Annotated in this window: 53 protein-coding genes (2 of these 53 only partly in view); 28 read left to right on the top strand and 25 right to left on the bottom strand. The window is 70.4% G+C overall.

The genetic code is table 11. The features are described 5' to 3' along the window. Positions 1-293, top strand: partial view of a ribonuclease Z gene (locus tag AB0H62_RS29975; protein WP_220243465.1) — the 3' portion only. 616 nt of this gene lie to the left of the window's left edge; the window shows 293 of its 909 coding nt (coding positions 617-909); its start codon lies off the left edge, out of view; it ends in the stop codon at positions 291-293. 87 nt (positions 294-380) lie between these two features. Continuing rightward, positions 381-3782, top strand: a complete 3402-nt coding sequence (locus AB0H62_RS29980) for a TM0106 family RecB-like putative nuclease (protein WP_360589673.1) — start codon at positions 381-383, stop codon at positions 3780-3782. Between the two features lie 1445 nt (positions 3783-5227). Here AB0H62_RS29980 and AB0H62_RS29985 read toward each other — a convergent pair. Next, positions 5228-6778, bottom strand: a complete 1551-nt coding sequence (locus tag AB0H62_RS29985; RefSeq protein ID WP_360589675.1) for an FAD-dependent monooxygenase — start codon at positions 6776-6778, stop codon at positions 5228-5230. 117 nt (positions 6779-6895) lie between these two features. Continuing rightward, complete coding sequence (locus tag AB0H62_RS29990) at positions 6896-7654, bottom strand: DeoR/GlpR family DNA-binding transcription regulator (RefSeq protein ID WP_220243462.1); 759 nt, start codon at positions 7652-7654, stop codon at positions 6896-6898. Positions 7655-7761: 107 nt separating this feature from the next. Between AB0H62_RS29990 and AB0H62_RS29995 the strand changes: the two genes are divergently transcribed. The 4 genes from AB0H62_RS29995 (at position 7762) to AB0H62_RS30010 (ending at position 11183) form a co-directional block, all read left to right on the top strand. After that, positions 7762-8424, top strand: a complete 663-nt coding sequence (locus AB0H62_RS29995) for a TetR/AcrR family transcriptional regulator C-terminal domain-containing protein (RefSeq protein WP_360589678.1) — start codon at positions 7762-7764, stop codon at positions 8422-8424. A 12-nt stretch (positions 8425-8436) separates the two neighbouring features. Next, positions 8437-9546, top strand: coding sequence for an NAD(P)/FAD-dependent oxidoreductase (locus AB0H62_RS30000; RefSeq protein ID WP_220243460.1), 1110 nt, complete (start codon positions 8437-8439; stop codon positions 9544-9546). A gap of 70 nt (positions 9547-9616) precedes the next feature. Then, positions 9617-10810, top strand: a complete 1194-nt coding sequence (locus AB0H62_RS30005) for an MFS transporter (RefSeq protein ID WP_220243459.1) — start codon at positions 9617-9619, stop codon at positions 10808-10810. A gap of 106 nt (positions 10811-10916) precedes the next feature. Beyond that, positions 10917-11183, top strand: coding sequence for a PLD nuclease N-terminal domain-containing protein (locus AB0H62_RS30010; protein WP_360589681.1), 267 nt, complete (start codon positions 10917-10919; stop codon positions 11181-11183). A gap of 49 nt (positions 11184-11232) precedes the next feature. On the opposite strand, the gene AB0H62_RS30015 is transcribed toward AB0H62_RS30010, so the two are convergent. Beyond that, entirely contained in the window at positions 11233-11751 is a 519-nt protein-coding gene (locus AB0H62_RS30015) for a lytic polysaccharide monooxygenase auxiliary activity family 9 protein (protein WP_360589683.1), read from the bottom strand. Positions 11752-12012: 261 nt separating this feature from the next. On the opposite strand from AB0H62_RS30015, the gene AB0H62_RS30020 reads away from it, so the two are divergent. Further along, entirely contained in the window at positions 12013-13374 is a 1362-nt protein-coding gene (locus tag AB0H62_RS30020; protein ID WP_360589685.1) for an NAD-dependent succinate-semialdehyde dehydrogenase, read from the top strand. A 166-nt stretch (positions 13375-13540) separates the two neighbouring features. On the opposite strand, the gene AB0H62_RS30025 is transcribed toward AB0H62_RS30020, so the two are convergent. Then, positions 13541-14713, bottom strand: coding sequence for an epoxide hydrolase family protein (locus AB0H62_RS30025; protein WP_360589687.1), 1173 nt, complete (start codon positions 14711-14713; stop codon positions 13541-13543). Positions 14714-14795: 82 nt separating this feature from the next. On the opposite strand from AB0H62_RS30025, the gene AB0H62_RS30030 reads away from it, so the two are divergent. Both AB0H62_RS30030 and AB0H62_RS30035 read left to right on the top strand, forming a co-directional pair. After that, positions 14796-15371 (top strand): CGNR zinc finger domain-containing protein, encoded by a 576-nt coding sequence (locus AB0H62_RS30030; RefSeq protein WP_360589689.1) that lies wholly within the window; start codon positions 14796-14798, stop codon positions 15369-15371. 1054 nt (positions 15372-16425) lie between these two features. Then, complete coding sequence (locus AB0H62_RS30035) at positions 16426-17001, top strand: hypothetical protein (RefSeq protein WP_360589691.1); 576 nt, start codon at positions 16426-16428, stop codon at positions 16999-17001. Between the two features lie 3 nt (positions 17002-17004). Here the strand turns inward: AB0H62_RS30035 and AB0H62_RS30040 are convergent, their stop codons facing one another. The 8 genes from AB0H62_RS30040 to AB0H62_RS30075 form a co-directional block, all read right to left on the bottom strand. Beyond that, positions 17005-17598 (bottom strand): TetR/AcrR family transcriptional regulator, encoded by a 594-nt coding sequence (locus AB0H62_RS30040; RefSeq protein ID WP_360589693.1) that lies wholly within the window; start codon positions 17596-17598, stop codon positions 17005-17007. A gap of 5 nt (positions 17599-17603) precedes the next feature. Next, positions 17604-18464, bottom strand: a complete 861-nt coding sequence (locus AB0H62_RS30045) for an alpha/beta hydrolase (protein ID WP_360589695.1) — start codon at positions 18462-18464, stop codon at positions 17604-17606. Between the two features lie 100 nt (positions 18465-18564). Beyond that, positions 18565-19758: an ornithine--oxo-acid transaminase gene (rocD, locus tag AB0H62_RS30050; protein ID WP_220243447.1), complete on the bottom strand. Its 1194-nt coding sequence runs from the start codon at positions 19756-19758 to the stop codon at positions 18565-18567. Positions 19759-19778: 20 nt separating this feature from the next. Next, positions 19779-20654: an amino acid ABC transporter permease gene (locus AB0H62_RS30055; protein WP_220243446.1), complete on the bottom strand. Its 876-nt coding sequence runs from the start codon at positions 20652-20654 to the stop codon at positions 19779-19781. Next, the gene (locus AB0H62_RS30060; protein WP_220243445.1) at positions 20651-21295 is read right to left on the bottom strand and encodes an amino acid ABC transporter permease; all 645 of its coding nucleotides are present in this window, start codon (positions 21293-21295) and stop codon (positions 20651-20653) included. Before AB0H62_RS30060 ends, AB0H62_RS30055 begins: the two co-directional genes overlap by 4 nt. A gap of 25 nt (positions 21296-21320) precedes the next feature. Further along, positions 21321-22265, bottom strand: coding sequence for a transporter substrate-binding domain-containing protein (locus AB0H62_RS30065; RefSeq protein ID WP_220243444.1), 945 nt, complete (start codon positions 22263-22265; stop codon positions 21321-21323). 57 nt (positions 22266-22322) lie between these two features. Continuing rightward, on the bottom strand, positions 22323-23066 hold the full coding sequence (locus tag AB0H62_RS30070) for an amino acid ABC transporter ATP-binding protein (RefSeq protein WP_220243443.1): 744 nt from the start codon (positions 23064-23066) through the stop codon (positions 22323-22325). Then, positions 23066-24205, bottom strand: coding sequence for a C45 family peptidase (locus AB0H62_RS30075; RefSeq protein ID WP_220243442.1), 1140 nt, complete (start codon positions 24203-24205; stop codon positions 23066-23068). Before AB0H62_RS30075 ends, AB0H62_RS30070 begins: the two co-directional genes overlap by 1 nt. Positions 24206-24384: 179 nt before the next feature. Here AB0H62_RS30075 and AB0H62_RS30080 point away from each other — a divergent pair, with 179 nt between their 5' ends. Together AB0H62_RS30080 and AB0H62_RS30085 are read left to right on the top strand one after the other, a co-directional pair. After that, a complete protein-coding gene (locus tag AB0H62_RS30080; RefSeq protein ID WP_360589699.1) occupies positions 24385-25218 on the top strand; it encodes a PHB depolymerase family esterase in 834 nt (277 codons plus the stop codon). Between the two features lie 77 nt (positions 25219-25295). Next, positions 25296-26216 carry a MurR/RpiR family transcriptional regulator gene (locus AB0H62_RS30085; RefSeq protein ID WP_220243440.1) on the top strand — a complete coding sequence of 307 codons (921 nt, stop codon included), beginning with the start codon at positions 25296-25298 and terminating at the stop codon, positions 26214-26216. A gap of 78 nt (positions 26217-26294) precedes the next feature. Here the strand turns inward: AB0H62_RS30085 and AB0H62_RS30090 are convergent, their stop codons facing one another. Genes AB0H62_RS30090 through AB0H62_RS30105 form a run of 4 tightly spaced genes read right to left on the bottom strand, consistent with a single transcriptional unit; the run spans position 26295 to position 30036 of the window. After that, entirely contained in the window at positions 26295-27176 is an 882-nt protein-coding gene (locus AB0H62_RS30090) for a GntR family transcriptional regulator (protein WP_220243439.1), read from the bottom strand. Positions 27177-27185: 9 nt separating this feature from the next. Further along, entirely contained in the window at positions 27186-27602 is a 417-nt protein-coding gene (locus tag AB0H62_RS30095; RefSeq protein ID WP_220243438.1) for a cupin domain-containing protein, read from the bottom strand. Continuing rightward, positions 27599-28960, bottom strand: a complete 1362-nt coding sequence (locus AB0H62_RS30100; protein ID WP_220243437.1) for an NAD-dependent succinate-semialdehyde dehydrogenase — start codon at positions 28958-28960, stop codon at positions 27599-27601. Before AB0H62_RS30100 ends, AB0H62_RS30095 begins: the two co-directional genes overlap by 4 nt. Next, the gene (locus AB0H62_RS30105) at positions 28957-30036 is read right to left on the bottom strand and encodes an isocitrate/isopropylmalate family dehydrogenase (RefSeq protein ID WP_220243436.1); all 1080 of its coding nucleotides are present in this window, start codon (positions 30034-30036) and stop codon (positions 28957-28959) included. The genes AB0H62_RS30100 and AB0H62_RS30105 overlap by 4 nt, the downstream gene beginning before the upstream one ends. Positions 30037-30210: 174 nt before the next feature. Between AB0H62_RS30105 and AB0H62_RS30110 the strand changes: the two genes are divergently transcribed. After that, complete coding sequence (locus tag AB0H62_RS30110) at positions 30211-31428, top strand: CopD family protein (RefSeq protein WP_360589703.1); 1218 nt, start codon at positions 30211-30213, stop codon at positions 31426-31428. Between the two features lie 204 nt (positions 31429-31632). Here AB0H62_RS30110 and AB0H62_RS30115 read toward each other — a convergent pair whose 3' ends face one another. Further along, positions 31633-32559 carry a hypothetical protein gene (locus tag AB0H62_RS30115; protein ID WP_360589705.1) on the bottom strand — a complete coding sequence of 309 codons (927 nt, stop codon included), beginning with the start codon at positions 32557-32559 and terminating at the stop codon, positions 31633-31635. A gap of 61 nt (positions 32560-32620) precedes the next feature. On the opposite strand from AB0H62_RS30115, the gene AB0H62_RS30120 reads away from it, so the two are divergent. Further along, positions 32621-33157 (top strand): helix-turn-helix transcriptional regulator, encoded by a 537-nt coding sequence (locus AB0H62_RS30120; RefSeq protein WP_220243433.1) that lies wholly within the window; start codon positions 32621-32623, stop codon positions 33155-33157. On the opposite strand, the gene AB0H62_RS30125 is transcribed toward AB0H62_RS30120, so the two are convergent. The 4 genes from AB0H62_RS30125 to AB0H62_RS30140 all read right to left on the bottom strand — a co-directional run bounded on the left by AB0H62_RS30125 (position 33151) and on the right by AB0H62_RS30140 (position 37641). Continuing rightward, on the bottom strand, positions 33151-33771 hold the full coding sequence (locus AB0H62_RS30125) for an ABC transporter ATP-binding protein (protein ID WP_220243432.1): 621 nt from the start codon (positions 33769-33771) through the stop codon (positions 33151-33153). The genes AB0H62_RS30120 and AB0H62_RS30125 overlap by 7 nt on opposite strands. After that, the gene (locus tag AB0H62_RS30130) at positions 33768-34433 is read right to left on the bottom strand and encodes an ATP-binding cassette domain-containing protein (protein WP_220243431.1); all 666 of its coding nucleotides are present in this window, start codon (positions 34431-34433) and stop codon (positions 33768-33770) included. Before AB0H62_RS30130 ends, AB0H62_RS30125 begins: the two co-directional genes overlap by 4 nt. Next, positions 34420-37101 (bottom strand): ABC transporter permease, encoded by a 2682-nt coding sequence (locus AB0H62_RS30135; protein WP_255638364.1) that lies wholly within the window; start codon positions 37099-37101, stop codon positions 34420-34422. The genes AB0H62_RS30130 and AB0H62_RS30135 overlap by 14 nt, the downstream gene beginning before the upstream one ends. 111 nt (positions 37102-37212) lie before the next feature. Continuing rightward, positions 37213-37641, bottom strand: coding sequence for a transcriptional repressor (locus tag AB0H62_RS30140; RefSeq protein ID WP_255638363.1), 429 nt, complete (start codon positions 37639-37641; stop codon positions 37213-37215). A gap of 161 nt (positions 37642-37802) precedes the next feature. On the opposite strand from AB0H62_RS30140, the gene AB0H62_RS30145 reads away from it, so the two are divergent. After that, positions 37803-38228, top strand: a complete 426-nt coding sequence (locus AB0H62_RS30145; protein ID WP_220243430.1) for a Fur family transcriptional regulator — start codon at positions 37803-37805, stop codon at positions 38226-38228. Positions 38229-38387: 159 nt separating this feature from the next. Here AB0H62_RS30145 and AB0H62_RS30150 read toward each other — a convergent pair whose 3' ends face one another. Then, positions 38388-39314 (bottom strand): DJ-1/PfpI family protein, encoded by a 927-nt coding sequence (locus tag AB0H62_RS30150; RefSeq protein ID WP_360589709.1) that lies wholly within the window; start codon positions 39312-39314, stop codon positions 38388-38390. A gap of 121 nt (positions 39315-39435) precedes the next feature. Between AB0H62_RS30150 and nthB the strand changes: the two genes are divergently transcribed. The 4 genes from nthB to AB0H62_RS30170 all read left to right on the top strand — a co-directional run bounded on the left by nthB (position 39436) and on the right by AB0H62_RS30170 (position 41693). Continuing rightward, positions 39436-40200, top strand: coding sequence for a nitrile hydratase subunit beta (gene nthB, locus AB0H62_RS30155; RefSeq protein ID WP_220243429.1), 765 nt, complete (start codon positions 39436-39438; stop codon positions 40198-40200). Continuing rightward, positions 40197-40817 carry a nitrile hydratase subunit alpha gene (gene nthA, locus AB0H62_RS30160; RefSeq protein WP_220243428.1) on the top strand — a complete coding sequence of 207 codons (621 nt, stop codon included), beginning with the start codon at positions 40197-40199 and terminating at the stop codon, positions 40815-40817. The genes nthB and nthA overlap by 4 nt, the downstream gene beginning before the upstream one ends. Positions 40818-40825: 8 nt before the next feature. Beyond that, positions 40826-41158, top strand: coding sequence for a nitrile hydratase accessory protein (locus AB0H62_RS30165; protein WP_220243427.1), 333 nt, complete (start codon positions 40826-40828; stop codon positions 41156-41158). Between the two features lie 76 nt (positions 41159-41234). Beyond that, the gene (locus tag AB0H62_RS30170) at positions 41235-41693 is read left to right on the top strand and encodes a MarR family transcriptional regulator (protein WP_220243426.1); all 459 of its coding nucleotides are present in this window, start codon (positions 41235-41237) and stop codon (positions 41691-41693) included. A gap of 5 nt (positions 41694-41698) precedes the next feature. Here the strand turns inward: AB0H62_RS30170 and AB0H62_RS30175 are convergent, their stop codons facing one another. Together AB0H62_RS30175 and AB0H62_RS30180 are read right to left on the bottom strand one after the other, a co-directional pair. Beyond that, positions 41699-43033 (bottom strand): carboxylesterase family protein, encoded by a 1335-nt coding sequence (locus AB0H62_RS30175; RefSeq protein ID WP_360589711.1) that lies wholly within the window; start codon positions 43031-43033, stop codon positions 41699-41701. A 25-nt stretch (positions 43034-43058) separates the two neighbouring features. Then, complete coding sequence (locus AB0H62_RS30180; protein ID WP_360589713.1) at positions 43059-44663, bottom strand: DUF885 domain-containing protein; 1605 nt, start codon at positions 44661-44663, stop codon at positions 43059-43061. Between the two features lie 93 nt (positions 44664-44756). Here AB0H62_RS30180 and AB0H62_RS30185 point away from each other — a divergent pair, with 93 nt between their 5' ends. Continuing rightward, positions 44757-45698: a helix-turn-helix domain-containing protein gene (locus AB0H62_RS30185; protein ID WP_360589715.1), complete on the top strand. Its 942-nt coding sequence runs from the start codon at positions 44757-44759 to the stop codon at positions 45696-45698. 64 nt (positions 45699-45762) lie between these two features. Here AB0H62_RS30185 and AB0H62_RS30190 read toward each other — a convergent pair whose 3' ends face one another. After that, positions 45763-46488, bottom strand: coding sequence for a hypothetical protein (locus AB0H62_RS30190; protein WP_360589717.1), 726 nt, complete (start codon positions 46486-46488; stop codon positions 45763-45765). On the opposite strand from AB0H62_RS30190, the gene AB0H62_RS30195 reads away from it, so the two are divergent. The 9 genes in view from AB0H62_RS30195 to AB0H62_RS30235 are tightly spaced (at most 31 nt apart) and all read left to right on the top strand, a layout consistent with a single transcriptional unit that may run on beyond the window. Further along, positions 46487-46666 (top strand): hypothetical protein, encoded by a 180-nt coding sequence (locus AB0H62_RS30195; protein WP_220247895.1) that lies wholly within the window; start codon positions 46487-46489, stop codon positions 46664-46666. The genes AB0H62_RS30190 and AB0H62_RS30195 overlap by 2 nt on opposite strands. Then, positions 46663-47679, top strand: a complete 1017-nt coding sequence (locus AB0H62_RS30200; RefSeq protein WP_255638358.1) for a branched-chain amino acid ABC transporter permease — start codon at positions 46663-46665, stop codon at positions 47677-47679. The genes AB0H62_RS30195 and AB0H62_RS30200 overlap by 4 nt, the downstream gene beginning before the upstream one ends. Beyond that, complete coding sequence (locus AB0H62_RS30205) at positions 47676-48722, top strand: branched-chain amino acid ABC transporter permease (RefSeq protein WP_360589720.1); 1047 nt, start codon at positions 47676-47678, stop codon at positions 48720-48722. The genes AB0H62_RS30200 and AB0H62_RS30205 overlap by 4 nt, the downstream gene beginning before the upstream one ends. Continuing rightward, on the top strand, positions 48719-49453 hold the full coding sequence (locus AB0H62_RS30210) for an ABC transporter ATP-binding protein (RefSeq protein WP_360589722.1): 735 nt from the start codon (positions 48719-48721) through the stop codon (positions 49451-49453). The genes AB0H62_RS30205 and AB0H62_RS30210 overlap by 4 nt, the downstream gene beginning before the upstream one ends. After that, positions 49440-50141: an ABC transporter ATP-binding protein gene (locus tag AB0H62_RS30215; protein WP_360589724.1), complete on the top strand. Its 702-nt coding sequence runs from the start codon at positions 49440-49442 to the stop codon at positions 50139-50141. Before AB0H62_RS30210 ends, AB0H62_RS30215 begins: the two co-directional genes overlap by 14 nt. Further along, positions 50138-51493, top strand: a complete 1356-nt coding sequence (locus tag AB0H62_RS30220; RefSeq protein ID WP_360589726.1) for an MmgE/PrpD family protein — start codon at positions 50138-50140, stop codon at positions 51491-51493. The genes AB0H62_RS30215 and AB0H62_RS30220 overlap by 4 nt, the downstream gene beginning before the upstream one ends. Next, complete coding sequence (locus AB0H62_RS30225; RefSeq protein ID WP_220243419.1) at positions 51493-52128, top strand: aspartate/glutamate racemase family protein; 636 nt, start codon at positions 51493-51495, stop codon at positions 52126-52128. The genes AB0H62_RS30220 and AB0H62_RS30225 overlap by 1 nt, the downstream gene beginning before the upstream one ends. After that, complete coding sequence (locus tag AB0H62_RS30230) at positions 52125-53489, top strand: FAD-binding protein (RefSeq protein ID WP_220243418.1); 1365 nt, start codon at positions 52125-52127, stop codon at positions 53487-53489. Before AB0H62_RS30225 ends, AB0H62_RS30230 begins: the two co-directional genes overlap by 4 nt. A 31-nt stretch (positions 53490-53520) precedes the next feature. Next, positions 53521-54726: the 5' portion of a dihydroorotase family protein gene (locus AB0H62_RS30235; protein ID WP_360589729.1), read on the top strand. Its footprint extends 264 nt past the window's final position; the window shows 1206 of its 1470 coding nt (coding positions 1-1206); its start codon is at positions 53521-53523; its stop codon lies off the right edge, out of view.

The following is a 54726-nucleotide window of genomic DNA, read 5'->3' on the forward strand; positions in this document are numbered from 1 at the left end:
GCCCGTGCGCGGGAGCCCTGGACTGCGCGCGCGACGCGGACCTGCTGGTCGCCGAGTCGACCTTCCGCGCCGCCGACGCCGACATCGCCACCCGCTACGGCCACCTCACCAGCACCGACGCCGGCCGTCTCGCCGCGGCGGCAGGTGTGCGCAAGCTCGTGCTGACCCACTTCTCGCAGCGCTACCCCTATGCGGAGGCCGACGCGTTCGGGGAGGAGGCGGCGGAGGTCTTCGACGGGGAGATCCACGTGGCGCGCGACTTCGACGTGATTCCGCTGCCCCGCCGGCGCTGACGGCTCACCGGCCGTGACCTGGGCCGTCGGCGTGTCGGTGCCCGGGGTGGGCGGGGCGCGCCGGCGGTCGTGCCAGACTTCCGGGCGATGTACACGCCGTCCGATCTCGCCGATCTGCTCGAGTGCGAGCACCGGAGCGTCCTCACGCAGGCGCTGGCAGCGGGGCTGCCCGGCGCGCCGAGGCCCGGTTCAGGACCTGATCAGCTGGCCGTGAAGCACGGGCGCGCGCACGAGGAGGCGACGCTCGAGCGGCTGCGGGCCGAACGCAAGGTCGTGGAGATCGAGGAGCGTGATCCGGTCGTCGCCGCGAAGGTGACGGAGGAGGCGCTGCGCGCGGGCGCGCCCGTGGTCTACCAGGCCGTGTTCCACGACGACGAGTTCACCGGCCGCGCCGATTTCCTGCTGCGCGACGACGAAGGCCGCTACGAGGTCTACGACACCAAGCTCGCCCGGCACGCCAAGCCGTCCGCGGTGGTCCAGCTGACCGCGTACGCCGATGCGCTGCGCCGCGCGGGTTGGCCGGCTGGTCCGGACATGCACTTGCTGCTGGGCGACGGCACCACGCGCACGCTGCGCGTCGACGACTTCCTCCCGCTGCTCGACCGCCTGCGCTCGCGGCTGCGCGACCGCCCGGCCCGGCTGCCGCTGCAGCTGTGGGCCGACGAACGGCCGGCGTGCGGAGCCTGCAGCTTCGCGCAGCACTGCTCGACGGCGCGGGAGGCGGACCGTGACCTGTCGCTCGTCGCGGGCATGCGCGGAGACCAGCGGCGCAAGCTCGTGACGGCCGGTCTCGCGACGATCGACAAGCTCGCCGCCGCCGGGCCGGACGACCGGCCGCGCGACATGTCCGCGACCACGTACACGACGTTGCGCGCGCAGGCCGCGATCCAGGTGCGCCAGGACGAGACGGGCGAGCTCGCCTACGAGGTGATCGATCCCGCCGCGCTCGCCCAGCTGCCGCCGCCGAGCCCGGGCGACGTCTTCTTCGACATGGAAGGCGACCCGTACGCGTTGGCGGGCTCCGGGCTCGAGTACCTGTTCGGTGCGGTGACGGACGACTCGGACGCCCCCGACGACACTGACGGTCAGCGGTTCACCCCGTTCTGGGCCCACTCCCGGGCGCAGGAGAAGCGCGCGTTCGAGGAGTTCGTGGACTTCGCCACCGCGCGGCTGGCCGAACACCCCGGCGCGCACGTGTACCACTACGCGCCGTATGAGGTCACCGCCATCAAGCGTCTCGCCGCCGTGCACGGCACACGCGAGGAAGCCGTGGACGAGCTGTTGCGGTGCGGCGCGCTCGTGGACCTGTACGCGGTGGTGCGCAAGGCGTTGCGGGTCGGGCAGCGGTCGTACTCGATCAAGTACCTCGAGCCGCTCTACATGCCCGCCGCGCGCGACGGCGACGTGAAGACGGCCGCGTCCAGCATCGAGGCGTACGAGGACTACCTCACGCTCACGGCCGCCGGAGAGTCCGAGCGGGCCGACGAAGTGCTGCGCGGCATCGGTGAGTACAACGAGTACGACTGCGTGTCCACCCTGCGGCTGCTGGATTTCCTGCATCGGGTGCGCGCGGACGAGGGCATCGACCTCGTCGAGCCGGCGCCCGAGTCCGATGTGGACGCTCTGCTGCGGGAGACCGAGGAAGACGTCGCGGCGCAACGGCGGGCGGAGCGCGCGGCCGCGATGGCGGCGCTCGTCGACCCGTTGCTCGACGGCCTGCCCGACGATCCGGCGGAGTTCACCCCGGACGACCACGCCCGTGCGCTGCTCGCCGCGTCCGTGGGCTACCACCGGCGTGAGACGAACCCGGCATGGTGGGAGTTCTTCCGCCAGCTGGCGGCGCCGCTCGGTGACCTGGAGATCGACACGACGTGCGCGGTGCCCGTTTCGGTGTCCGTCGGCGAGTGGGTGCCGCCGTCCGGCCGGCTGCGCACGGCGAAGCGGACGCTCGTCGTGGCGTGCGACCCGGACCGGCCGCACCCGTTCGCACCGGGCGACGACGTGCGCCTGCGTTACGGCGCCGAAGCGCGCGACGCGAAGGTGGTGGCTTCCTCGGCCGTCGAGCTGACGCTGGAGGAGAGCAGCGCGCCCGACGCGACGTCGAACGACCGTCCGGCCGCGGTGCTGCCCGGCAGCCCGGTGCGGCCGTCGCCGAAGGACGAGGCCGTGGCCGATCTCGCCCGGCTCGTCGGGGAAACCCTGCCGGTGCTGCCGAAGCACCCTGGTGTGGACCTCCTGCGCCGGACGTCGCCGCGGTTGCGGACCGGCGGCGCGTTGCCTGCCGCGGGTGAGGATCTGGTCGCGACGGTGATCGAGGCCGTCGACGCGCTCGACGGTTCCGTGCTCGCCGTGCAGGGCCCGCCGGGCGCGGGGAAGACATACCTGGCGGGCAGGCTGATCGCGCACCTCGTGCGTTCGGGCCGGACGGTCGGGGTCACGTCCAACAGTCACAAGGCCGTGGAGAACGTGCTTGCCGCCGCGCTGGGCAACGATCCTTCGCTGGCGTGTGCCAAACGCGCGAAGCGGACGCCGGACCCCTCGGCGGCGTGGGAACAGCCGAAGAACAACAACGCTCTGGTGCGCTGGCGCGAGGAACACGACACCGGGCACCTGGTGGGCGGCACGGCGTGGACGTTCGCCAACGCGGCTGTGCGCGCGGAGCCGTTCGACGTGCTCGTGATCGACGAGGCCGGCCAGTTCGCGCTGGCCGACGCGCTGGCCGTGTCGACGTGCGCGAAGAACGTGGTGCTGCTGGGTGATCCGCAGCAGTTGCCGCAGGTGGTGCAGGGCACGCACCCGGCGGGCGCGGAGGCCTCGGCGCTGGGGCACCTGATCGGCGACGCCGACATCATGCCGGCGCACCTGGGCTACTTCCTCGACCAGACGCGGCGCATGCACCCGGCGGTGTGCGCGCCCGTTTCGCGGCTGTCCTACGCGGGGTTGCTGCACTCGCACCCGTCGGCGTCGCGGTCGGTCGACGGGTTCGCGTCGGGGCTGTACCTGGCGTCGGTGGAGCACCGGGGGAACACGACGCGTTCGGTGGAGGAGGCGGCCGAGGTCGTCTCGGTGATCTCGGCGCTGCACGGGCGCACGTGGGAGGGCCGTCCGCTGACGGACGCCGACTTCCTCGTGGTGGCGCCCTACAACCTGCAGGCCCGCGTGGTCACGCGCGCGCTGGCCGAAGCCGGCTTCGGCGACGTCCGCGTGGGCACGGTCGACCGGTTCCAGGGCCAGGAGGCGCCGGTGGTGGTGACGACGATGACGTCGTCCTCGGCCGTCGACCTCCCGCGCGGGCTCGACTTCCTGCTCTCGCGCAACCGGCTGAACGTCGCGCTGTCGCGGGCGCAGTCGGTGGCGGTGCTGGTGTGTTCGCCGCATCTGCTCGAGGCCGACATCCGCACGGTCGAGCAGATGCGGCTGGTGTCGGGGATGCTCGGGCTGCTGCAGGACGCGCTGCCCTGGCCCGGCTCCGCGCCTGACTCCGGATAAGGGCGTGCCCCCGGTCCCGTCGCTGCGGAGGGGGAGTTCGCGCGGACAGGGAGCGGGGGCACTGTTTCCCGCCTCGGGCGCCGCGCCGATGGGGGGATCGGCGGGTGCGGGCGGGAGCTTTCTCTTCGAGTGGCTTGCGTCGGTACGGGGGGTCGCCTCTCGGCGAGTGGCGCGACCCGGCGTCTTGCGACGGCCCGGGAAGGCAGTGGGTGAGGCCCGGGGACACCCGCCGTACCGACACTCTGTACAACGCCTGGGCGTGGCCGGTGTTCCGGATTTCCCTTGTGACGCAGGTCGCTCAGGTGATTTGCATGATCCTGATTTCATGATCCACTGTGGACGTTTGGATGCCCCCGCTCCCGCCGCGGCAGTGGGTCCGGCGACAGGAGCAGGAGCACATGAGCCCGCCCCGCGCTGCCTCGGGGCAACTGCGGCGCAGCGGGGTGGGGTGGTCTGAGGAGGTTGGGTTTCGGGCCGGTGCGGGGGTCGCCTCTCGGCGGTTGGCGCGACCCGGCGTCTGTGCGACGGTCCGGGAAGGCAGTGGGTGGAGCCCGGGGACACCACCGCACCGGCAAAGGTTGTAACTAGTGCCGGTGTGGAGGTATTCCCGATGATCCACAATGGAGGGTACTGAGGGTACTGAGGGTGCTCCCGCTCCCGGCTCCGCCGGCTGGGGGTCCGGCGAGCGAGAGCAGGAGCACTGGCGCCCGCCCCGTACCGCGTCGGGGGAGCGCGGGGCAGCGGGGCGGGTGGTCTTGCGCCGGCACGGGGGTCGCCTCTCGGCGAGTGACGCAACCCGGGGCCGGCGAACCGGCTGTCCGGGAAGGTGAGTTGTGGAGCCCGGGGACCCCTCCGTACCGACAGCCAGTACAACGCAGGCGGCCACCGAATGTTCCACGGCCCGCGAGTGATGTGGATCGCGACCGTTCGGGTGACGCCCTATGTTGAGCTACCGGCGTTGCGACTCGCGTGGGAGATGTCTGTCGGTCAGCTGCATCTGCCGGCCGATGAGGGGCGGCTGGACGCGGAAGTCGCGGCGGCAGAGGGGAAATGAGCGCTGGCAGACCTTCGCCAGGCGGTGCGCCAGGTGACTCCGGTCGGCGAAGGGTGCTCGGATGCCACGCCGCTCGGGACCTTCGACGCGCGCCGGGCCCGCGTCGCAGCCGGCAGCGGGCGGGTGCGCTGCGCGTGGTCCAGACCGCGACCGGCAGGTGGCTCACCTTGCTGCCGAAAGCCGGCGACCGCGTGTGGCAAGCGCTCTCCTCCGGGGGTGAGTGAGGGTGGTTGTTTGTGTGGCCCCCTGGGCGCGGAAGGGGGGCTTCCAGGGGGCCTGGCCCGCCGCCCGGTCGGGGGAATGTCGAGGCTGAGCGGGTTGTCGGTGACACTAGCGGTAGAAGTCGATCTAGGATCAGTCCACGAAACGGTGAATCGATCATGGTGAACACTTACTCTTGGTGATCATGTGTGGTGAGGCGGTTTCGGGCCCCTTCAGGCGCGCCGAACCATGTCCTGAGGGCTTCGCGGAGGCCGGCCGGATCGGCGGCCGAGTCGAGCGGCGCGGCCCACGCGATGTGCGCGTCCGGACGGAGGAGGAGGGCGTCGGCCGGGCGGAGGTGGGTCTTGGCGGTGTGGAGGCCGACGCGGGGAGCCCAGGGTTCGGCAACCGCGCGGAGTTCCGGGCGGCCGGCGAGGTCGACGAACAGCGGCCGGCCCGGGCGCACCAGCGAGGCGAGAGACGACGGGCCGTCGTCGGTGGTCAGAGGGAAGTCGCGGGCGAAGGTGCCGGCCAGGGGGTGGTCCGAACCGGGAGCCGGGTAGCGCAGGTCGGTGCCGCCGATGGTGGCGGCGAGGCGGCGCAACGATTGTTCGTCGGTGAGGAGCTCCTGGAACAGCGCGCGAAGCGCGTCCGCGGCGGGGTCGTGGCCGCGGCGCAGGGCGGCCTGCGCGCTGGTCTGCAGGAGGGCGCGGGAGCCGGCGTGGTGGCGTTCGGCGTGGTAGCTGTCGAGCAGGCCGGGCGGCGCCCAACCCTGCGCGGCCGCGGCGAGTTTCCACGCCAGGTTGACCGAGTCGAGCATGCCGAGGTTGAGCGACGCCCCCGAGGAAGCCAGCAGGTGCGCCGCGTCGCCGGCCACGAAGACGCGCCCAGCCCGGTACCGGGGGACCTGCCGGCCCTGCCACTGGTAGCGCGACAGGCGCCGCACCTCGCCGAGGGGCAGCGAACCGCCGAGTACGCGGCGGATGCTGGCCTGAAACTCGGCCTCGGTCATCGGGCTGAGGTCGTCGTACTCGGTCGCTTCCTCCTCGACGGTGTTGATCAGCAGAACCTCCGGCCCGATCGCGCCGAACGCGAAGACCCCGCTGTCAGTCCGCGTGAAACCCTGGCGCAGCAACCCCAGTCCGGGTACGTCCAGGTCACCGTTCTCCAGCCGGTTCACCGAATCCGGCACCGTCGCCTCGACGAGCCGGTTCACCTCCGGGTACGTCGTGCCCGGGAACGGCAGGCCCAGCAACTCGCGGACCCGGCTGCGGCCGCCGTCGCACCCCACGACGTAGCGAGCAGTGAGCTGGTACGGCCCGTCGGGGCCACGCACGTCCACTGTCACCGCGGCGTCTTCGCGAAGGCCGACAACCTCGTGCCCCTCCCGCAGCTGCACCCCGAGCTCCGCCGCGTACTCGGCGAGCGTGCGTTCGAGCACCGGCTGCGGGATGCTCAGCGCGTAGTACGCCGGTTCGGCCAGGTGTGAGAGGTCCAGCTGCGTCCCGCCGAACGGCAACGACGGCGCCGCGTGCGCCGGGGAGGCGGCAGCTTCGAGCCGCTCCAGCACCCCGCGGTAGCGCAGCAGCTCCACGATCTGGCCGCCGAGACCGTTGGCCCGCGGCACTTCCCTGCGTCGCGGCTGCCGTTCCAGCACCAGCGGCCGGACCCCGGCAAGGCGCAGCTCGGCGGCCAGGACCAGGCCGGCCGCACCGGCGCCCACGATGATCACGTCGTGCACTTCGAACCCCCATTTCGCTGACGGCCGCCGATTCTGCGGCACGACGGGGGTCTTGCGGCAAGCCCTGGGGTGCGCTATAGCTTGAGAGTGGGAGACGTCCAGTGTGGACGGATCCCCTCACGCCACCCGGACCTCGACGCCGGCTCGGCGAAACCGTTCCAGTGCCTCCGAAGGCGCCTCGGCGTCCGTGACCAGCACGTCCACGTCCTCCATGCCGCACACGGTCGCCAGCGCGGTGCGCGAGAACTTGGCACTCTCGGCAACCAGCACCGTGCGCCGCGAAGACCGCTTCGCGGCGCGCTTCACAGCAGCGTCCTGCAGATCGTGGGCGGTCACGCCGTCGTCGGGCGACAGGCCGCAGCACGTGAGCACGAAGGTGTCGAACCGCAGCGCCGCGAGCGCGGCCTCGGTGATCGGTCCGACCATCGAGCCCTCGCCGAAGCGCGTGGTTCCGCCGGGCAGCAGCAGGTTCACCGACGAGCTTGCGGCCAGCACCGTCGCGCTCGGCAGGGCGAGCGGCATCACCGTCAAGCGCCGGCCGGCAAGGGCGCGGGCGACCGCGAGCCCGCTCGTGCCGCTGTCGACGACCACGGCCTCGCCGTCGCGCACCAGCCCGCCCACCACGGCCGCGATCCGGTCCTTCGCCGCCGCGGACTCCACCTCGCGCAGCGCGAACGGCAGCTCCTCGCCGCGCATCAGCAGGCTTACCGCGCCACCCCGCACGCGGCGCAGCGTGCCTTGCTCGGCCAGTGAGTCGAGGTCGCGCCGGATGGTGACCTCCGACGTGTCCAGCGCGCCGGCCAGCTCACCGACGTCGACGCGGCCGTCGCGCCGGAGCCGCTCGAGGATGCGTTCGTGCCGGGGGTTGCCTCGCATGACTGCCGAACTTACCTCCCTTTCGTTCGAAAGGGCTGGGAGTCTGTGAGGATGAACATGTTCGTTACGACCTTGTTCGGAACGAACATGTTCGTTATCGTGAAGTCATGACCGCACCACGCAGCCGCCGGGAACGTCCGGCCAAGCCGGCTCTCACCCGGGCCGGAATCATCACCGCCGCGCTCGCGATCCTGCGCGCCGAAGGCCTGTCCCGGCTGACGATGCGCCGGCTCGCGCAGGAGCTCGACACCGGTGCGGCGTCGCTGTACGTCTACGTCCGCAACACCGTGGAGCTCCACGCCGCGGTGCTCGACGAGCTGCTCGGTGAGGTCGAGCCGGCTCCGTCGGCCGGGACGTGGGCGGAGCGGCTCGAAGCTGTGCTCGGCTCGTACACGGCGGTCTTGTTCCGCTATCCCGGGCTGGCACAGTCGGCGCTCGTGGCCCGTCCGCGCGGGGACAACTACCTGCGGCTGGTGGACACGGTGCTCGCGTTGCTCGCCGAGGGCGGGGTGCCGAGCGCGCAGGCGGCGTGGGGCGTCGACCTGCTGCTCCAGCTCGCCACGGCGACGGCGGCCGAACACGCCGACGAGCGCCCCGAAGACCGCGAGGAATGGCGGGCACTGGCGGCCGTCATCCACGACGCGTCACCCGAGAAGTACCCGCACCTGGCCGCCGCCGGGCCCGACTTGCTGTCCGGCGAGCCCGGGCAGCGGCTGTCCTGGGCGTTCCGCGCGCTGATCGCCGGAATCGCCGCCACCCCACGAACCTGAAGGAGAAAGACCATGAAGATCACCGTCATCGGAGCCGGCCTCGGCGGGCTGACGCTCGCGTCCGTGCTCCACCGCAACGGCATCGAGGCCACAGTATTGGATGTCGACGCGTCGGCATCGGCCCGCACGCAGGGCGGGATGCTCGACATCCACGAGGAAACGGGCCAGGCCGCGTTACGTGCGGCCGGCCTGTACGAGGAGTTCCTGCCGCTGATCCACCGCGGCGGGGAGGCCATGCGCGTGCTGGACCGGCACGCGGTGGTGCGAATGTCCGAAGAGGACGATGGCCAGGGGACCCGGCCGGAGGTCGAACGCGGTGCTTTGCGCGACCTGCTGCTCTCGTCGCTGCCGGAGGGCACCGTCCGCTGGGGCGCCAAGGTGGTTTCGGCCCGTCCGCTGGGCGATGGCCGGCACGAGGTCGCGCTGGCCGACGGTTCGACGCTGGAGACCGACGTGCTCGTCGGGGCCGACGGAGCCTGGTCGCGGATCCGGCCGCTCGTCTCGGCCGAAGTGCCCGCGTACACCGGGATTTCCTTTGTGGAACTGGATCTGCTGGACGTCGCCGCGAAGCATCCGGAGAGCGCGGCGCTCGTCGGCGGGGGAATGTTCATGGCGCTCGGGCCGGGCAAGGGGATTCTGGCGCACCGCGAGCCGGACGGCAGTGCGCACGTCTACGTCGCTCTCCAGGTGCCCGAGGGCTGGGTTTCCTCACTCGACTTGTCGGACGCGGCTGCGAAGCTGTCGCAAGAATTCGCCGGCTGGGCCCCGGAACTGAAGGCGCTGATCGAGTCGGCCGACGGTGAGCTGGTGCCGCGGCCGATCCACGCGCTGCCGGTGGGCCACGAGTGGGCGCGCGTGCCCGGCGTGACGCTGGTGGGCGACGCGGCGCACGTGATGTCGCCGTTCGCCGGCGAGGGCGCGAACCTGGCGATGATCGACGGTGCGGAGCTGGCGTTGGCCCTGGTCGAGTCCGACGGGAACGTCGAGGCGGCCCTTGCGCAGTACGAGAAGGCGCTGTTCCCGCGCAGCGAGGAAGCCGCGCGGGGTTCGGCGGAGAACCTCGTGACGTCGTTCGCCGAGGACGCGCCCGACGGCGTGCTTGCGGTGTTCGAAGGGCACTGAAATTCCGTCGACCGCGGCCTTGAAGATCGTTACGCTCGGGGGCTCGTCCGACCCGGGGGGATGATCTGGCGTGCGGAGCCGTGGTGGGGCGGTGCTGCTGGCGGCGCTGGTGGTCGACTCGGTGGGCAACGGGTTGTTCCAGCCGCTGTCGGTGCTGTTCTTCGCGAAGCTGACCACGGTGCCGTTGGCGCTGATCGGCGTGCTGCTCAGCGCGGCGAACGCGCTGACGCTGCCGGTGCCGCTGATCGCCGGGCGGCTGGCCGACCGGATGGGTCCGTGGGTGCTGGTGGTCGCCGCGCAGGGTGCGCAAGGGATCGGGTTTCTGCTGTTCACGCGCGTGACCGGGCCCGTCGGCATCTTCCTCAGCGCCGCGTTCGTGGCGATCGGGGTGCGGTTCTTCTGGTCGTCGGTGTTCACCGCGGTGGCGGATTTCGTCGACGGCAGCGCGAAACCGCGGAGCAAGGACTCCTGGTTCGCGTGGATGAACGTGACCCGCACCGCCGGGCTGGCCATCGGCGGCCTTATCACCGGCGTCGTGGTCACGATCGGCACCCCGGAGGCGTATCGCGCGATCGCGTACGGCTCAGCGGCCTGTTTTCTCTGCGCGGGCGCGGCGATCGCGGTGCGCGTGCGGGCGCCGCGGCGCGCGGAGGGTGACGCCGGCGGATACCGGGGGATGCTGCGAGCGCGGCCGTTCCTGGCGTTCACCGGGCTGAACGCGGTGTTCGCGTTGACCAGCATGATGCTGGCGCTGGGGTTGCCGGTGTTCGTGACCGTGGGGCTGCACGGTCCGCCGTGGCTCGCGCCCGCGATGCTGGTGGGGAACACCGTGCTGCTCACGGTCCTCACCGCGCCCGCGGTACGGCTGGTGTCGCCGCTGCGCAGGACGCGCGTGCTGATGGCCTCGGCGGTGCTGTGGGCGGCGTGGTGCCTGGCGTTCGCGCTGCTGGTGCCGGGGCAGCTCGGGTGGGTGGTGCCGGTGCTGCTGGGCGCGACGTTCCTGTTCACCGCGGCGGAGACCGTGCACGGTCCGGTGTCGCAGTCACTGGCCACGGAGCTGTCGCCGCCCGGCGCGCGAGGGCGTTACCTGGCGGTGTTCCAGTACTCGTTCACGGTCGCGAGCCTGGTGGCGCCGGCGTTTTTCACCACGTTGTTCGAGGTCGGGTACTGGCTTCCGTGGCTGGTCTTGGGCGTGGTGAACGTGTTCGCGGCGCTGGCCATGCGGTTGCTGGAGCGCGTGATCCCCGTCGCCGCTACTACTTAAGGATTACGCGGGACGAGCCGTCGAGCCGATTCGGGCCGGCGGCGCACGCTCTCATACTGGACCCATCGCGTCCGATGTGGACCGACGAGAACCAGGGAGAGGACCGATGACCATCCCCACCGCGCTGGCCGCCGCAGCCCAGGACGGCCCCCACACCGCGAACATCGCCGTCGGAGTCGGGATCATCGCGTTGATCCTGATCCCGGTGGTGTTCTTCCTCGCCGCGCTCGTCAGCGTGCTCGGGAGCCCGCTGGGCGGCGGGATGAAGCTGGTGTGGGTCGTGTTCGCGTTCTGCGCGCCGTTCCTCGGACCGCTGCTGTGGTTCCTGGTGGGGCGGCGCAGCGCCGAGGCCGGGGCGTATCGCCGAGTCTGATGTGGACGGAAGCGGCGGACGGGTGTTCGAGGCCCGTCCGCCGCTTTCGTCAGCTCACCTGCAGGTCGACGCAGGAGTAGAACGCGTTGGCCGTGTCGGCGATGTTCCAGATGGCCAGCACGGTCTGGCGGCCCGTGCGGTTGCCCAGGTCCACCGAGTGCGACACGGTGGCCGGCGGCACCTGGTTGTTGCCGCTGAAGCTCGCGATGCGCGTGTTGCCGATGTAGTACTCGTAGGTGCTGGTCTTGTGCCGGGCGGTGAACGTCCAGTTGAACGTGACCGTGCCGCCGGTCGCGGTGGCGCGCCAGGGCTTGCTGTTGTCGTTGAGTTCGGCGAAGCGCGCGACGCCGCCGTTGCAGGTGCGCTGGCCCTTCGGGCCTTCCACGCTCTGCGGTTCCCACTTGATGTCGCCGCAGGACACGATGTTCTGCGCGCATTGCGCCTGCCGGCTCGCGGGCGCGTTGACGTAGCCGTGGGCGCTGGCCGTGCCCACGGGGCCGACCAGCACGATCACGGGTGCGATCGCCGCACCGGTGAGGGCGGCCACGAGCTTGCGGTTCGTTTTCATACCGGGCTCCTTCGACAGCGGTGCCCGCTCCCACGGATGGCCTTTGAGGGCGCGATCGAGCCGCCGCGTGGGAGGTGCGCGGGCGGGGAAGGGGGAGAATGTGGTCTAGACCATAATGGGAACCGGGCGTTTCGGTCAAGAGGTAGCAAACCTCTGGAGTAGTCGGACGACCTTCGCCGGACTGGTGCATACTGTATGCAATTTGGTAGCCTGAATGCGTCCGACCGCTTCGTTCCGTCGAACACGGAGGCTCTCGCCGCGATGTACACCGTCACCGACCCGGCCACGGGTGAACTGATCGAGCAGATCGAGAACTCCACCGACCAGGAGGTGCGCGACGCGATCGCCCGCGTCCACCGCGGCTACCTGTCCTGGCGGGAACGCCCGGTCGCCGAACGCGCCGAGATCGTCGCGCGCGCGGGCGAGCTGTTCGCCGAACGGTCCGACGAGCTCGCCGCCATCATGACGCTCGAGATGGGCAAGCGCGTCAACGAGGGCCGCGGCGAGGTCGGCATCGTCGTGGACATCTTCTCCTACTACGCCGAACACGGCCCGTCCCTCATCGCCGACGAGCCGTTGAAAATTCAAGGCGGCGACGCTGTCATCCGGAAAGAGCCGATCGGCGCCCTGCTCGGCGTGATGCCGTGGAACTTCCCCATGTACCAGGTAGCGCGGTTCGTCGCGCCGAACCTGGTGCTGGGCAATACGATTCTGCTCAAGCACGCGTCCATCTGCCCGCGCTCGGCCGTCGCGATCGAGCAGGTCCTGCGCGACGCCGGTGTGCCGGAGGACGCGTACGTCAACGTTTTCGCCTCGTCGCGGCAGGTCCCGTCGATCCTCGCGGACCCGCGCATCGTCGGGGTTTCCCTGACGGGCAGCGAACAGGCCGGCATCTCGGTGGCCGCCGAGGCGGGGCGGAACCTCAAGCGCTGCGTCCTCGAACTGGGCGGCTCGGACCCACTGATCGTCCTCGACACGGACGACCTGGACGAGACGGTGAACGCCGTCGCGACGGCCCGCATGCGCAACTGCGGCCAGTCCTGCAACGCGCCCAAGCGGATCATCGTGGTGGGGGAGCTGTACGACTCGTTCGTGGAGAAGCTGACCGCGCGGGTGGCTGCTTTCTACCTGCCGGGCGCCCCTTCCGACCCTTCGACGAAGCTGCCACCCCTGGCCTCGGTCTCCGCCGCCGACGAGGTTTTCGAACAGGTCTCGACCGCCATCTCCCAGGGCGCCGTGCTGCGCACCGGCGGCCACCGCGTCGACGGCCCGGGCGCCTACCTGGAGGCCACGGTGCTGACCGACGTCACCCCCGACATGGACGCCTACCGCGACGAAATCTTCGGCCCGGTCTTCTTGCTGTTCCCCGCCTCCTCCGACGACGAAGCCATCGCCATCGCCAACGACTCCCCCTTCGGCCTGGGCGCCAGCGTCTTCGGCACCGACCCGGCCCGCATGCGCACCGTGGCGAACCGGATCGAGTCGGGGATGGTGTACTTCAACAAGTCGGGTGGCTCGCAGGCGGACCTGCCCTTCGGCGGGATCAAGCGCTCGGGGATGGGCCGGGAGCTGGGTCCGCTGGGGATCGAGGAGTTCATGAACAAGAAGTCGATCCGGCTGTGAGCTGCCGGGTGGTGATTCGTGGCCTGGTCAGGCCGTCTTCGGGCCGCCGCGGATTTCTCCGCGGCGGCCTGGTTGTCGGCGGGTGTTTGTTCGTGTGTGTGGTGTGGGTGCTGGAAATCTGGCAGCCATCGATTTGACGGCTGACCCTCCTGTCCGAGTGGCTCGATCACCGATTCGCGGCCAGCACTGCCGCGAGGCCCTCTTGGAGATCTTTGACGAAATACCCCGGAACCTCCAGCGACGGGAAATGTCCTCCGCTTTCGGGTGAGCTCCATCGGATGATCTGTCGGTACCGCTCCTGTGCCCAGGGGCGCGGACACTTCTCGGGGTCGCGGGGATACATAGTGATTGCCGCCGGGACGTCGACCCGGAGTTCGGGATCGAGCGAGTTGTGGCTTTCGTAGTAAATGCGGGCCGACGATGCGCCGGTGCGTGTCAGCCAGTACAGGGTGACGTCGTCAAGAACGCTGTCTCGGGAAATCGTCTCGAACGGGCTGTCTTCGGTGTCCGACCACTCGGCGAACTTGTCGAGGATCCAGGCAAGAAGCCCGACCGGTGAGTCGACGAGCGAGTAGCCGATGGTTTGCGGTCGGGTCGCCTGCTGCTTCGCGTAGGCCGCGTTGTGGCGCCAGAAATCGCGGGTTTCGTCGGCCCACTTGCGCTCGACCGCCGTCAGCCCGTCCGTTGTCAACCCGGGCGGTCCCTCCGCGAACGTCGTGTGGATGCCGAGAACGTGCGCCGGGAACCTGCCGGCGAGAACCGTGGTGATATTGCCTCCCCAGTCGCCGCCGTGGGCTGCGAACTGGCTGTAGCCGAGCCTTGCCATCAGTTCCACCCATGCGGCCGCGATCTTTTCTGTTCCCCACCCTGTCGTGGCCGGCTTGTCGCTGTAACCAAAGCCTGGTAGCGACGGAACCACGACGTGGAACGCCGGCGCGTCTGCATCTTTCGGATCTGCCAGCTCGTCCACTACATCGATGAACCGAGTAATGCTGTCCGGCCAGCCGTGCGTCAAGATCAGAGGAGTGGCATCTGCGCGCGCGGATCGGCGGTGCAGGAAGTGGATTCCCAGATCATCAATGGTCGTGCGGAACTGGCCGATCCGGTTGAGGCGCTCTTCGAACGACCGCCAGTTGTACCCGGTGCGCCAGTAGTTCACGACATCGACGAGGTCGGCCAGCGGAACACCCTGTTCCCATCGGCGAGGATCGGGCGCGGGGCGATAGACCGTCTCGGCCTCCGGCAGCCGCGCCGCGGCCAGCCGCGCGCGCAGATCGTCGAGGTCGGCTTCAGGTGCGTGGGCTTCAAATGCTTGCACGTCGCTGGTTGGACGGGGCATGAGACCTCCTGGCCATCGCGGAACCGGCTTAGATGGTTCTAGCATGTCGTCAGGCCGACGTGCAACCAGCTAAGGTGGTTCCATGCGTGCTGCGTTCCCCGACTTTCGCCTCGGTACCGTGCTGGCGACCAGCTTCACGGCGACTCTGACGGAGCGTCGTGGCGACGCTGTGGAGCGCATTCCCGCGCCGCACCGACTCGTCGACTGGCTGGCGGTGAATGGCCTCGCCGTGGACTCCTGCACCACCGCCCAGCTCGACCTCGCTCGGGAACTGAGGGAGTCGATTCACGCCGCCGCGACAGCGGCCGCGATCCAGGACGCTCTCCCTGCCTCGGCTGTCCAAGTCATCAACGACCGCAGCGCTCAGGGCCGGGCCGCGGCGATCCTGACGCCTGAGGGCAAGCGGCGATGGCAGCTCAGCTCGGCTTCCTGCGTGGAAGATGCCCTCAGCGTGATCGCCGCCGACGCGATCAGCATCATCGCCGGCGAACGAGACGGAAAGTTGGCCTTGTGCGCATCGCCGACCTGCCAAGCCGCCTTCTTCGACACCAGCCAAAGCCGCACCCGCAAATGGTGCGACATGAACACGTGCGGGAATCGTGAGAAGAAGGCGCGCTTCAATGCCAACCGGCGCAAAAACCCCAGATCAGTGGAATGAATGTTACTTCGGTACATCCAGCCCACGTCTGCGACACGTCTGTCCGGTTGTTTGTACCCCAACGGCACCACCAAGAGCCATCCGTCGTCGAGGACTGCCGAAACCTCTTCCGGAACTTCCTGCCGGTGATCGGGCCGCAGCGGACGCGACCGGACCCAACCGAAGCAAACAGGCAGGTGTGATCGGGCCGAGGTCGTTGGCGCCTTGATCACTCGTTCGACACCTTGTTGTGGGATCGTGCGCAGAATACCTTTGAAGGTGTTCATAGCGGCTCGACGGCGTAGCGCGACGCAAATGATGCGAGCCGGGTCTGCGCGCAACTACCAATGATTTCGCTTGTCTGGCGTTTGTCTGGGGGACGATCATGAAACGCCGAGCTATTTTCCTGGTAGTCGTGTCAGCCTGCGCGACTCTGGTGGCGTCACCACTTGACATCGCGCACGCATCTGCTGGTGAGGCTGAATCTCGGGAGGCTGCGGTTCCCGGCCTCGAACCCCCGGGCGTGGAGGCCAAGGTCGTCTATCTGGACGGCAGCGGCCGGAAGATATCGGAGCCTGGTGCGCTTCCGACGGCAGTTGATTTAGGTTCGGGGCCAGTTGGTCACTCAGACGCAATCGGATGCACGCCGGAGAGTGGCAGGGACAACCCGCACTATTCGTCAGGCGACGTTTCGGGACACGGGTGGTGGTTGAAGGGAAGTTGTACGGCGGCCACAGCCACGGTCTACAACTGCCTGTACGAGTTCTACACGGACAACACATACCGGCAGAAGGCTTGTGCGGCTTCAAGGGTTTTGAGGCCGTACACCGGAAGCGGGGATCGCACCGTGGCCCGCGCGACGTGCAACCCGACGGCAGGGCTCATTTCGTGGCGGAACCACGTTGATGTCGACGTTGACGGGCAGATAGACTCTGCCGAACAACCCTACAACCAAGCGGACGTGAACTGCTTCGTGTCTTGAGAGCTGCACCTTTTGCGCGTAGTGGCGTAGGGTCTTGTCCACGTGGTGCGTGCGGGGCAAGGCCTGCAGGCCAACGGGCGGGCAGGGAGAATCGTGGCGCTGGAGTACGAACCGGATACTCGTGTTGCGCACTGGCTCGTCGAGTCAGGGACTCCAGATGGCCAATTGATCTTATTTGGTCCGAAGAGCTACGAAGCGTACGCGCGCATCCGTTTCATTCCCGATCCCGCAGGGCCGGGTCAGGAGGAGGCCGACGTGCCGCTTCCGCCTGACCACAAGCCCGATCTGTGGCAGACGCAGCGGGTGATCCACCGGCTCGCCAGATTCACCACGGCCGAAAATGGCTACTTCGGCGTCTGGGAAGGTTATTCCAACATTCCCCTGCCCACCTACGACGGTCTGTTCGAGCTGCCTCATCGCCGTTACGCGATTTTCAAGGGACCGCTGAGTGCCATTGACGACTGGTCCGTGGAGCTGGGCTCAGGACAACCGATCGCGCCGCCGGCGTTCGTCTGGCCGGTGGATCGGGCGTGGTGTTTCGCGTCGGACGTGGACCCGCACTGGGCGGGGGTGGGAGCAACGCGCGAAGCGGTGAAAATGCTCATACGTGATGAGGACATCGACGCGGTCGAAGCAATTCCAGAGCAGCGTCAGCCGCAGTACCGGTGAGGCTCAGTCCTTGCGAAGCAAGGAACCCAGCCAACCCGCGAAAACCACCTGCGTCTCAGCCAACACGGCAGCCTGATCCGAAGCCGAAGCGATCATCCGCGCCGCCTCCATCACCGCGCTCAAAATCAGCTGCGCCAGAGTGCGAATAGGCATGTCCACGATCAACCCCGCCCCATGTGCCGAAGTCAGGGCCGACACCAGCAACCCCAGCCCGTACTCGCCCTCGATCTCGCGCCAGACGTCCCAGCCGAGCACCGCGGGGGCGTCTGCCAGGGAGATGCGCTGGACCTCCGGGCGGAGGCAGGCCTCCAGGAACGTCCCCAGCGCCGTGGTCATGCCGACCAGCGGATCGGCGGACGCTGTCATGACCGCGGAGACCTCGGCCGTCAGTTCGCGTTCCACCTCTTCCACCACGGCGCGGAACAGGCCCAGCTTGTCGCCGAAGTGGTGGTAGAGCGCGCCGCGGGTGACGCCGGCCGTGCGGGTGATCTCTTCGGCCGGCACGTCGTGGTAGCCGCGCGTGCCGAAGAGCTCGCGGGCGGCGCCGACGAGGGCCGCGCGCGTGCTGTCGGAACGTTCCTGCTGAGTGCGTCTCACCCGGCCTAATCTGCCATGACGCTCGCGAACTCGACGATGTGCCCGGCGAGCACGTCGGGCTGGTCCTCCGGGACGAAGGTGTACGAGTCGGCGATCTCCACGACGCGAGCGTCCGGCAGCAGTTCGGCCAGCCGGTACGCGAAGCGCACGGGGAACAGCTTGTCTTCCGAAGCCCAGGCCAGGAGAACGGGCGGCGAAAACGACCGCAGTTTCTCTGCGGCCGCCAAGGTGTGCCGGGGGTGCACCGAGCGCAGCAGCTTGCGCAGGTCGCGTCGCACGCCGGAAGACCCGCGCAGGCGAAGAAGGTAAGACTCGGCCACGGAAGAAGGCAGCGGCTTCTTCGCCACCCACCCGAACAGCAGCGGCAACGGCCACAACGCCCGAACCCGCAACAGCTGCCCCAGCACCGCCATCGAACCCGGCACCTTCGCCACCACCGGCAACGGTTTGAAGATCGGCGGGAAGAAGTACTCGAAGCTGTCCGACGGCGTCAGCACCACCCGTGCGACGCGCGACGGGTAGCGAGAAAGCAGGATCTGCGTCACCGCGCCGCCGGTGTCGTTGGCGACGAGCGTGACGTCGTGCAGGTCGAGGGTCTCGAGGAAATCGCCGAGCAGGGTCGCCATGCCCGGGGCGCTCAGGTCGGCGTCGGCGCGCATCGGGATCTCGTGGGCGCCCATCGGCAGATCCGGGGCCAGGCAACGGAATCCGGCCTCGGCGACGGCGGGCACGACCTTGCGCCACAGTAGCGCGTTGGTGAGCACCCCGTGCACGAAGACGACCGGTTGACCGGCACCGCGTTCGTAGTAGCGCACCTCGCCCTGCGGCAGGCGGATGCGGTGGTCCTGTCCGAGTGAGGAAGTCATGCGACCAAGATACATACGTACAGTCTGTATGTAAATGCGAAGCGGACATGACTGTGCCCGCCGCACCCGGAAGAGGGTGCGACGGGCACAGGGGGATGGGTCAGGAAAGTTCAGCTGCCAGCTGCGAAACGCCCCAGCGCAGGTCCTCTTCGGACACCACGAGCGGCGGCGCCAGCCGGATCGTGCTGCCGTGCGCGTCCTTCGCCAGCACGCCACGGCGAAGCAGGCCTTCGCAGACGTCGCGGCCCGTGCGGTCGCGCACGTCGATGCCGGCCCACAGGCCACGCACCCGCACCGCGTCGACCGCCGACGAAGGCAACTCGGCCAAGGCGGAAGCGAAGACCCGGCCCAGCTCGTCGGCCCGGCGCTGCGGCTCACCGGTCTTGAGCTTCCGCACCACCGCCGTCCCGACAGCGCACGCGAGCGGGTTGCCGCCGAACGTGCTGCCGTGCTCGCCCGGCCGGAAAACGCCCAGCACGTCACGGCTGGACACCACGGCCGACACCGGCATGATGCCGCCGCCCAGCGCCTTGCCCAGCACGTACATGTCGGGCACGACGTCCTCGTGGTCACACGCGAACGTCCGCCCGGTCCGCCCGAGTCCGGACTGGATCTCGTCGGCGACGAACAGCACCTGAGCGGCAGAGCAAATGGCGCGAACCTCACGCAGATACCCCGAAGGCGGCAGCACCACACCGCCCTCACCCTGGATCGGCTCGATGAGCACCGCCACCGTGTCCTCGTCCACCGCGGCCCGCAACGCCTCCGCGTCGCCGAACGGCACGGTCACGAACCCCGGCGTGAACGGCCCGTGGTCGGCGGTGGCCTCGGGGTCGTCCGAGAACCCGACGATGGTCACCGTGCGGCCGTGGAAGTTGCCGCCCGCCACCACGATCTTCGCGCGCCCGGCGGGCACGCCCTTCACGCGATAGCCCCACTTGCGCGCCGTCTTGATGGCCGTCTCGACGGCCTCGGCGCCGGTGTTCATCGGCAGCACCATCTCCATGCCGCACAGCTCGGCGAGCTCGGAGGCGAAGGTGCCCAGCTGGTTGTGGTGGAACGCGCGGCTGGTCAGGGTCAGCCGGTCGAGCTGGGCGTGGGCGACGGCCAGCAGCTCGTCGTCACCGTGGCCGAAGTTGAGGGCGCTGTAGCCCGCGAGCAGGTCGAGGTAGCGCCGGCCTTCGACGTCGGTCACCCACGCGCCCTTGCCTTCCGTGAGCACCACGGGCAGCGGGTGGTAGTTGTGGGCCAGTGCGGCTTCGGCGCGTTCGATCTCTTCGCCGGTGATGGACATTTCTCTCCGCTTCGAAAAAATCAGACGAGGGTTCCGGCCGGCTGCGAGGCCGCCGGTTCGGGGTCGGGCTCTGGCGCCGGCCGGTCCGGGCGGCGCCGGACCTTCTTGGGCCGGTCGAGCAGCTCGGCGACGCGGGAGAGCCCGAAGTTGATGACGATGTAGATGACCGCGGTGAACGCGTACGTCTGCACGAAGTTGGCGTTGAACTCGCCGATCACCTGCCCGTCGCGCAGCAGCTCCGGGTAGCCGACGACGTAGCCGAGGCTGGATTCCTTCAGCGTGCGGATCACCTGTGTGACGAGCGCCGGCCGCAGCGCCCGGAACACCTGGGGCAGCACGACGAGCACCATCGTCTGCCCGCGGCGCAGGCCGATCGCCGCGGCGGCGTCGAACTGACCGCGGTCCAGCGAGTTGACGCCGGCGCGGACGATCTCGGCGAAGACCGCCCCGGCGTGCAGCACGATCGGGATGGTCAGCACCCAGAACGGCGGGAGGTTCCAGCCGAACATGGGCAGGCCGATGAGGAAGAAGTACACGAGCAGGATCAGCGGGATCGCACGGAAGAGCTCGATCAGCCCGGCGCACGGGATCGAGACCCACTTGTGCGTGGACAGCCGGCCGAGGCCCATCAGCGTGCCGAACACCAGGGAGATCGCGGCGCCGGTGAGGCCGACCTCCAACGTGGTCAGCAGGCCCTGCAGCAGGTAGCGGATGTTCGACCACTCGATGAGCGGCTCCCACAGGCGCGCGGTGAGCTGCTGCACGTGGGCGAGCTGGGCGATGGCGCCGCCGACGGCACCGATCAGCGCGATGACGGCCACGACGGTGGCGATCTTCAGCCGCTTCTGGCCTCGGGGCCCGAGTTCGTCGAAAAGGGCGGGGGAGCGCGACTTCATCGTCGGATGCGAACCTTCCGTTCGACGACGCCGGTCAGCTGGCCGATCGTCAGGGTGATCAGGAGGTAGCCGATGACCGCGGCGATGAAGGTCGGGATCGGCTGGGCGAAGTCGAGGTTGAACTGACGCGCCGAACCGGTGAGCTCCTGCACGCCGACCGCCGCGCCGAGTGCCGAACCGAGGCACACGTTGATCAGGATGTTTCCCAGTGGCTGCACCATCGACCGGAACGCCTGCGGCAGCACGACCTGCCGCAGGACGCCGGAAAACGTGAGGCCGATGGCACGCGCCGCCTCGATCTGGCCGAGCGGCACGCCGGCAATGCCGGAGCGCACCGTTTCGCAGATGTAGGCGCCGAAGTACAACCCCAGCCCCAGCACGACCGACCCGAACAGCGGGACGGTCGCGCCGAGGTAGGGCAGGCCGAAGACCACCATGACCATCACCAGCAGCATCGGCGAGTTGCGCAGGCAGTGCACGTAGAACCCGGCGGCCGCCCGCAGCGGCCCGATCGGGCTGACGCGGCAGACACCCAGCAGGGTGCCGATCACCAGCGCCAGCGGAAACGCGATCGCGGCCAGCTCGAGGGTCGTCAGCAGACCGGTCAGCAGCTCACCGAGGTGCGCGAAGAGCACGGACATGGGGTCTCCGATTTCGGGGTTCGGGTCAGACGCCGGGGACGGAGCCGAGCTTCGGCGGGGTGGGCGGCGGGGTCTTCAGCAGCTTGCCGACGGTGCCCTGCCAGAGCTTGGTCCAGGTGCCGTCGGCCTCGATCTTCTGCAGGAACTCATCGACGACCTGCTTGAACACCGGGTCGTCCTTGGGCTCGCCGATGCCGAACGGGTTGGAGCCGAACGTCGCGTCGAGCAGCTTCACGTCCGAGCGCGTCTGGATCGCGCCGAGCAGCGAAGCGTTGTTCAGCGTCACGGCGTCGGCGCGGCCCTGCTCCACCGCGGCGATGCACTGCGCGGTGGTGTCGAACAGCACCGGCTGCGCGGTCGGCACCTCGGTGACCAGAGCGGTCTTCGCCGCGCCGGACTCGGTGGCCACCTTCTTGCCGGCGAGGTCCTTGGCGGTCTTGATCGTGGTGTCCGTGGACTTCACGATGATGCCGCTGGCGGCCATGTAGTACGGGCCGGAGAAGTTCACCAGCTTGGCGCGCTCGGGCGTCATCGTGTACGTCTGGATCGCGACGTCGATCGTGTGGTTGCCGAGCAGGCCCTCACGGGTGTCGGAGCCACCGCTCTGCATCTTCGCCGAAGGCTTGCCCAGCAGGTACTTCGCGAGCAGGTCGGCGATCCCGGCGTCGAAGCCGGAGATCTTGCCGGTGGCCGGGTCGAGCTGCGAGAAGCCCAGCGTGTTGCGGCTGCCGGCCCAGACCAGCTCGCCGCGCTGGCGGATCTTGTCCAGCATCGGCGAGTGCGGCAGGTTCTGGCCCACGGGCGCACCCGCGACGGCGTCGTCCTGGCTGATCATCTTGGCGACGTCGGCGGCGGCCGGCTTCGGGGCGGCGCCGCCGGGGGCCGTGGCCGGGGCGCTGCCGCACGCGGCGAGCAGCGCGCCCGCGACGACCACCGCGCCGACGGCGGCGGTCATTCTGGTCAGCTTCATTGCTTTCTCCTTGTTACGGTGCGGAATTCAGTGCTGGAGGGACTAGTGCTGGAGTGACTAGTGCTGGAGGACTTTGGACAGGAAGTCCCGCGCCCGGGCGGTGCCGGTGCGGTCGAAGAACTCTTCGGGGGTGCCTTGTTCGGCGATGCGGCCTTCGCTCATGAAGACCACGCGGTGGGCGGCGCGGCGGGCGAAGCCCATCTCGTGCGTGACCACGACCATCGTGGTTCCCTCCGCGGCGAGTGAGGTCATCACGTCGAGGACCTCGCTCACCATTTCCGGGTCGAGCGCGCTGGTCGGTTCGTCGAACAGCACGATCTTGGGGTTCATCGCGAGCGCCCTGGCGATGGCCACGCGCTGCTGCTGGCCGCCGGAGAGCTCGGCGGGCAGTTTGTCGGCCTGGTCGGCCACCCCGACTCGGTCGAGCAGCCGTCGTGCGGTCGCTTCGGCCTCACGCTTGGGAATCCCGCGGACGCGGATGGGCCCGAGCGTCACGTTCTCGAGCACGCTGCGGTGCGCGAAGAGGTTGAACGACTGGAAGACCATGCCGACGTCGGCCCGCAGGCGCGCCAGGTCGCGGCCCTCGGCGGGCAGCGGCTTGCCGTCGAGCGTGATGGTGCCGGAGTTGATCTTTTCCAGGCGGTTGATGCAGCGGCACAGCGTCGACTTGCCCGACCCGGACGGGCCGAGGATCACCACGACCTCGCCCTGGTGGATGTCGAGGTCGACGTCGTACAGCACCTGCACCTCGCCGTAGCTCTTGTTCACACCGCGCAGGCTGGCGAGCACGGGTCCGGTCATCAGTGACCTCCGGGGCCGTCGTAGAGCTGCCAGGGCAGCAGTTCGTAGTCGTTCTCACAGGGGTTGCCGATCGCCACGCGGTACTCGCCGCTGGTCAGGTCGACCAGGCTCGAGGCGATCGTCTTGTAGCGCTTGAGTTCCGGCGCCCGCTCGTCCACGTGGGCGCACACGCCGTCGGGGTGCCCGACGTGGTCGCTCATCGTCGCGGCGACGACCTTGCGCACTTCGGCGGAGCTGGTGGCCGCGCGCGCGGCCGCGAGCCCGCGTTCGATCACCTGCACGCGGTAGAGCGAGTCCACGGGGGACACGCGGTACGTGCCGGAGATCTGCTCGGGAATGCCGTACTGGTAGTGGTTGCCGTGTACCAGCATGCCGTCGCGCGGCACGCCCCAGCGGTGCACGACCGGGGTGGTCTCGTAGTCCACGGCGACCCCGCCGCGGTGGGTCACCAGCAGGTTGGTGGCGATGTGCTGGTGGACGTCGAAGGGCACCTTCAGGGCGTTCTTCAGGTAGTCGTGGTCGAGGATCAGGCGGCGCAGCACCGGCTGCGGGATGCCGATCGGGGTGCCGAAGCGGCCGTTGAGCCCGTTGCCGTTGAGCGCGATGCCCGCGGAGTTGGCGCCGTGGCGGCCGATCTGGCCGGCCTCGACCTGCATGATGAGGGTCGGCTTGGGCGGCTGGACCACACGCAGGAGCACCACGGTGTCCTGCGTGCCTTCACGCCAGTCCCAGTTCTGTCCACAGTAGACGTGACCGTCGCCGGTCGCCTCGGGCAGCAGGGCGAAGGAGGAGCAGCCGTCGGTGGGCTCTTCGTCTTCGGCGACAGCCGGGTTGAAGGCACTGTCGTGGTTGCGGACGATCTCGCCGCGCGCGTTGAGCGCGAGGATCTCGTCCTGGTGCACGCCGGCGCCGTCGGCGATCGCGTCCATCTCTTCGAGCAGGTGCGGTGCGACGGCGGCGACGGGTGCGCGCCAGCGCCGGGCCGAGGCCTGCACGTCCGTCCACTCCAGACCCGACGAGAGCCGGAAGGCCTCGCGGTAATAGGCGATCGACGTGCGGATCTCCGCCCTGGCGGCCTCTCCGTAGGCGAGTCCCCGCTCGCGGGGACCACCTTCGATCTGGACCAACCGGACTGCCATGAATACCTCTTTCCCGGTGCTGGCGATTCGTTGAAGGTTTGCGCTACATTCATCAGGAACTTGTAGTGGCAGCTACGGATAAGATAGACCGTGCTACGAAGTTGTCAACACCTGTCGTCGTTACTACATGGTTACGACGGTGCAGGACGGTCCCACGCCATGCCAAGGAGAACCGCTCCATGACGAGCCCCCAAGCGACGCCCGACTCCGCCCGAGTCCTCGACCCGACGGAGTTCTACTACGGCGGGCCGACGCCGTTTTTCGCGCTGCAGAGCGACCAGCGCTTTTCCTACTGCCTCTACGTGCCCAGCGCCCACCGCACCTCCGAGACGCCGCTGCCGCTGCTCGTCCTGATGCACGGCACCCAGCGCACCGCGGAGCGTTACCGCAACGACTACCGCGAGTTCGCGGAGGAGAACGACACGATCGTGCTCGCGCCGCTGTTCCCGGCGGGCATCGCGCAGCCCGGTGACCTGCACGGCTTCAAGCGCCTGAGCTTCGAAGGCATCCGCTACGACCTGATCCTGCTCGACATCATCGCCGAGGTCGCCGCCCGCTTCCGCGTGGACGCCGACCGCTTCTACCTGCACGGCTTCTCCGGCGGCGGGCAGTTCGCGCACCGCTTCGCCTACCTGCACGCCGACCGGTTGGCCGCGTTGTCCATCGGCGCTCCGGGCCGCGTCACGCGGATCGACCCGGACGTCCCGTGGTGGCTGGGCACCGCCGACGTGCGCGAGCTGTTCGGCACCGACGTGCAGGTGGAGAGCCTGCGCAAGCTGCCGGTGCAGATGATCGTGGGTGGCGAGGACAAGGACACCTGGGAGATCGCGGAGCCGGGGATCGACGCCGGTGGTGACACGCGCATCGAGCGGCTGACCACCTTGCGCAAGAATTTCGAGAGCAACGGGATCGACGTGCAGTTCGACGTGGTGCCAGGGGTCGCGCACCGCGGGCTGATGATCCAGCCGGTGGTGAAGGCCTTCATCGCCGGGGAGCTGGCGCGCCGGCCGTAGCGCGTGACGGGTTCACGGGGCACGGCCGCACCGTGGCGGCCTTCCCGTGGGCACGTGGATCGGGAAACGAGGGTGGGATGGGGAACGAGGAAGAGTCGCTGCGCGCACGGATCGCGCGATGCCTGCCGAAGATGTCGCGGGCCGAGCGGACCGTCGCGGAGTACCTGCGCGACCACGGCCGTTACGCCATTTTCGCGACGGCCGAGCAGATCGGCGGCGCGACGGCGACCAGCGACGCGACCGTGGTGCGCACCGCGAAATCCCTTGGGTTCGCGGGGCTGATGGACCTGCGGCGCAGCCTGGCGCGCGAGGTCGCGCTGGAGACCAGCCCGTCGCACCGGCTGCTGACCGAGCTGCCCGACGGCGCCACCGCGGGCGATGCCGTGGTGGACAAGGTCTTCACCGACGCGACCGAGCGGCTGGCCGCCACCTGGCGGCTCGTGCAGTCCGACGAGTTCCTGCACGCGGTCGACCTGTTGGACGACGCGCGCGAGGTCCTCAGCTTCGGCCTGGGGGCCTCGAGCCTGGTCGCGCGGTACCTGACCATGCGCCTGGTCCGGATGGGCCGACGTGCGCGTTCCACGGGCGCCACGGGGTTCCAGCTGGCCGACGACCTGCTCGGCCTCGGCCCGGACGACGTCGTCGTGCTCTACATCCCCGGCCGGATCCTCGGCGAGATCGAGGTGCTGCTCGATCACGCCGAGGAGGTCGGCGCGAGCGTGGTGCTGGTGTCCAGCTCGCTGGGGCCGTTGTTCGGCTCCCGGGTGGACGTCTCGCTCACGGCCCCGCAGAGCGCCAGCAACTTCACCGGCGAGATGCTGAGCGCGGAGGTGCTCACCGACGCGTTGGTGCTGCGCCTGGCCTCCCGCGACGAAAACCGCGCGACGAAGACGTCGGAACTGCTGACTTCGCTGCGTTCCGACCTGATCAACGGTGATCTGCGCGCACCGCGCTTGCCGCGGGGCGACGGGGTCGCTGGCAGTGCCGATCGTTACTAATCCGGCCACAGTCACGGCCGAATGGCTTTCGCGGTATCGGTTGCGTGCCGCGCGGGGGTCGGCCTACTTTTGGCCGGATTAGTAACCGGGGCCGGCCGTTTTCTCCACGCCGACGGTGCTCAGGTGCCTCCGCAGGTACTCCGCCGCGTCGGCGGTCCGGCCGGTCAGCAGCAGGTCCGCGATGTCGACGTGCTCGCGGCAGCGCACCGCGGCCCGGTCGCGCGGGAGCGTGCGCCGGTACTCGATCAGGCGGCGCAGGTTGTCCACGCGGCGCAGCGAGTCGATGAAGAACGTGTTGTGGCTGCACGCCACCACGGCCTCGTGGAAGGCGCGGTTGCGGGCGAACAGCTCGGTGTTGGTCACGGTGTGCGCGGCGCCCTCGGCGAGCTCGAGCTGTTGCGCGCGAACGACTTCGATGGCCGCCTGGTCCACGGCGAAGCCGGGTTCCAGCAGCGCCGCGGGCTCGAGCGCGAGACGGAAGCGGTAGCTGTCCTCATAGGACTCCTGCGACGTCAGCATCGGCTGGAACTCCCAGCCGTAGCCGGGCAGCCGCTCGATCCAGCCCTCGCCGGAAATGCGGCGCAGCACGGCCGTCACCTGGGCCGGCGTGAGGGCGTAGCGGCGCGCCAGCTCGCTCTCGCTCACGCGGTCGGGCAGCTCGCCGTCGAGCCGGTCCGACGCGATGCGCAGGTACTGCTCCTCGTCCTCCTCACCGGTCTCGACGGTGAGCTCGGTGACGGGGCGGGCCACGGTGTGGCCGCCGCCGGGCTCGGCGACGGCCACCACCCCTTCGTCTGCCAGCAGGCGCAGCGCCGCGCGCACGGGTGAACGCGAAACACGCAGGTGCGCGGCCAGGGTGCGCTCCACCAGCCGCGTGCCCGGCTCGGCCGCGGTCTCGCGGATGTAGCCCACGATGCGCGCCGCGACCTGCCGGGTGAGCGGGGTCGGGGTCTGTTCCACTTACCCAGGCTAGCGCCGGTGCTCGGCATCCACCCGGGTGGTGGTGCCGGTGGCGACGATCGTGCGGGTGGCCTCCACCGAGGCGTAGGTCCAGAGGATCCGCATCGGCGCCGTCGCCGAGGCGTTGCGGAACCGGTGCGGCACGCCCGCGTCAACGTAGGTGGTGTCCCAAGTGGACAGGTGGTGCTCGGCGCCGTCGATCTCCACGATCGCCTCGCCCTCCAGGATCACCACGCTCTCGGGGCAGTTGTGCGTGTGCAGCGGGATTCCCGCACCACCGTCGAAGAGGGTCTGGCCGTTGAGGAACACCTCGGCGCCCAGGGCCTTGCTCACCAGCGGGATCGTGCGCGCGCCGCCGCCGCGGTCGGCCGCGGACAGCTCGGCCGGCCGCAGCACCACGGACGGGAACGGCTTCTGCTCGCTCATCGGGTTCCTCCGAACCACACGGTCTTCACGTTCACGAACTCGCGGATCCCGTCCGCGCCCAGCTCCCGACCGTAGCCCGACTTCTTGATTCCGCCGAACGGCAGGCGCGGGTCGGAGGCGACCATGCTGTTCACGAACACCGCGCCGGCCTGCAGGCCCTTGGCGAAGCGCTGGGCGCGTTCCGAAGACCGCGTCCACACGGCCGCGCCGAGGCCGAACTCGGTGTCGTTGGCCAGTGCCAGGGCCTCGTCGTCGCCCGAGACCCGCACGATGGCCGCGACCGGCCCGAACGTCTCCTCGTCGAACGCCGCCATGCCCGGCTTCACGCGGTCGAGCACCGTCGGCGCGTAGAAGTAGCCCGGCCCGGCCACCGGCGCACCGCCGGTCCGCAGCACGCCGCCCGCGGCGACGGTGCGGCGCACCTGGTCGTCGAGCCCGTCGCGCAGGTCCTCGCGCGCGAGCGGTCCCACGGTGGTGCCCGCCTCGGCCGGATCGCCCACCCGCAGCCGTTCGACCGCCGCGGTGAAGGCTTCGGCGAACTCGTCGGCCACGGCTTCGTCCACGATGAACCGCTTGGCGTTGACGCAGCTTTGGCCGTTGTTCAGGAACCGCGCGCGCACGGCCGTCTCGGCGGCGGCCGGCACGTCGGCGTCGGCGAGGACCACGAACGGGTCCGAGCCGCCGAGTTCCAGCACCTGCTTCTTGAGCGCGGCGCCGGCCTGGCTGGCCACGAGCGCGCCGACGCGCGTCGAACCGGTCAGCGTCACGGCGGCGATGCGGTCGTCGGCGATGAGCTTCGCGACCTCGCCGACGTCGACGAGCAGCGCCCGCACCAGCCCGGCGGGCGCCGAGGCCTTGCGGAACACGTCCTCGATGGCGAGCGCGCAACCCGGCACGTTGGTGGCGTGCTTGAGGATCGCGCCGTTGCCCGCGGCCAGTGCCGGGGCGGCGAACCGGAAGAACTGCCAGAACGGGTAGTTCCACGGCATCACGGCGAGCACCACGCCGAGCGGTTCGGCCACCACGGAAGCCTCGGCCAGCACCGGGCGCTCGGCCAGGTACTCCGCGGCGTGCTCGGCGTAGTGCACGCAGTTGAGCGCGCACTTCTCGATCTCGGCCTCGGCTTCGGCGAGCGGCTTGCCCATCTCTTCGGTGATCAGCCGCGCGTACTCGGCGCTCCCGGCGCGCAGCACCGCCGCCAGCTCGCGAAGCAGCTCCACGCGTTCGGAAAGCGGTTTCTCGCGCCATTCGGCTTGTGCGGCCACGGCCGCATCCAGTGCGGCGTCGACCTCTTCGGCCGTGTGCAAGTCGTAAGTGGACAGTGACTTGCCCGTCGCCGGGTTCACGGACTGGATCATCGAGCACCCACCGGAAGGCCGGTGACGGACTCGGAAACCGCGCCGGCGAACGCTTCGGTGCCGAGTGTTCCGCCGACGTCCGCGGTGCGCGTCGCCGGGTTGTCGAGCACGGTATCCACCGCGCGGGTCACGAGTTCCGCACCCGCCAGGAGTGCGTCGTTGCCGTCGCGGCGGCCGCGCCAGTCGAGCAGCATCGCCGCGGACAGGATGAGCGACGCCGGGTTGGCCACGCCCCGGCCCGCGATGTCGGGGGCCGAACCGTGCTGCGCCTGGCCGACGCAGACGTCGTGCCCGGCGTTGATCGAGCCGCCGAGGCCGAGGCTGCCGGACAGCTCGGAGGCTTCGTCGGACAGGATGTCGCCGAACATGTTGGTGGTCACCAGCACGTCGAACCGCTGCGGGTCGCGGATCAGCAGCGCCGCGGCGGCGTCCACGATCAGCTCTTCCAGCTCCACGTCGGGGAACTCCTGGGCGACCGCGCGCACCTCGCGCAGGAACAGGCCGTCGGACAGCTTGAGCACGTTGGCCTTGTGCACCGCCGTCACCTTGCCGCGGCGGCCGCGCGCGAGCTCGAACGCCGCCCGCGCGACGCGGGCGGATCCGCGCGCGCTCACCTTGCGCACGGACAGCGCGAGGTCGGGGTCGGGCATGAACTCGCCGGTGCCCGCGAACATGTTGCGGTCGGAGTAGAAGCCCTCGGTGTTCTCGCGCACGATCACGAGGTCCATGGGCTTGCGCAGGATGCTCAGGTCCTCGCGCGACCGGCACGGGCGCACGTTGGCGAACAGTTCGAACGTGGTCCGCAGCGCGGCGGACGGGTTGATCCCGCCCTCGTCGCGCGGCGGGTACTCGTAGTGCGACACCGGGCCGAGCAGCGTGCCGTCGACCTCGGGCACCCGCTCGAGGACCGAGGACGGCAGCGTGGTGCCGTCGGTCGCGAGCGAGGCCAGGCCGATGTCGCGGATCTCGAAGCTCAGGCCGAGCCCGAGCCGCCGATCCGCGGCTCCGAGCACGTCCAGGGTCGCCGTCGTGATCTCCGGGCCGATGCCGTCGCCGGGCAGGACGAGGACTTTCACGGACACTCCTTCCGACTGCGGATTTTCCGACTCTGGTTTTTCACTCTAGCAATATACCATCAATGTAGTGGACGCTTCAGTCTTCACATCTGTTGTAGGATCAGCTACCTTCGACCGCCAAGAGCCTCCCCACCTGTACGGCTCACGTCCCCCCGCTCGAGGAGATGGCTGCCGATGTCCCTGCTGCTTACCCAGGCCGTGTCCGCGGCCGAAGCGAACCCGACCCCCGAGGTGTGGCGGGTCATCACCAAAATGGCGTACTTCGCCGGCCTGATCGGGTCGGTCGGCGGTTGCATGCTGTACCTGATCGTGCTGCGGCCGGTGCTTCGCCGGCCGTCGGTCGACCCGGCCGACCGCGCGGTGCTGCAACGCCGCGCCGGCGTCTACTACGCGCTCGTCGGCACGTGGTTCCTGGTGGCGCTGTACTTCCAGATCGCCGGCAAGGGCGCCCGCGTGAAGGGCAAGGAAATCCCGTTCGGCGACGCGCTGTCGCCGGCGGCGATCTGGCGCTTCATCTCGGTGCCGGGCAAGAAGGGCGACTGGATCTCCAGCGGCGCCGAGGCGTTGATCCAGTACGCGCTGTGGGGCGTCGCGGCGATCGTGCTGATGCTGGCGTTCTCGCCGCGGCTGCGGGAAAAGCTCGGCGTGCTCACCCTGACCTCGCTCATCGTCAACTTCGTGGCTTACCAGGTCACGTTGCTGCCGACGAACTTCTCCAAGGCCACCTTCGACACCATCGCCAACTCGCTGCTCGATCACCTGCACGTCTTCTCGATCTCGACGTGGGTCGGCGGTATCGCGGGCCTGGTGATCCTGGCGTTCTCGCGGCGCAGGCTCTCCCTCGGTGCCGGCGACGTGTTCGCGCAGATCTGGACGCGGTTCTCGACGCTGGCGATGGTCGCCGTGGGCTGCATCCTGATCACCGGCCTGTGGCTGGCCTACTCGCTCGTCGGCAGCCCGTCGGAGCTGTTCACCACGAGCTTCGGGCGGTTCCTCGTCATCAAGGTGTCGCTGGTGTTCACGATGATCTGCATCGGCGCGGCCAATGAGTTCGTGATGATGCCGCGCATCGGCCGCGCCCGGGCGGCCGGCGCCGAGGGTTCCGTGTTCCGCCTGGCGCTGCGCACGTTCCCCGTGCTGGTGACGATCGAGGTGCTGCTCGCCGTCGGCGTGCTGTTCGTGCTCTCGTTCCTCACCGGTTCGGCACGCGTCGAGGCCGGCGACCCCGAAGACCCGACGCTGAGCGGCACCGTCATCGGCATCGGCGTGGTGCTGGCGATCCTGATCGCGATTTCCTTCGTGACCACGGCGAAGCTGTCGGATCGCCTGTCGCGTTCGGCGGCGCGTGCCCACGAGGTCGAGCAGCGTGAGGCCGTGGCCGCGGAGAGCTGAGCGTCAAGGGCACATCAGGGAAACGCGTTGGTGTGTCAAGCGTTCGTCGTGCCCATGCCCGCCCCGCCGTCGTTCAGGAGACCTTGAGGGTCCTGAACGAGAAAGCGGTGGCGGGCATGGGCACGGTGGTTTCCGCGGTGGTGCTGGTGGGTCTGTCGGCAGTGCTGGCGCTGGTATTGCGGGTTTCTTCACGGAAGTGAGAGATCAGCCTTCGCGGTGTTCGCGGATGAAGTCGCGGATGGCGGCGAACGCGGGCTTGGGCGAGTAGTCGTCCCGGAGCAGGCCGAAGCCGCTGGTCCACCCGGCGTCCGAGCGGCTGTCGCGCAGGCCGAAGAGTTCGTACGCAGCGACGCCGACGTCGGGGTCCACAATGGCCTGCGCGACGGTTTCCAGCACTACGCGCTGAGTGGCTTCGTCGCGGTCGTCGCCGGTGGGCCAGCCCGTTTCGGTGATGTGGATGGGCGTGGTCTCGGGGACGCCGATATCGGTGGTGACCGAGCGGAATCCCGTGAGCAGGAACGTCACGGCGCCGGCGAGCTGCTCGTGGGGGATGCGACGGAAGACGTCGGGGAAGACGTCCAAGCCGAGGAAGTCCAGGCGCGCCAAGTGGTCCGGGCCGATCGCCGCGGCCAGCCGTCCCCAGAACGCGGGATCGGCGGGGCCGGCGGAGTTGACCCCGATCCCGACGTCGACGCCGAGGCGCTCGCGTTCGTCGAAGGCCGCGGCGACGCCGGCGCCGACGGCCTCGAAGCAACCCGGGCTGCCGCCGTCGAGTGGGGCCGGCACGTTGAGCTCCTCGCCGACCTGCACCTTGCCGCCGCCCCACGCGGCGACGTCGCGGACGGCCTGGCGAACGAAGCCGGCGAAGCCCTCTGGGTCGGGTTCGCAGCTCTGGTAGCACGCGACCAGGTCGATCAGCCGGCCCTCGCCCGCGTAAAGCTCAGGCCGCTCGGGTGTGCGGGACCACTCGTTCCCGAAGTGCCGGTAGCAGCGGACGTAGAACTCCGGCGCTTCCCCTTGGAGTTCCTTCAAGGCCGCCATCGTCGCGCCGGGGTCTTCCGGCGGGCAGGGCAGCGGCTTCAACTCGACCAGGTCGGCGTCGACGACACCGGGCCAGATCCCGAAGATCACAGGTACCTCCTCGTAGCCGTATACGGCTAACCGTATACGAGCAATGAGGTAATGTTCAAGCGTGCCCAAGAACGCGCTCGACAACCCGCTGGTGCTGCCGATCCTCGGCCTGCTCGTGGAACAACCGCGCCACGCGTACGCGGTGTTCAGCGAGGTCCGCAGCCGCTACGGCTACCTCGAAGTGCGCAACGCGACCGTCTACACGCTGCTGGACCGGCTCACGGCCGAGGGGTGGGTTGCCGCGACGGGCGGGGCCGAGCGCGACGTGCTCGCGGTGACCGACGACGGCGTGGCCGCGCTGGCCGAGCGCGTGCGCAAGCAGCTCGGCGCGGATCTGACCGGTGGGCCGCCGTTCGTGACGGCGTTGGCGTACCTCGGGATTCTGCCGCCGTCAGAAGCACAAGCCGTGCTGCGCAAGCGGATCGGGCTCGTGCGCGAGGAGATCGCAGGGCTCGAAACCGCCACGCGCGAAGCGGCCACGCTCGAGGTCCACATGATCGAGGCGCACTACCTGCTGTCGCGGCTGCACCACGACGTCGAGTGGCTGAGGCGCACAGCGGACCGCATCGGCGACGGCGAGCTCGCCTGGCCTCAGTGAGCGGCGCCCGTCAACGCGATCGTGCGGTCGGTGTGCGCGGCCAGCAGCGGATCGTGGCTGGCGACGAGGACGGCGGCGCCCGCGTCGGCGGCGGTGCGCAGGCGGGCGAGGACGACTTCGGCGTGGGTGCGGTCCTGGTGTGACGTCGGTTCGTCGGCCAGGACGAGGGTGGGTGCGGTGGCCAGGGCGCGGCCGACGGCGGCGCGTTGTTGTTCCCCACGGCTGATTTCGGTGGGGAGGCGGTCGGCGAACTTGGCGAGATCAAGGGTTTCCAGCAGCTTGGCGAGGTCGGCGTTGCCGCCGGTGCGGGCGGCGAAGGCGAGGTTGTCGGCGACGGTGAGTTCGTCGAACAAGCCGATGGACTGCGGCACGAAACCCAGGTGCTGCCATGGCATTCGCGCCATGGGGACGTCCGGCAACAACGACCCCGGCGTGACGCTGCCGGTGTCCGGCGTCTCCCAGCCGCCGGCGATCATCAGCAGCGTGCTTTTGCCGGAGCCCGAAGGGCCGGTCAACGCGACGAGCTCGCCGGGATGCAGCTCGAAGCTGATCGGGCGCAGCACTTGGGTGCGGCGGTAGCTCTTCGAAACATCGGTCAGGGTGAGCACGGTCATCGGATGCGTCCGTCCACGAGTTCGATCACGTCGTCGGCCACGGCGACCAGTTCGGGGTCGTGGGTGGCGACCACCACGGCGTGCCCGAGGGCCGCCAGCCGGCGAACGGCGTCGCCGACGAGGTGGGCCGACGCGCGGTCGAGCTGGGCCGTCGGCTCGTCGGCGAGCAGCGCGGCGGGATCGCCGGCAGCGGCGAAGGCGAGGGCGACGCGTTGCTGTTCGCCGCCGGAGAGGCCGCTGGGTTTGCTGTCGCCGCGGTGCCCGAGCCCGAGCGTGGCGAGCAGCTCGCTCGACGGGGTGCCGGTGCTGCGCAGGCGGGTGGCGAGTTCGAGGTGTTCGTCGACGGTGAGGTAACCGAGCAGGTTGTCGACGGGGTTCTGGAAGACGTAGCCGAGGCGGCGGCGCCGGAGTCCGCGCCGGCCCCGGGCGGACAGGGCCGTGGCGTCGACGCCGTCGATCTCGACGCGACCGCGCACGGGGCGTTCGAGGCAGGCGAGGATCCGTAGCAGGGTGGATTTGCCGGAGCCGGACGGTCCGACGAGCGCGGTGACGCGGCCGCGGGCGGCGGACACCGAAACCTCTTGCAGGGCAACGACGTCGTGGGTCGCGGTCTGGTAGGTCTGGTGCACGTCTTCGCACCGGAGTGCGTCAGTTCGTGTCACGCAGCACCTCCGACGGGCGGGCGCGCGAGACGGCGCGCTGGGCGGCGAGGGTGGCGAGCACGGCGGCCAGCAGGGTCGCCGCGGCGAGGCGGGCGGTGAGCGACCACGGAGTGGCGATCAGGGTGCCGGGCGCGGCGGCGGGGTCGAGGTCGTAGCCGGCGCTGGTGATGGCGACGGCGATCGCGGCGAAGCCGAGGCCGGCGACGAAGCCGGTGGCGAGCAGGCCGCCGACTTCGTAGAGCAGGGCGCGCCAGTGTGCGCGGGGTCCGATGTCCATGCGCCGCAACAACAAGTACGCGCTGCGCCGCGCTCGTGCCCGCGAGTTCAAGTACAGCAACAGCCCCACGAGCACGATCGCGCCGGCCAGCACGGACACGGCGGTGAGGAACAGGAACGTGTAGGTGATGGCCGCGTAGACACCGTTCGCGGTCACGTCCTGGGCCTGGCTCAGCGTGCCGACCGGTACGTGGCCGGCCGACAATGCGGGGACGATCCGCGCCGGGTCGCCGCGCAGCCACAGCTCGTGGTGCAGGTTCTCGCCGGCCAGCCGGGTGAGCACGTCGCGGCGGACGAACATCAGCGGGAACCCGGCGCTCTTCCCGGGCAGCTGCGCGACGCTGGTGACGGAGAGCTCGACGGTGTGGCCGTTGATCTCCACCTGCGTCCGCCCGGACGTGCCGGGGATCCCGGCCAGCACGCCGGCGGGTGCGCCGGGTGCGTTCAGCCCGGCGATCAGGTCGTCGAGGGCCGGGCCGGGCAGGAGGTTGTCCCAGAAGGCGGTGCTGGTGAACGTCGCCGGGTCGACGCCGAGGACGTTGACGGTGGTGTGGCCGATGGTGCCGGAGTCGTAGCGCTCGACAAAGCTGGACGGGAACCCGGGCGGCGCCTGCGCGGGCCCGGTCAGGTCGACGACCACGTCGGTGCCGACCACGAGCTGGCCCTCGGCGTGCAGCGTGCGCTCGACCGAGCCGGTGACCGTGGTCGCGTACACCGACAGCGCGATCGGGATCGCCGTCGCACCGATCAGCACGGCCGCGGCGGCCGGCGCGGACGCGAGCCGCCGCCAGGACAAGAAGGCGACCGCGCGCGACAGTGACACCGGCCGCAGACGTACCACGGAGAACCGCACGATGCGCGCGGCCAGCAGCGCCAAGCCCATCACCAGCAGCAGCGGCACCACGATCAGCCGCGGCGGGATTCGCGCGACGGTCCCCGAGGCACCCACACCCGCCTCCGGATCGTCACCGAGCACGAAATAACAGACCACCGCGGCGCCGAGCGGCAGCAGTTCCCACGGCCAGTTGTGGCGGCGGGTGGTGCGCGCGTCGAACAACGCGGTGATCCGGCGCCCGCTGGAAACGGCGATCGCCCCCAGCGTCACCAGCAGTGCGGCGGCGGCGCCGAGTACCGATCCGACCAGCGCGCCGGGCGTGACGAGCGGGCTCGGCCCCAGCGCCGCCACGAGGTAGCGCGCGAGGAACCAGCCCGCGACGCTGCCGAGCACCACGATCGTGCCGACCTCCAGCACCGCTTTGCCCACCAATGCGAGCGGTCCCACCCCACGCGACGACAACACCGCCAGTTCGGCGCGGCGCCGGTCCACCCAGAACGAGCCCGCCGCCGCGGCGATCACCAGCCCGGCCAGCGCGCCCACCGCGCCCATCGGCACGACGGTGGTGGCCAGCTGCGTGGCCACCTGGTCGGCGCGGACCACCATGCCGCCCAGCGAAGACGTGTACTCCGTGCTGCCGAAGCGGTGGAACGCCTGCCCGAGCGGATCGCCGGGGTTCTCGGTGCGGGCCCGGACGTGCTCCAGCCCGGCCACCACGGGCGGCGCGCTCGCCGTGGTCATGCCCGTGGTGTCGACGGAGCTCTCCACCAGGTTCTGCACGCCGGAGTTCTGGGTGGCGATGTGGAAGAAATCGTCCGGCGACACGAGCGCCACCGGGTACGTGCCGGTGTTGGAGAGCGGGCTGCCGCGGTAGAGGCCGACGAGGCTGCACCAGTACTGCTGGTCCGGCAGCGAACGCAGGTCGCGGTAGATCCCGGCGACGCGCATCGTCGACGTGCTGCCGCCTTCCGGCGCGGTGGCTTTGCCGGCGGGCTTGAGGTCGTTGCGGGATCCGCCGCGGACGGTCACGAGGTCGCCGGCGTGGAGGTTCTTGAGCGCGGCGAACTGGTCCGGCAGCCAGATGCCCGGTCCGGTCCCGCGCTGGACCACCTGGATGTGGCTCTCGAAGCCGGTGCGCGAGATGAGGTTGACGACCGTCTGCTCGGGGTGCGCCGGCGTGCCCGTCGCCGTTTCCACCGACGCGCCGGAGACCACGGTCGACACCGGCGCCGAAGCCCGCGGCACCTCGGCGGTGGCCTGACCGGCCAGCTTCGCGCGCGTGTCGTAGAGGCTCTTCCCGACCTGCTCGGCCACGGCGGGGTCGCGCTGCTGCATCGGCAGGCCGCCCTGCCACTGCGCGCCGACCGACCATTCACACGCCAGCGACGTCTGCTGCTGCAGCGTCGCATTGCCCGCCGCCGAAAGGAACAACGCGACGGCCGTGGCGGGCAGCGCCACCAGAACCGCGGCCGCCGCGACGGCGATCACCACCGCCGGATTGCGCCACCCCGTCCGCACGGCCCGCGACCACGGCGTGGGCAACCCCCTCCTCGGCATGTCGAGGAGTTTCACACAAGCGTTTGCCCCTCAGTGCGCGCCGAGATCGTTTCGAAACGCCCGCGCTGGCCGACCGCACCCGCGCGACGACGGGCTGTGGCCGAATCCCGCTCAGCGGGCCGGTTCGAGGTGGGCGTGCCCGTCCGGAGCGCAGTGCGAGCACACGCCGGTGAGGATCGGCGCGCCCGTGCCTTCGGCGGTGCCGACGGAGTCGAGGCGGCCGCAGTTCGTGCACAGCAGGTGGCCGTGTTCGGGCCCGGTCAGCTCGTAGCGCTGGGCGACGCCGACGGTGTCGAAGCGGCGGACGAGCCCGGCGGACACACCGGTGGCGAGGACGTCGTGGATCGCGCGGGTGGAGGCGAAGCGGAGGCGGTCGCGGACGTGGGGGAGCAGCTCGGCGACGGTGGTGTGCGGCTGCTCGGCGAGGGTTTCGAGCACGACCTGGCGGGCGGTGGTCACGCGCAGGCCGGCGCGGCGCAGGCGGGCCCCGGCGTCGATGTGGCCGGGCGACGGCTGGGGGAGCGTGGGAGTCGGGGGCACAAGACCTTTCTAGTACCTAGAGTTGATGGAGTCAATTGTCAGATGGAGTCAAGTGTGGGTTGCGCAGCGGCGTAAGGGCAGGTGGGCAGGGGTTCGGCGGGTGATTTGTGAGCTTCTCCACGCCAGAGTTGATGCAGTCCATTCTGGGGTACGCTGCGGGCATGGACGCGTTCGGGGTGCGGTTGCGCCGGGTAGGGCTGCGCAACACGCCGCAGCGGCGAGCGGTGCTGGCCGCGGTCGAGCGGCACCCGCACTCGACGGCGGCCGAACTCGCCGTGGACCTCGAAGCCGACGGCGTTGCCGGCGGGCTCTCCCGGCAGGGTTTGTACAACGTGCTCGAAGACCTGGTTTCGGCCGATCTGCTGCGTTCGCTGGAGCCCGCGGGCTCACCCGCGCGCTTCGAACCGCAGCGGCACGACAACCACCACCATCTCGTCTGCCGCGGCTGCGGGGCGATCCAGGACGTGCCGTGCGCCGTCGGCACCCCGCCGTGCCTCGAACCGGTCACCGCGCCGGGCTTCCGCGTCGAATCGGCCGAGGTGACGTGGTGGGGCGTGTGCGACGCGTGCGCTTCCGCTGCTGAGTGACTTCCGTCCACAACGGACTGACGGCCGCCGGGTCGGCGGTATTGTCACGTCACGCGCGGTCAGTTTCTCTCCACGCCATGCGGCATCACGTCTCCCGGGGTTTCCACCCGCGGGAAGAACCACTTCTGTCGGGAGCAGCTAAGCGCTGTGGCGCCGGCTCTAGTCGTCCGGCCGCGCCCGTAGGTGGCGGCGCAGCGTCTCGTCACTGCCCAGACCACTGCGCCGCGCCGCCGCGGCCACGGTCTCGCCGCTCATCACCAGCGCGATCGCCGCTTCCCGGCGCACCGCGGCGACGTAGGTTGCCGGCGTCTGGCCCGTGCCTTCCTTGAACAGCCGCGAGAGGTGGCGCGTGCTGAGTCCGGCGCGCTGCGCCATGCTCGTCAGGCAGTGGTCGCCGGCCGGGTCGGCGGCGACCTCGTCGCACAGCGCGCGGACGATGTCACGGCGCGGGCGCGGGGTGCGGGCGGGCACGGAGAGCTGGGGCTGCGCGCCGCGGCGGCGCATGAAGACCACCAGCTCGCGCGCGATCTCGTGGGCCAGGATGTCGCCGGCGTCCTCCTCCACCAGCGCGAGCGCGAGGTCGATGCCGGAGCTGACGCCGGCGGAGGTGAGCACGCGGCCGTCGCGGACGTAGATCGCCTCGGGGTCGACCTCGACCGCGGGGTAACGCTCCTGCAGCGTGTCGGCGTGGCGCCAGTGCGTGGTGGCGCGGCGGCCGTCGAGCATGCCCGCGGCGCCGAGCGCGAAGGCGCCCGCGCACACCGACGTCACGCGCCGGGCTCCGCGCGCGAGGTGCCGGATCGAGGTGAGCAGCTCGGCGTTCGCCCCCGGTTTCACGAGGCATTCGCCGCCGGGCACGACCAGCGTGTCGACGCCGGTCATGTCGGCCGCGGCCTGGTCGACGCCCAGGCGCAAGCCGCTCGACGTGGTGATGTCGCGCCCGTCCGGGGAACACATCGTGACGACGTAGCCGGTGCCGAGCTCGGCGGCGACGTCGAACACCTCGAGCGGCCCGGTCACGTCGAGCAGCCGGACGCCGTCGAACACGAGGACGGCGATCGGGACATCCGGTCTCGACAGGCCCACCCGGGGAATCTACGGCGGCCCCCGGTCACAGGAAAGGGCCGGATGTGTGGGCTGCGTGTCCGCATCCGGTCGGTTACCCGGTGTTAGCTTTTCCTCGGTCGACGCGAAGGCGGTGCCCAGGATGAAGCTGCAACACGGTCTCGGCGGTCTCGAAGGCCTCGAGGGTTTCCCGTTGGACTACGAGAAGCGCGTGTTCGTCGAAGACTGGGAGAAGCGCATCTTCGGCATCCACGCGGCGATGATGGGCCTGAGCGCCTCCTTGCGCGACTCCGTCGCCGGCTACGACCTCGACGCGGTGCCCACCACGTTCCGCACCACGTGGACGTGGGCCCACCTGCGTTCGGGCGCGGAGGCGATGCACCCGTTCGAGTACTTCAAGTTCCGCTACTACGAGAAATGGCTGGGCGGCATCAGCGAGTACCTCGTCGAGCAGGGTTACCTGACGCAGGAGGAGCTGGACGCCGCCACGGAGCGCTTCCGCGAGCAGCCGCAGGCGCAGCTGCCGGACCGCGCCGCCGAAGCCGTCGACGACCAGGTGCTCGACTACCTGCGCCGCGGCGACACACCGAGGCGCGGCCCGGCCACGCCGGCGTTCGCGGTGGGCGACGAGGTCGTGGTGCGCAACCCGCCGGCCACGGAGCACACGCGGCTGCCCGGGTACCTGCGCGGGCACCGTGGCCGGGTGGAGCGCGTGTTCGAGGGCAACTACTCGTACTTCGTCTCGACCGGCGGCGACGGGCTCGGGGAGCCGATGTCGGTGTACATCGTGCGGTTCGAGCCCGAGGAGCTGTGGGGCGAGGAAACCGAACGCGCGGCCGGCCCGCTGTACGCCGAGCTGTACGAGACCTACTTGTCCGCCGGATCGACGAGGGACGGAAACCGATGAGCGAGCTGTTCGCCTACCCCGACGACCGCGAGGAGGCGAGCGCCGCGCAAGTGAAGGCGCTCGAGGCGCTCCTGATCGAGAAGGGCGTGATCACCGGGTCCACTGTGGACAAGGTACTCGGCTACTTCGAGTCGGAGATGACGCCGCTCAACGGCAAGAAGATCGTGGCCCGCGCGTGGGTCGACCCGGAGTTCGCGCGGCTGCTGGCCACGGACACCCCCAAGGCGATCGCGCAGCTGGACCTGCCCGAGGGCATGGCCGGCGCCGAGGGCGAGCACATCGCGGCCGTGGTCAACGAGCCCGGTGTGCACAACCTGGTGATCTGCTCGCTGTGCTCGTGCTTCCCGTGGCCGGTGCTGGGGCTGCCGCCGTACTGGTACAAGGACCCGGTGTTCCGTTCCCGCGCGGCGCGCGAGCCGCGGGTCGTGCTGGCCGAGCTGGGTGTGGAGCTCGACGACGACACCGAGGTGCGCGTGTGGGATTCGAGCGGGCACTCGCGGTGGTTCGTGGTGCCCGCGCGGCCCTCGGGCACGGAGGGCTGGAGCGAGGAACAGCTCGCCGAGCTCGTGACGACGGAGTCGATGATCGGCGTGGCCCTCGCGGGCCCGGCGGCGTGAGGACGGGCATGGCGATCGACATCAGCACGCTGGACTACGACGAGACCGGGCACGTCAAGTTCCACTCGTCTTGCTCCACGGACCTCGAGCAGCCCGTGTTCGACGCGGAGTGGCAGCGGCGCGCGTTCGGCCTGGCGGTGGCGCTGTCGGAGTTCGGCCACTACGCGTGGGAAGACTTCCAGCGCGAGCTGATCGCGGCCATCGGCTCGTGGCAGTCCGCACCCGACGACGAAAAGGGCCGCTGGGAGTACTACCGGCACTGGGTGACGGCGCTCGACACCGTCGTCCGGCGCCACGGCCTGCTCGAAGAGGGGTACGTCAACCCCGAGGACCGCGACTGAGGGTGAGCGCGTTCACCTAGACTTCCTCCTCACCGGGCGAGCGGCTCGCCGGGGCGACGCGGAGGAGGCGGCAGGGTTGGTCAGCCGGGCCGAGAAGAACGAATCGAACCCCGACCTGGGCGTCCTCGCCGGGCGGCTGCTGTTCGCCGTGCAGCACGAGCTCTTCACCTCCCTGGCCGCCCAGGGCTTCGCCGACCTCCACCCGCGCCACGGCGCCGTGCTCGCCTACCTGGACACCGAGGGTGTCCGGGCAACCGAGCTTTCGCGCCTTTCGGGGCAGCACAAACAGGTGATCGGGACGATGATCGACGAGCTGGAGGCCCTCGGGTACGTCCAGCGCCGCCCGGACCCCGCCGACCGCCGCGCGAAGCTGATCTGCCCGACGGAGCGCGGGCTGGCCGAGATGCGCGCGGCGGGCCGCATCATGACGGCTTTGCAAGAGCGGCATGCGCGCCGGCTGGGGCGTGAAGTTTATACGCAGTTCAAGGCCGTGCTGTTCGATGTAGTGGAGCATCAGCGCAAACGCACTGTGTGACGCGGTCAGCCGATCCGGTGTGGGCCGGGCTCGGTCCAGCCGGGGTCTCCTCGGGCGATGAAGGAAACCCATGCGTTGTGGGTGCTTCGGGCGAGGTCTGCGGGTGGTTCGCCGGGGCCGAGCAATGCGTGTTCGCCCCGCAGGCCGGGTAGGTCCAGGCAGTCGAAGACAAAGGGCAGTTCGACGCAGTGACACGCGCCGAGGCGGCCGTCGAACGCGGGTGAGCGCCAGCGGAAGTCGTAGGTGTATTCGCCCAGATTTTCGTTGGCTTCTCTGAAGGCGTCGGTCATCAACCGGGTGAGGAGCTGCTCGGGGTTGTCGTGGGGGTGCGTTTCCCGGCACCGAGCGATGCGGGCCTCGGGGTCGGGGAAGCGTCGTCGGGCACCCTTGCGGAGGCTCGCTTCGGTGGTGTCGAACGCGAAGGGGATCGAGTAGAGGTTGGCTTCTTCGGCGTTGGTGCCGGCGAGGAGGTCGACGTCGCCGCGGATGCCGTCGGCGGGTTGGCGGGTCAGGAGTTCGCCGTCGAGGACGGGTTTGAAGGGGCTGCTGCCGAGCGACGGGTCGAGGAAGTCGTGCTCCGGCTCGAGGTGCCCGGTCAGGTCGAGGATGCGCTCGTCGCTGAGGTCCGCCAGCGCGGCGGCCGTGGCCGGCTGACCGAGGGCTGCCCCGAACGCTCGCGTGGTGACCGCGGCGCGTTCGGGCGGGTAGCAGCACAGGGCGTGACCGCTCTGGCTGATCCCGCGACGGAACAGGTCCGTGGGCGTGGTCATCAGCGCCAGCACGAGCATGGCGCCGGCGGACTGCCCGCCGAGGGTGACGTTCCCGGGATCCCCGCCGAAGTTCGCGATGTTCTCGTTGATCCACCCGAGAGCGGCCAGCACGTCGAGCAGTCCACGATTGGCCGGCGCGTCCGGCAGATCGAGCCAGCCGATCGCGCCGAGCCGGTAGTTCACGGTCACCAACACGATCCCGTCGCGGGGGAAGGCCTCGGTGGCGTACACGGGCGCGTGGCCGGTCCCGGTGGCGAAGCCCCCGCCGTGCAGGAAAACGAGCACGGGCAGGTTCCTCGTACCGGAATCCGGCGTGGAGACGGTGAGGCTGAGGTAGTCGCCTCGTGCCGTGGTCGTCCCGAGAACCGGCGACAGATCAGCCCGCCCGAACGGCCGCATCCGCTGCGGCGCGGTGGCCCTTGCCGCACCCCTGACGCCGTCCCACCTGGGCGGCGGCCCCGGCGCGGCAAACCGCCGTGCCCCGACCGGCGTCGGCGCGTACGGAATCCCGGCGAACGTGACACCGTGCGCGCCTCGGCGGCCGAGCACCTTGCCTGAGCTGGTGCGCACGCTGATCACCGGGTCCACCGGGTGATCAGCGCAGCGCGTCCTGCAGAGCCGCCAAGCCCACCGGTCCCACCGCGAGCGCGTCGTGGTGCCATTGCCGCAGCGAGAAGTCCGGGCGGGAAGCCGCTTCCGAGCGCGCCGCGAGCCAAGAGCGTTCCCCCAGCTTGTACGCGATCGCCTGGCCCGGCCAGCCGAGGTAGCGCACCACCTCGGGGTGGACGCGGTGCTCGGCCGCCAGCCCGCGTTCGTGGAGCACGCGGCAGGCCGTGTCGAAGTCCCAGCGCGACCCGTCGGGCAGGGGCAGGTCCAGGTGCGCGCCGATGTCGATGACGACGCGGGCGGCGCGCATGGCGGAGCCCGCGAGCATGCCGAGGCGGGTGCCGGGCTGGGTGTACCAGCCGAGTTCGTCGGCGAGGCGCTCGGCGTAGAGCGCCCAGCCCTCGGCGTGACCGCTGACGGAGTGCACGCGCGCGAAGCGGCTGACGCGGTCGGCGGCGAGCTTCGCGGTGCCGATCTGCAGGTGGTGGCCCGGCACGCCCTCGTGGAACACCGTGGTCAGCTCCGACCACACGGCGAAGCGCGAACGTCCGCCGAGCGGCCACCACGTGCGGCCCGGGCGGACGCCGTCCTCGCTGGGGCCCGTGTAGTACGGCGCGCCCGAGGCCGAACCGTGAGCGAGGGTCACGTCGATCGCGCGCAGCGGTTCCGGGATGTCGAAGTGGGCGGCGGCATCGGCCATCGCGCCGTCGTGGGCGGCGCGCAGCCAGTCCACATAGGCCGGTTCACCGTCCACAAAGTACTTCTCGTCGAGCAATGCCATGGCCTCCGCGACCGAAGCACCCGGACGCACCTGGGCCGCCTCCGCTGCCAGCTCCTGCTCGATGCGCTCCAGCTCGGCCCAGCCCCACTCGTACGCCTCGGCCAGGTCGATGTCCGCGCCCAGGCTCAGGCGCGCGCCGGCCGCGTAGCGTTCGGCGCCGACGCCTTCGACAGAGGTCGCGCGCGGTGCGTAGTCCTCGCGCAGGAAGCGCGCGAGCTCGGCGTAGCCGCGGTGGGCGGCGTCGGCGGCGGAGCGCAGGTCGAGGGCGAGCGGGCCGTCGCCGTACGCCTCCACCAGCGCTTCGTGCACGCCGGCGAACCGGTCGGCCTGCGACGCCGTCTCCAGGGCCTGCCGGCGCGCGGCGACGAGGCCGCGGTCGAGGCCCGCGCGCAGCGACGTCTGCCAGGCCGCCAGCATCGTCTCGACGCCGGCGAGGCGCACACCGATCACGTGCCAGTCGTCGTCGCCGATACGCGGGAGCATGTCCACGGTGTCGCGCAAGGAAGTCAGTACCCCGAACTGCGCCTTCACCGTGCGCAGCGGCTCACCGAGGTCGTGCCACGCGAGCTGAGCCTCGAGCCGTTCCTTCAGGTGCGCGCCCGCGATGCGGTCCTCGCCCGACTCGGGCGTGAGCGTGGCCAGGGTCGCGAGCGTCCGGCGGGCTTGGTCGGCGCGAGCGTCGAAACCGTCGGGCGAGAAGTCGGTGAGCGTGGCGGGGTCGGGCGTGGTGATCCCGCGCATCGTCGCGGCCACGGGGTCCAGGGCGGCTTCTGCGGTCACGTGCTCGTCGGAGAGCTGGAAGATCGGCGTCACGCGGCTCACGCTATACCCGCGCCGCGAAGCCGGTGTGAACTTCGGGAAGTCACACTGCTTGGCGAGAACACCGGTGACCACTAGGATCCCGCCATGCACTCCGTGGTGATCCTCGCCTTGGACAAGGTCGTGCCGTTCGACCTGGCCACGCCCATCGAGGTGTTCACCCGCACGCGCCTGCCCGACGGCCGGGCCGCCTACCAGGTGCGCGTCTGCGGTCCGGCCGAGGCGATCGACGCCGGCGCCTTCACGATCCGGCCGCGGCACGGCCTCGAAGCGCTCGCCGAAGCGGACACGATCATCGTCCCCGGCCGCGACGAGCTCGAAGAGGTGCCTGCCGACGTCGTAGATGCCCTGCGTGCAGCCGCGGCGAAAGGCACGCGCATCGCGTCCATCTGCTCCGGCGCGTTCATCCTCGCCGCCACCGGCCTGCTCGACGGGCAGCGCGCCACCACACACTGGGTCGCCGCGCCGCAGCTCGCCGCCCGCTACCCGGCGATCGAGGTCGACGCGGGAGTGCTCTACGTCGACAACGGCACCATCCTCACCTCGGCCGGCGCCGCCGCGGGCCTCGACCTCTGCCTGCACCTCATCCGCCGCGACCACGGCTCCGCGGTCGCCGCCGACGCCGCCCGCCTGTCCGTGATGCCGCTCGAACGCGAGGGCGGCCAGGCGCAGTTCATCGTCCACGACCAGCCGCCGACCCCGCGTGGCTCGGTGCTCGAACCGGTGCTGCGCTGGCTCGACGAGAACTGCGCGAAAGACCTCACGCTCGACGACATCGCCGCCCACGCCGGCATGAGCAGCCGCACGCTCAACCGCCGCTTCCGCGAACAGACCGGCACCAGCCCGCTGCAGTGGCTGCTGCGCGCCCGCATCCGCCAGGCGCAGCACCTGCTGGAAGCCACCGACCACGGCGTCGACCGCATCGCGGGTCAGGTCGGCTTCGGCTCGCCGACGTCGTTCCGCGACCGCTTCAAACGCATCGTGGGCACCAGCCCGCAGGCCTACCGCGGCAGTTTCCAGCGGCGCTGAGCACCGCCCTTGGACACTGGAAACCGGCCGGACGCGACGGCAACCGCCGCGCCCGGCCGGGGGATCAGTGCAGCAGCCCGGTCAGCTCGGAGAGGTCGCCCAGGCCCGCCAGCCCGTAGGTCAGCTCCGTGATCCGATCGGCTGTCTCAGCGGAGACCACCCGCGTGGCGTTGAGACGGAACTTCGTGGCCAGCTCCTCGGCCGACAGCGGATTGTCCGGCCCGCCGCGGTTCACGTCCACGCGTTCCTCCACTTCGGTCCCGTCGGTCAGCCGCGCACGCAGGACGGCGGGGAACTGGTGCGGGAAGATCTCGTCGCACCGCGAGTCCGGCACGCACGTCACCTTCGCCGCCAACGCGAGCCGCGCGGGATCAGCCGCCGCGGAGTCGGTGAAGTCCTCGTGGAACACGCCCAGCCCGCCGCCGCCGAGGAACGCCGCCGCGACCGTGTACGGGCCGGAGAACGCCGCGTGGTAACCCGACTTCGGGTGGATCTTGTCCTCGCGCGGCTCGCCGATGGTGCGCAGCACGGCGGTCGGAGCGCCGAGCTCCAGACTGGTTATCGAAGCCGGATCCACGCCCCGGGCCCGCAGCCGGCGTGCGGCGTCGATGCCCGCGTGCGTGAAGTGGTTGCAGGGATACGGTTTGAAGAAGATCCCGGGCAGCTCCCAGTCGGTGCCGAGCCCGGTCACGATCTCGTCGACGTGGGCCCGGTCTCCACAGAACGCCTGCAGGAAGCCGAACCGGCCCTCCACCACGGTCGGCGGGCCGGTGATGCCGTGGCGTGCCATGCCGGCCGCGGTCGCTCCCCTGACCGTGGGCCACGGGCCGATCTCCTTCGCCGCCAACGGCGACAACCGCAACGCGTTCCCCGTCCTGATGCAGGTCCAGGACGGTCAGGTCAAGCAGGTCTTCCCCCCGGACAAAGCCGAATCCCGGCCCGACTACACGGTGAACTGGCGGCCATGAGCGAACTCTCCCCCGGGGCGACACTCGCCCCCGAATTCTCCCCTCCGGACGACACCAAAGCCAAGCAGCGCAAGGCTTTCCTCGGGCGTGCCGGCGTGGTCGCCGTCGTGCTCGTGGTCGCGATCGTCGTCGCGCTCCTGCAGTCGGGCAGCGGCCTGGTGGTGTGGCAGTCGGTGGTCACCGGCATCCTCACCGGCGGGCTCTACGGCCTGATCGCGATGGGGCTGACGCTGATCTTCGGCGTGCTCGACATCGTCAACTTCGCCCACGGCGCACTGCTGGCCGTCGCGATGTTCATCTCCTTCGGCATGGTGGCCGGCACCGGCATGCACCCCTACCTCACGCTCATCGTCGCGGTCCCGGCGTTGTTCCTCATCGGCGCCGCCGTGCACCGCGGGCTGCTGTCGGGTTCCGCGGGCAAGACGCTGGAGAACCAGCTGCTCATCACGCTCGGGCTCTCGCTGCTGCTGGAGAACCTGCTGCTGATGTTCTTCGGCGCCGAGCCCAGGAGCATCGCATTGCCGGGCGACTTCCAGTTCTCCTTGCTGGGCGCGATCGTCGCGGGTTCGCGGCTGTACGCGTTCCTCGGCGCGATCCTGCTCGGGGCGGTGCTGTTCTGGCTGCTGCGCCGCACCCGGCTCGGCACGGCGATCCGCGCGGTCGCCGCCCACGGCCCGGGCGCGGAGCTCGTCGGCATCAACGTGAAGCGGATCCACACCGTCACGTTCGCGATCGGCACGGCCTGCGCCGGTGCCGCCGCGGCACTGGCCGGACCGCTCGTCACGGTGACGCCCACGCTCGGCGAGCAGTTCAACATCACCGCGTTCGTGGTGGTGGTGCTCGGCGGAATGGGCAACGTCGTCGGCGCGCTCGTCGGCGGCTTGCTGATCGGGCTGGTCGAGCAGCTCACCACGATCTACCTCGGCGGCCAGAGCTCCCTGCTCGGCGTGTTCGTGGTGTTCGTGCTGGTGCTGTTCCTCCGTCCGCAGGGTCTTTTCGGGAGGCGAGCATGAGCACCATCACCATCGCGGCGCCGGCATCGAAAGAGAAGGTCAAGGCACCGCCGCTGCGTCCGCAGAACCGGCAGTACGCGATCCTCGCGCTGCTCATGCTCATCGCGATCCCGCTGCCGCTGATCCTGCCGGCAGCTCAGGGCGCGGTCGCCGTGCGCATCCTGATCTTCCTGCTCATGGCCGTGGGCTGGAACATCATGAGCGGCTTCGGCGGGATGTTCAGCTTCGGCCACGCCGCGTACTTCGGGCTCGGGGCCTACACCAGCGCGTACCTGCTGGTGAAGCAGAACGTGTCGCCTTGGATCGGGATGCTGGCCGGGATGGCGGTGGCCGCCGCGGTCGCCGTGCTCATCGGGTACTTCTCGTTCCGCTACAAGCTGCAGGGCGCGTACTTCGCGCTGGCGACCTTCGCGTTCGCGGAGATGCTGCGGCTCATCGTGACCAGCAGCGCGTTCGCCAACAAGTCGGTGGGCTTCAGCGTGCCGCTGATCCAGGGCTCGTCGCTGTGGAAGATCCAGTTCCCGGCCGACTCACCCGCGTACTTCTGGGTGGCGCTCGTGCTGGCCGGGGCCGCGGTCGCTGTCAGCATCGGGTTCCTGCACTCGCGCGCAGGCCGGTACGTCACCGCGATCCGTGACGACGAGCTGGCGGCGTCGTCGCTCGGGGCGCCCGTGATGCGGCACAAGCTGATGACGGTGGCGCTCTCGGCGGCGATCACGGCCGTGGCCGGTGCCTTCTACACGCAGTACTACCTGTTCGTGAACCCCGATCTCGGGTTCGGTTCCGCGATCTCGATCCAGGCGATCGTGCCCGTGGTGATCGGCGGCATCGGCACGATCTGGGGCCCGGTGGTGGGCGCGATCATCGTCGGCTCGCTCACCGACGTCACGGCGACGTTGCTGCGCACCCCACCCGGGTTCCTCGGGTTCCTGCAGGGCCGCAGCGGGCTCGACGTGGTGCTCTACGCCGTGCTGCTGATCCTCATCGTGCGGTTGCTGCCGAAGGGCATCGTCGGAACTCTGGTAACGAGGTGGCGGCGATGAACCTGGTTCAGGTCAAGGGCGTCGGCAAGTCCTTCCGCGGGCTGCACGCGCTGTCCGATGTGGACTTCGAGGTGGCCGAGGGCGAGATCCTCGGCATCATCGGGCCCAACGGCGCGGGCAAGACCACGCTGTTCAACGTGGTGTCGGGCGCGCTGACGCCCGACGCCGGCCGCGTGCACCTCGCGGGCGCCGACGTGACGGGCCGCTCGCCGGACCGGATCGCGCGGGCCGGCATGGTGCGCACGTTCCAGCTGATGCGGCCGTTCTCCAGCATGACCGTGCTGGAGAACGTGAGCCTGGCGGCGCAGCACCACCGCTTCGCGGCGAAAGACCTGCGGAAACACTCGCTCGACGTCGTCGAACGCGTGGGGCTCGGGCCGTGGGCGCACCGCGCGGCACCGGACCTGCCGACGGCGGGGCTCAAGCGCCTGGAGCTGGCCCGCACGCTCGCGATGCGGCCCAAGGTGCTGCTGCTCGACGAGGTGCTCGCCGGGCTCGTGCCCGCCGAGCGCGAACCCGTGCTCGACCTGCTCGCCACGCTGCGCGAGCAGGAAGGCGTGACGCTGGTGTTCATCGAGCACATCATGGCCGCCGTGATGCGGCTGGCCGACCGCGTGCTCGTGCTCGACCAGGGCCGCGTGCTCGCCGTCGGGTCGCCCGAAGAGGTCACCAGCGACCCCCGGGTGATCGACGCCTACCTCGGGGAGGAGCCGACCCGTGCTGAAGCTTGACAAGGTCTGCGCCGGTTACGGGCGCATGCGGATCCTCCACGACGTGGACCTGGAGCTGGCCGAGGGCGAGATCGTGGCCCTCGTCGGGGCGAACGGTGCCGGCAAGACCACGACGCTGCGCAGCATCTGCGGCCAGCTGAAACCGATGTCGGGCACGATCACGCTCGACGGCGAGCCGACCGCGGGCCGCCGGCCCGACCAGCTCGTGCGCGAGGGTCTCGTGCACGTGCCCGAGGACCGCGCGCTGTTCGGCACGCTCACCGTGGAGGAGAACCTCCGCATGGGCGCGTGGACGCGCACGGCGGCACAGGCCACGAAGTCGCTGAAGGAGGTCTACGACCTGTTCCCGGTGCTCGCCGAGCGCCGTTCGACGGTCGCGCAGACGTTCAGCGGCGGGCAGCAGCAGATGCTCGCGATCGCGCGGGCGCTGATGGCCGGGCCGCGGCTGCTGATGCTCGACGAGCCCTCGACCGGCCTGTCGCCGAAGCTCACGTGGACGATGCTGGAAGCGGTGCAGCAGATCCGCGACACCGGCGTGGCGGTGCTGCTGGTGGAGCAGAACGCCAAGCAGGCGCTGGCCATCGCCGACCGGGCGTACGTTCTGGAGAGCGGGTCGACCGTGCTGGCGGGCACGGGCGCCGAGCTCGCGGACGACAGCCGGGTCAGGAAGGCGTACTTGGGACTGTGAAAACGGAACAGGCCACCGAGGCGACCGCGGCTCTCGGCGGGTGGGTGTCCGAAGTGGACGTCACGGCCGTGCCGGCCGCCGTGCTGGACCGGCTCGCCCTGGTGCTGCTCGACGTCATCGGCGTGACGGCGGTCGGGGCAACGCTGCCCGAACAGCGAGCCCTGGCTGCCGCATGGCGGGCACCGGACGGTCCTGCGCCGTTGATCGGGGCCGGGCGGCGGGTGTCCACGGACGCCGCCGCCTGGCTCAACGCGATGGCGCTCGTGTCGCTCGAGCTCGACGAAGGCAACAAGTACGCCAAGGGTCACCCTGCGGCCCACGGCTTCCCCGCGGTGCTCGCGCTCGCGGCCGAGCTGGACAGCACCGGCGCCGACACGGCGGCGGCGCTGCTGGCCGCGTACGAGGTGGCGTCGCGCTTCGGCCGGGCCACCTCGTTGCGCCCGGGCGCGCACCCGCACGGCAGCTGGGGCGTGCCCGGCGCCGCGGCCGGCTGCGCGCGCCTGCTGGGCCTCGCGCCTGGCGCGGCCGCGGCGGCGATCGACACCGCGGCCGGGATGGCCATCGCCGGGCACTTCGACTCGGCGACGCAGGGCAATCCGGTGCGCAACGCGTGGCTGGGCGCCTCGGCGATGTCCGGGCTCGCCGCCGTGCGGATGGCGGCGGCGGGCATGGCGCGCACGACGGGCACGGCCGCGCTCTCGCTGGGCACGGTGCTGGGCTCGTTCGACGCGGCCGAGCTCACCACCGAACTCGGCTCGCGGTGGGACATCACGCGCGGCTACTTCAAGCGGCACGCGTCCTGTTCCTTCACGCATCCGGCGGCCGACGCCGTGCTGGAGCTGCGTTCTGATGCGCGGTTCCGGTCGGAAGGCATCACGAAGATCGTGGTGGAGAGCCATGTGCTGGGCGCCGGACTGTCCGGAGTGGACTGGTCGAACCGGCTCTCGGCGATGTTCTCCACGCCGTTCGTGGTGGCCACGGCCGCGCTCACCGGCGAGGTCGGGCCGGGTTCGGCCGTCGACGACGCGGGTGTGCGTGCGCTGGCGCGGCGCGTGCGGCTCGTCGAGGCGCCCGACCTCACCGCGCGCCTGCCCGACGAGCGCGCGACCCGCGTGCAGGTGTGCTTCGACGACGGCGCCACGCTCACGAGCGAGGTGCCCAACCCGGTCGGTGACGCCGACCACCACCCGCTGACCGAGCCGGACGTGCTCGGCCTGCTGAAGACGTGGCTGCCGCGGCAGCCCGAACTCGTGGACCGGGCCGCCGCCCTGGGCCACGACCTGCCCGGCCAGCCCCGCGTCGGCGCGGCGCTGCGCGAACTGGCCGGGACCGACGAGAAGGAGCTGAACTGATGCGTGCCCTCGCGGTGACGCCCATCCACCTGCCGCCCGACGAGGTCGCCCGGCGCCAGGCCCGCTACGACCGCCTCGCGCCGCCGGGCGTGGAGATCGAGCTGCGCAACGTGGGCCCGACCGCACCGGCCACTTTGGACACAGCCGGGTCGATGCGCGACTCGGAGCGGGAAGTCGCCGCGCTGCTCAAGGCCGCCGCCGACGGCTTCGACCTCGCGTTCCCGGACTGCGTGCTCGACCCGTCGGTGCCCGACGCCGTCTCCGACCCGGCACTGCCGGTGCACGGCATCCTCAAGCTGTCGGCGACCCACCTGGCGGGCAAGGGCGTGCGGTTCGGCGCCGTGGTGCGCAACGAGGCGATCAAGGACGAGTTCGCCAGCCGGATCGCCGCGTACGGGCTCGACGAGTACCTCGCCGGCATCCGCGTGCTCGACCTGCCGTTCTCCGCGATCGCCGAGACCGAGGTGTGGAACGCGGCGCTGGGCTCGGCAGTGCGCGAGCTGGCCGAGCTGGGCGCGACAGCGGTGATCAACGGCTGCTCGGCGGTCGACGTCGAGCCGGCCGACCTGCCGGCGCGGATCGTCGACCCGACGGAGCTGGCCATGCGGCTGCTGGCCGTCGAGGGGGTGCGGTGAGCGACGGACCGGACCTCGTCGTCGCCGGCGCCGGTGGCGGGCTCGCGGGCGCGCTGCGGGCGGCCGAGCTGGGACTGAGCGTGCTCGTCGTCGAGGCGAGCGAGCACTTCCGGCGGGGCAACAACACCTCGATGTCCACGGCGATGTTCCCCGGCGCGGGTTCGCGTTGGCAGGCTTCGGCGGGGGTTGCGGACTCGCCGGAGCAGTTCGTCGCCGACATCATGGCGAAGACGAAGGGGCAGGCCGACCCGCGACTGGCGCGGACACTCGCTTCGGTGAGCGCACCGCTCGTCGAGTGGCTCGCCGATTCGGCGGGGTTGCCGCTTTCTTTGGTGACGGACTTCAACTACCCCGGCCACGCTGTCACGCGCTGCCACTCGATCCCCGGCCGCCACGGTTCGGGCGTGATCGACCACCTGGCCCGGCGCGTCACCGAGCACGAGAACATCGAGCTGCTGGTGCCGGGCAAGCTGATCGACGTGCTGTCCGATTCCGGCGGTGTGCGCGCGGTCGTGGTGCGTTACCCGGACGGGACCGAGGAAGAGATCCCGACGCGCGCGGTGCTGCTGGCCACCAACGGCTTCGGCGCCGACAAGGACCTCGTGGCCCGGCACCTGCCGGAGATCGCGGGCGCGCTGTACCAGGGCAGTGACCAGTCGCTGGGCGACGCGTTGCGCATCGGCGAGAAGCTGGGCGCCGCAACCGGGTTCCTCGACGCGTACCAGGGCCACGGCGCGGTCGCGGCCAACGCCGGCACGCTCGTGGGCTGGGCGACGGTCATCCACGGCGCGTTCCTCGTCGACCTCGGCGGCCGCCGCTTCGGCGACGAGACGCGCGGCTATTCGGAGTACGCCGCGGAGCTCGCCGCGCGTGAAGGTTCGACCGGCTGGATCGTGCTGGACGAGACGATTTTCGAGCAGTGCCAGCCGTTCCAGGACTTCAAGGACACCGTCGCCTCGGGTGCGCTGGTGTGGGCCGACGACGCTGCCGGCCTGGCTGCCGTGACGGGGCTTCCGGCGGAGGCGCTGGCCGACGAGCTGTCTCGTGTCGCCGCGATCGCCCGGGGCGAGCGGCCCGACGAGTTCGGCCGCACCAACTGGGAACGCCCGCTTTCCGGCCGCTACGCCGCGGTCCGCGTGGTGCCCGCGTTGTTCCACACCCAGGGCGGCCTGATGGTCGACGAGAACGCGGCCGTTGTGGACGCTTCCGGGCAACGCATCCCTGGCCTCTACGCCGCCGGCGGCGCGGCCGCGAGCATCTCCGGCCACGGCGCCGCGGGTTACCTGCCGGGCAACGGGCTGCTGCCCGCGTTCGGCCTCGCCTACCTGGCCGCGAGCGACGTCGCCCGCCGTCACCACTGACTTTCCCTTACATCGCAAGCGGAGGAGAAGAATGGCAACCACGGAACTGCTCGTGAAGAACGTCCGGGTCGTCCGGCCCGACGACCCCGACGGGTCGCAGCCGGAACTGCTGGACATCGCCGTCAACGACGGCAAGATCACGCGGGTGGCGCCGAACCTGCCCGAGGACGACGCCGCCCGGGTGGTCGACGGCCGCGGTCTGCTGGCTTTCCCCGGCGTGGTCGACGCGCACCAGCACTGGGGCATCTACAACGAGCTCGCCACCGACACCCGCACCGAGAGCCGGGCGAGCGCGCAGGGCGGCGTCACCACATCGCTGACGTACATGCGCACGGGCCAGTACTACCTGAACAAGGGCGGCAGCTACCGCGACTTCTTCCCCGAGGTCCTCTCGGCGTCGCAGGGCAACGCGTACGTGGACTACGCGTTCCACCTCGCGCCGATGAGCTCCGAGCACATCTCGGAGATCCCGTACCTCGTCGAGGAACACGGCGTCACCTCGTTCAAGATCTTCATGTTCTACGGCAGCCACGGGCTGCACGGCCGCTCGACCAGCCAGAGCGACTTCCTGATGATCCCGCCCGACGAGCGTTACGACATCGCGCACTTCGAGTTCGTGATGCGCGGCGTGCAGAACGCGCGCGAGATCCTCACCGAGTACGCGCCGCACTTGTCGCTCTCGCTGCACTGTGAGACGGCCGAGATCATGGCCGCGTACACGAAGCTGGTGGAGCAGGAGGGAACGCTCTCGGGCCTGCGCGCGTACAGCGCTTCGCGGCCGCCGCACTCCGAGGGCCTCGCGGTGACCATCGCGTCGTACCTGGCGCACGAGACGGGCCTGCCGAACATCAACCTGCTGCACCTGTCGTCGGAGAAGGCTCTTTCGGCCGCCCTGACCATGGGCAAGGCGTTCCCGCACATCGACTTCCGGCGAGAGGTGACCATCGGCCACCTGCTGGCCGACGTCGACACCGCCTCCGGCATCGGCGGCAAGGTCAACCCGCCGTTGCGCGAACGTGAGGACGTCGAGGCCCTCTGGCGCCACGTCCTGGCCGGCGACGTCGACTGGGTCGTCAGCGACCACGCCTGCTGCCGCGACGAACTCAAGTTCGGCGCCGACCGCGACGACGTCTTCTTGGCGAAGTCCGGCTTCGGCGGCGCCGAGTACCTGCTGCCCGGCCTCGTCGGCGAGGGCACCAAGCGGGGCCTTTCGCTGCAGCGCATCGCCCAGCTGACC

This window comes from Amycolatopsis sp. NPDC050768 (assembly GCF_040654155.1).
In the GTDB taxonomy this organism is placed as follows: domain Bacteria; phylum Actinomycetota; class Actinomycetes; order Mycobacteriales; family Pseudonocardiaceae; genus Amycolatopsis.

What these genes read in the sequence shown, in the direction of transcription:
- AB0H62_RS29980 (WP_360589673.1), top strand. Translation starts at nt 381, where the DNA reads ATGTACACGCCGTCCGATCTCGCCGATCTGCTCGAGTGCGAGCACCGG.
- AB0H62_RS29990 (WP_220243462.1), bottom strand. Translation starts at nt 7,654, where the DNA reads ATGCGAGGCAACCCCCGGCACGAACGCATCCTCGAGCGGCTCCGGCGC.
- AB0H62_RS29995 (WP_360589678.1), top strand. Translation starts at nt 7,762, where the DNA reads ATGACCGCACCACGCAGCCGCCGGGAACGTCCGGCCAAGCCGGCTCTC.
- AB0H62_RS30000 (WP_220243460.1), top strand. Translation starts at nt 8,437, where the DNA reads ATGAAGATCACCGTCATCGGAGCCGGCCTCGGCGGGCTGACGCTCGCG.
- AB0H62_RS30010 (WP_360589681.1), top strand. Translation starts at nt 10,917, where the DNA reads ATGACCATCCCCACCGCGCTGGCCGCCGCAGCCCAGGACGGCCCCCAC.
- AB0H62_RS30015 (WP_360589683.1), bottom strand. Translation starts at nt 11,751, where the DNA reads ATGAAAACGAACCGCAAGCTCGTGGCCGCCCTCACCGGTGCGGCGATC.
- AB0H62_RS30020 (WP_360589685.1), top strand. Translation starts at nt 12,013, where the DNA reads ATGTACACCGTCACCGACCCGGCCACGGGTGAACTGATCGAGCAGATC.
- AB0H62_RS30025 (WP_360589687.1), bottom strand. Translation starts at nt 14,713, where the DNA reads ATGCCCCGTCCAACCAGCGACGTGCAAGCATTTGAAGCCCACGCACCT.
- AB0H62_RS30030 (WP_360589689.1), top strand. Translation starts at nt 14,796, where the DNA reads ATGCGTGCTGCGTTCCCCGACTTTCGCCTCGGTACCGTGCTGGCGACC.
- AB0H62_RS30045 (WP_360589695.1), bottom strand. Translation starts at nt 18,464, where the DNA reads ATGACTTCCTCACTCGGACAGGACCACCGCATCCGCCTGCCGCAGGGC.
- rocD (WP_220243447.1), bottom strand. Translation starts at nt 19,758, where the DNA reads ATGTCCATCACCGGCGAAGAGATCGAACGCGCCGAAGCCGCACTGGCC.
- AB0H62_RS30055 (WP_220243446.1), bottom strand. Translation starts at nt 20,654, where the DNA reads ATGAAGTCGCGCTCCCCCGCCCTTTTCGACGAACTCGGGCCCCGAGGC.
- AB0H62_RS30060 (WP_220243445.1), bottom strand. Translation starts at nt 21,295, where the DNA reads ATGTCCGTGCTCTTCGCGCACCTCGGTGAGCTGCTGACCGGTCTGCTG.
- AB0H62_RS30065 (WP_220243444.1), bottom strand. Translation starts at nt 22,265, where the DNA reads ATGAAGCTGACCAGAATGACCGCCGCCGTCGGCGCGGTGGTCGTCGCG.
- AB0H62_RS30070 (WP_220243443.1), bottom strand. Translation starts at nt 23,066, where the DNA reads ATGACCGGACCCGTGCTCGCCAGCCTGCGCGGTGTGAACAAGAGCTAC.
- AB0H62_RS30075 (WP_220243442.1), bottom strand. Translation starts at nt 24,205, where the DNA reads ATGGCAGTCCGGTTGGTCCAGATCGAAGGTGGTCCCCGCGAGCGGGGA.
- AB0H62_RS30080 (WP_360589699.1), top strand. Translation starts at nt 24,385, where the DNA reads ATGACGAGCCCCCAAGCGACGCCCGACTCCGCCCGAGTCCTCGACCCG.
- AB0H62_RS30085 (WP_220243440.1), top strand. Translation starts at nt 25,296, where the DNA reads ATGGGGAACGAGGAAGAGTCGCTGCGCGCACGGATCGCGCGATGCCTG.
- AB0H62_RS30095 (WP_220243438.1), bottom strand. Translation starts at nt 27,602, where the DNA reads ATGAGCGAGCAGAAGCCGTTCCCGTCCGTGGTGCTGCGGCCGGCCGAG.
- AB0H62_RS30100 (WP_220243437.1), bottom strand. Translation starts at nt 28,960, where the DNA reads ATGATCCAGTCCGTGAACCCGGCGACGGGCAAGTCACTGTCCACTTAC.
- AB0H62_RS30110 (WP_360589703.1), top strand. Translation starts at nt 30,211, where the DNA reads ATGTCCCTGCTGCTTACCCAGGCCGTGTCCGCGGCCGAAGCGAACCCG.
- AB0H62_RS30125 (WP_220243432.1), bottom strand. Translation starts at nt 33,771, where the DNA reads ATGACCGTGCTCACCCTGACCGATGTTTCGAAGAGCTACCGCCGCACC.
- AB0H62_RS30135 (WP_255638364.1), bottom strand. Translation starts at nt 37,101, where the DNA reads ATGCCGAGGAGGGGGTTGCCCACGCCGTGGTCGCGGGCCGTGCGGACG.
- AB0H62_RS30145 (WP_220243430.1), top strand. Translation starts at nt 37,803, where the DNA reads ATGGACGCGTTCGGGGTGCGGTTGCGCCGGGTAGGGCTGCGCAACACG.
- nthB (WP_220243429.1), top strand. Translation starts at nt 39,436, where the DNA reads ATGAAGCTGCAACACGGTCTCGGCGGTCTCGAAGGCCTCGAGGGTTTC.
- nthA (WP_220243428.1), top strand. Translation starts at nt 40,197, where the DNA reads ATGAGCGAGCTGTTCGCCTACCCCGACGACCGCGAGGAGGCGAGCGCC.
- AB0H62_RS30165 (WP_220243427.1), top strand. Translation starts at nt 40,826, where the DNA reads ATGGCGATCGACATCAGCACGCTGGACTACGACGAGACCGGGCACGTC.
- AB0H62_RS30185 (WP_360589715.1), top strand. Translation starts at nt 44,757, where the DNA reads ATGCACTCCGTGGTGATCCTCGCCTTGGACAAGGTCGTGCCGTTCGAC.
- AB0H62_RS30195 (WP_220247895.1), top strand. Translation starts at nt 46,487, where the DNA reads ATGCCGGCCGCGGTCGCTCCCCTGACCGTGGGCCACGGGCCGATCTCC.
- AB0H62_RS30190 (WP_360589717.1), bottom strand. Translation starts at nt 46,488, where the DNA reads ATGGCACGCCACGGCATCACCGGCCCGCCGACCGTGGTGGAGGGCCGG.
- AB0H62_RS30200 (WP_255638358.1), top strand. Translation starts at nt 46,663, where the DNA reads ATGAGCGAACTCTCCCCCGGGGCGACACTCGCCCCCGAATTCTCCCCT.
- AB0H62_RS30205 (WP_360589720.1), top strand. Translation starts at nt 47,676, where the DNA reads ATGAGCACCATCACCATCGCGGCGCCGGCATCGAAAGAGAAGGTCAAG.
- AB0H62_RS30210 (WP_360589722.1), top strand. Translation starts at nt 48,719, where the DNA reads ATGAACCTGGTTCAGGTCAAGGGCGTCGGCAAGTCCTTCCGCGGGCTG.
- AB0H62_RS30225 (WP_220243419.1), top strand. Translation starts at nt 51,493, where the DNA reads ATGCGTGCCCTCGCGGTGACGCCCATCCACCTGCCGCCCGACGAGGTC.